The sequence below is a fragment of the Leclercia sp. GHBNCSD genome, from assembly GCF_055805075.1.
In genome coordinates, this window is sequence record NZ_JBQVYO010000002.1 from 281142 (window position 1) to 336827 (window position 55686).

58 protein-coding genes (2 of these 58 running past the window's edge) are annotated in these 55686 nt (G+C 57.0%); 39 read left to right on the top strand and 19 right to left on the bottom strand.

What is annotated here, in order from left to right:
- Positions 1-680 carry the 3' portion of an amino acid permease gene (locus tag ACT3IC_RS21680; protein WP_473479322.1) on the top strand. 703 nt of this gene lie to the left of the window's left edge, so the window shows 680 of its 1383 coding nt (coding positions 704-1383); the start codon falls outside the window, past its left edge; its stop codon occupies positions 678-680.
- Positions 681-719: 39 nt separating this feature from the next.
- Positions 720-1442 (top strand): dihydromonapterin reductase, encoded by a 723-nt coding sequence (gene folM, locus ACT3IC_RS21685; protein WP_103179409.1) that lies wholly within the window; start codon positions 720-722, stop codon positions 1440-1442.
- Here folM and ACT3IC_RS21690 read toward each other — a convergent pair.
- Entirely contained in the window at positions 1439-1774 is a 336-nt protein-coding gene (locus ACT3IC_RS21690) for a GlpM family protein (protein WP_103179408.1), read from the bottom strand. The genes folM and ACT3IC_RS21690 overlap by 4 nt on opposite strands.
- 128 nt (positions 1775-1902) lie before the next feature.
- On the opposite strand from ACT3IC_RS21690, the gene rstA reads away from it, so the two are divergent.
- From rstA to tus, 6 genes are all read left to right on the top strand, one after another.
- On the top strand, positions 1903-2619 hold the full coding sequence (rstA, locus tag ACT3IC_RS21695; protein WP_103179407.1) for a two-component system response regulator RstA: 717 nt from the start codon (positions 1903-1905) through the stop codon (positions 2617-2619).
- Between the two features lie 102 nt (positions 2620-2721).
- Positions 2722-3738 (top strand): ABC transporter substrate-binding protein, encoded by a 1017-nt coding sequence (locus ACT3IC_RS21700; RefSeq protein WP_420193487.1) that lies wholly within the window; start codon positions 2722-2724, stop codon positions 3736-3738.
- A gap of 5 nt (positions 3739-3743) precedes the next feature.
- Positions 3744-4787, top strand: a complete 1044-nt coding sequence (locus ACT3IC_RS21705; protein ID WP_473479513.1) for a FecCD family ABC transporter permease — start codon at positions 3744-3746, stop codon at positions 4785-4787.
- The gene (locus ACT3IC_RS21710) at positions 4784-5554 is read left to right on the top strand and encodes an ABC transporter ATP-binding protein (protein ID WP_473479327.1); all 771 of its coding nucleotides are present in this window, start codon (positions 4784-4786) and stop codon (positions 5552-5554) included. Before ACT3IC_RS21705 ends, ACT3IC_RS21710 begins: the two co-directional genes overlap by 4 nt.
- Before the next feature lie 79 nt (positions 5555-5633).
- Positions 5634-6932, top strand: coding sequence for a two-component system sensor histidine kinase RstB (rstB, locus tag ACT3IC_RS21715; protein ID WP_103179404.1), 1299 nt, complete (start codon positions 5634-5636; stop codon positions 6930-6932).
- Between the two features lie 73 nt (positions 6933-7005).
- Positions 7006-7935 carry a DNA replication terminus site-binding protein gene (tus, locus tag ACT3IC_RS21720; RefSeq protein WP_420193488.1) on the top strand — a complete coding sequence of 310 codons (930 nt, stop codon included), beginning with the start codon at positions 7006-7008 and terminating at the stop codon, positions 7933-7935.
- Here tus and fumC read toward each other — a convergent pair whose 3' ends face one another.
- Both fumC and fumA read right to left on the bottom strand, forming a co-directional pair.
- The gene (gene fumC, locus ACT3IC_RS21725) at positions 7936-9330 is read right to left on the bottom strand and encodes a class II fumarate hydratase (protein ID WP_473479331.1); all 1395 of its coding nucleotides are present in this window, start codon (positions 9328-9330) and stop codon (positions 7936-7938) included. It lies immediately after the preceding gene.
- A 147-nt stretch (positions 9331-9477) separates the two neighbouring features.
- Positions 9478-11124: a class I fumarate hydratase FumA gene (gene fumA, locus ACT3IC_RS21730; protein ID WP_103179401.1), complete on the bottom strand. Its 1647-nt coding sequence runs from the start codon at positions 11122-11124 to the stop codon at positions 9478-9480.
- 199 nt (positions 11125-11323) lie between these two features.
- On the opposite strand from fumA, the gene manA reads away from it, so the two are divergent.
- Both manA and ACT3IC_RS21740 read left to right on the top strand, forming a co-directional pair.
- Positions 11324-12499 carry a mannose-6-phosphate isomerase gene (gene manA, locus ACT3IC_RS21735; RefSeq protein ID WP_214421914.1) on the top strand — a complete coding sequence of 392 codons (1176 nt, stop codon included), beginning with the start codon at positions 11324-11326 and terminating at the stop codon, positions 12497-12499.
- Positions 12500-12597: 98 nt separating this feature from the next.
- Positions 12598-14151 (top strand): YdgA family protein, encoded by a 1554-nt coding sequence (locus tag ACT3IC_RS21740; protein ID WP_473479335.1) that lies wholly within the window; start codon positions 12598-12600, stop codon positions 14149-14151.
- 39 nt (positions 14152-14190) lie between these two features.
- Here ACT3IC_RS21740 and ACT3IC_RS21745 read toward each other — a convergent pair whose 3' ends face one another.
- Together ACT3IC_RS21745 and ACT3IC_RS21750 are read right to left on the bottom strand one after the other, a co-directional pair.
- Complete coding sequence (locus ACT3IC_RS21745; protein ID WP_336997765.1) at positions 14191-15045, bottom strand: alpha/beta fold hydrolase; 855 nt, start codon at positions 15043-15045, stop codon at positions 14191-14193.
- 15 nt (positions 15046-15060) lie between these two features.
- Positions 15061-15999 carry an MBL fold metallo-hydrolase gene (locus tag ACT3IC_RS21750; protein WP_473479338.1) on the bottom strand — a complete coding sequence of 313 codons (939 nt, stop codon included), beginning with the start codon at positions 15997-15999 and terminating at the stop codon, positions 15061-15063.
- A gap of 150 nt (positions 16000-16149) precedes the next feature.
- Between ACT3IC_RS21750 and ACT3IC_RS21755 the strand changes: the two genes are divergently transcribed.
- Positions 16150-17046: a LysR family transcriptional regulator gene (locus tag ACT3IC_RS21755; protein ID WP_473479341.1), complete on the top strand. Its 897-nt coding sequence runs from the start codon at positions 16150-16152 to the stop codon at positions 17044-17046.
- A gap of 2 nt (positions 17047-17048) precedes the next feature.
- On the opposite strand, the gene ACT3IC_RS21760 is transcribed toward ACT3IC_RS21755, so the two are convergent.
- Positions 17049-18077, bottom strand: a complete 1029-nt coding sequence (locus ACT3IC_RS21760; protein WP_473479344.1) for a Mal regulon transcriptional regulator MalI — start codon at positions 18075-18077, stop codon at positions 17049-17051.
- Positions 18078-18254: 177 nt separating this feature from the next.
- On the opposite strand from ACT3IC_RS21760, the gene malX reads away from it, so the two are divergent.
- The 3 genes from malX to add all read left to right on the top strand — a co-directional run bounded on the left by malX (position 18255) and on the right by add (position 22165).
- Entirely contained in the window at positions 18255-19847 is a 1593-nt protein-coding gene (gene malX, locus ACT3IC_RS21765; protein WP_473479347.1) for a maltose/glucose-specific PTS transporter subunit IIBC, read from the top strand.
- A gap of 47 nt (positions 19848-19894) precedes the next feature.
- Positions 19895-21067, top strand: coding sequence for a MalY/PatB family protein (locus tag ACT3IC_RS21770; RefSeq protein ID WP_263950898.1), 1173 nt, complete (start codon positions 19895-19897; stop codon positions 21065-21067).
- A gap of 96 nt (positions 21068-21163) precedes the next feature.
- Positions 21164-22165, top strand: a complete 1002-nt coding sequence (gene add / locus ACT3IC_RS21775) for an adenosine deaminase (RefSeq protein ID WP_159339027.1) — start codon at positions 21164-21166, stop codon at positions 22163-22165.
- Between the two features lie 30 nt (positions 22166-22195).
- On the opposite strand, the gene ACT3IC_RS21780 is transcribed toward add, so the two are convergent.
- Positions 22196-23236 carry an oxidoreductase gene (locus ACT3IC_RS21780; RefSeq protein ID WP_156654393.1) on the bottom strand — a complete coding sequence of 347 codons (1041 nt, stop codon included), beginning with the start codon at positions 23234-23236 and terminating at the stop codon, positions 22196-22198.
- Between the two features lie 233 nt (positions 23237-23469).
- Between ACT3IC_RS21780 and blr the strand changes: the two genes are divergently transcribed.
- The 12 genes from blr to gstA all read left to right on the top strand — a co-directional run bounded on the left by blr (position 23470) and on the right by gstA (position 33964).
- Positions 23470-23640 (top strand): division septum protein Blr, encoded by a 171-nt coding sequence (gene blr, locus ACT3IC_RS21785; RefSeq protein ID WP_168192053.1) that lies wholly within the window; start codon positions 23470-23472, stop codon positions 23638-23640.
- Positions 23641-23840: 200 nt separating this feature from the next.
- Positions 23841-24056, top strand: a complete 216-nt coding sequence (gene ydgT / locus ACT3IC_RS21790) for a transcription modulator YdgT (RefSeq protein ID WP_103179389.1) — start codon at positions 23841-23843, stop codon at positions 24054-24056.
- An 86-nt stretch (positions 24057-24142) separates the two neighbouring features.
- Positions 24143-24583 (top strand): DUF2569 domain-containing protein, encoded by a 441-nt coding sequence (locus ACT3IC_RS21795; RefSeq protein WP_103179388.1) that lies wholly within the window; start codon positions 24143-24145, stop codon positions 24581-24583.
- A 76-nt stretch (positions 24584-24659) separates the two neighbouring features.
- Positions 24660-25241, top strand: coding sequence for an electron transport complex subunit RsxA (gene rsxA, locus ACT3IC_RS21800; protein ID WP_039029166.1), 582 nt, complete (start codon positions 24660-24662; stop codon positions 25239-25241).
- Positions 25241-25819 carry an electron transport complex subunit RsxB gene (rsxB, locus tag ACT3IC_RS21805; RefSeq protein ID WP_103179387.1) on the top strand — a complete coding sequence of 193 codons (579 nt, stop codon included), beginning with the start codon at positions 25241-25243 and terminating at the stop codon, positions 25817-25819. Before rsxA ends, rsxB begins: the two co-directional genes overlap by 1 nt.
- Positions 25812-28121, top strand: a complete 2310-nt coding sequence (gene rsxC, locus ACT3IC_RS21810) for an electron transport complex subunit RsxC (RefSeq protein ID WP_473479353.1) — start codon at positions 25812-25814, stop codon at positions 28119-28121. The genes rsxB and rsxC overlap by 8 nt, the downstream gene beginning before the upstream one ends.
- The gene (gene rsxD / locus ACT3IC_RS21815; RefSeq protein ID WP_103179385.1) at positions 28122-29174 is read left to right on the top strand and encodes an electron transport complex subunit RsxD; all 1053 of its coding nucleotides are present in this window, start codon (positions 28122-28124) and stop codon (positions 29172-29174) included.
- A gap of 10 nt (positions 29175-29184) precedes the next feature.
- Positions 29185-29811 carry an electron transport complex subunit RsxG gene (rsxG, locus tag ACT3IC_RS21820; protein ID WP_336997884.1) on the top strand — a complete coding sequence of 209 codons (627 nt, stop codon included), beginning with the start codon at positions 29185-29187 and terminating at the stop codon, positions 29809-29811.
- The gene (locus ACT3IC_RS21825; protein WP_103179383.1) at positions 29808-30494 is read left to right on the top strand and encodes an electron transport complex subunit E; all 687 of its coding nucleotides are present in this window, start codon (positions 29808-29810) and stop codon (positions 30492-30494) included. Before rsxG ends, ACT3IC_RS21825 begins: the two co-directional genes overlap by 4 nt.
- Positions 30491-31126: an endonuclease III gene (nth, locus tag ACT3IC_RS21830; protein ID WP_103179382.1), complete on the top strand. Its 636-nt coding sequence runs from the start codon at positions 30491-30493 to the stop codon at positions 31124-31126. Before ACT3IC_RS21825 ends, nth begins: the two co-directional genes overlap by 4 nt.
- 615 nt (positions 31127-31741) lie before the next feature.
- Complete coding sequence (dtpA, locus tag ACT3IC_RS21835) at positions 31742-33250, top strand: dipeptide/tripeptide permease DtpA (protein ID WP_103179381.1); 1509 nt, start codon at positions 31742-31744, stop codon at positions 33248-33250.
- A 108-nt stretch (positions 33251-33358) separates the two neighbouring features.
- Positions 33359-33964, top strand: coding sequence for a glutathione transferase GstA (gene gstA, locus ACT3IC_RS21840; RefSeq protein WP_159339031.1), 606 nt, complete (start codon positions 33359-33361; stop codon positions 33962-33964).
- An 83-nt stretch (positions 33965-34047) separates the two neighbouring features.
- Here the strand turns inward: gstA and pdxY are convergent, their stop codons facing one another.
- From pdxY to anmK, 5 genes are all read right to left on the bottom strand, one after another.
- Positions 34048-34908, bottom strand: coding sequence for a pyridoxal kinase PdxY (pdxY, locus tag ACT3IC_RS21845; RefSeq protein ID WP_103179379.1), 861 nt, complete (start codon positions 34906-34908; stop codon positions 34048-34050).
- Between the two features lie 63 nt (positions 34909-34971).
- Complete coding sequence (gene tyrS, locus ACT3IC_RS21850; protein ID WP_103179378.1) at positions 34972-36246, bottom strand: tyrosine--tRNA ligase; 1275 nt, start codon at positions 36244-36246, stop codon at positions 34972-34974.
- A 126-nt stretch (positions 36247-36372) separates the two neighbouring features.
- Complete coding sequence (gene pdxH / locus ACT3IC_RS21855; RefSeq protein ID WP_103179377.1) at positions 36373-37029, bottom strand: pyridoxamine 5'-phosphate oxidase; 657 nt, start codon at positions 37027-37029, stop codon at positions 36373-36375.
- Positions 37030-37086: 57 nt separating this feature from the next.
- Complete coding sequence (gene mliC, locus ACT3IC_RS21860) at positions 37087-37410, bottom strand: C-type lysozyme inhibitor (protein WP_103179376.1); 324 nt, start codon at positions 37408-37410, stop codon at positions 37087-37089.
- Between the two features lie 96 nt (positions 37411-37506).
- Positions 37507-38631 carry an anhydro-N-acetylmuramic acid kinase gene (gene anmK / locus ACT3IC_RS21865; protein WP_103179375.1) on the bottom strand — a complete coding sequence of 375 codons (1125 nt, stop codon included), beginning with the start codon at positions 38629-38631 and terminating at the stop codon, positions 37507-37509.
- A 285-nt stretch (positions 38632-38916) separates the two neighbouring features.
- Here anmK and slyB point away from each other — a divergent pair, with 285 nt between their 5' ends.
- Both slyB and ACT3IC_RS21875 read left to right on the top strand, forming a co-directional pair.
- A complete protein-coding gene (slyB, locus tag ACT3IC_RS21870) occupies positions 38917-39384 on the top strand; it encodes an outer membrane lipoprotein SlyB (protein WP_103179374.1) in 468 nt (155 codons plus the stop codon).
- Between the two features lie 184 nt (positions 39385-39568).
- Entirely contained in the window at positions 39569-40927 is a 1359-nt protein-coding gene (locus ACT3IC_RS21875) for a sensor domain-containing diguanylate cyclase (RefSeq protein ID WP_159339037.1), read from the top strand.
- A 36-nt stretch (positions 40928-40963) separates the two neighbouring features.
- On the opposite strand, the gene slyA is transcribed toward ACT3IC_RS21875, so the two are convergent.
- A complete protein-coding gene (gene slyA, locus ACT3IC_RS21880; RefSeq protein WP_103179372.1) occupies positions 40964-41404 on the bottom strand; it encodes a transcriptional regulator SlyA in 441 nt (146 codons plus the stop codon).
- Between the two features lie 187 nt (positions 41405-41591).
- Between slyA and ACT3IC_RS21885 the strand changes: the two genes are divergently transcribed.
- The 3 genes from ACT3IC_RS21885 to ACT3IC_RS21895 are packed head-to-tail and all read left to right on the top strand — an operon-like array spanning position 41592 to position 44724.
- On the top strand, positions 41592-41828 hold the full coding sequence (locus tag ACT3IC_RS21885; protein ID WP_103823914.1) for a DUF1656 domain-containing protein: 237 nt from the start codon (positions 41592-41594) through the stop codon (positions 41826-41828).
- Between the two features lie 2 nt (positions 41829-41830).
- Positions 41831-42694, top strand: a complete 864-nt coding sequence (locus tag ACT3IC_RS21890) for an efflux RND transporter periplasmic adaptor subunit (RefSeq protein ID WP_156654388.1) — start codon at positions 41831-41833, stop codon at positions 42692-42694.
- On the top strand, positions 42691-44724 hold the full coding sequence (locus tag ACT3IC_RS21895) for an FUSC family protein (protein ID WP_473479363.1): 2034 nt from the start codon (positions 42691-42693) through the stop codon (positions 44722-44724). Before ACT3IC_RS21890 ends, ACT3IC_RS21895 begins: the two co-directional genes overlap by 4 nt.
- Here the strand turns inward: ACT3IC_RS21895 and sodC are convergent.
- From sodC to ACT3IC_RS21910, 3 genes are all read right to left on the bottom strand, one after another.
- Positions 44703-45221, bottom strand: a complete 519-nt coding sequence (sodC, locus tag ACT3IC_RS21900; protein ID WP_103179368.1) for a superoxide dismutase [Cu-Zn] SodC — start codon at positions 45219-45221, stop codon at positions 44703-44705. The two genes, ACT3IC_RS21895 and sodC, sit on opposite strands and share 22 nt — an antisense overlap.
- 80 nt (positions 45222-45301) lie before the next feature.
- The gene (locus ACT3IC_RS21905; RefSeq protein WP_156654386.1) at positions 45302-46198 is read right to left on the bottom strand and encodes an aldo/keto reductase; all 897 of its coding nucleotides are present in this window, start codon (positions 46196-46198) and stop codon (positions 45302-45304) included.
- 49 nt (positions 46199-46247) lie between these two features.
- Complete coding sequence (locus tag ACT3IC_RS21910) at positions 46248-46487, bottom strand: DUF1289 domain-containing protein (RefSeq protein WP_103179366.1); 240 nt, start codon at positions 46485-46487, stop codon at positions 46248-46250.
- Positions 46488-46634: 147 nt separating this feature from the next.
- On the opposite strand from ACT3IC_RS21910, the gene eptA reads away from it, so the two are divergent.
- The 5 genes from eptA (at position 46635) to rnt (ending at position 51290) form a co-directional block, all read left to right on the top strand.
- The gene (eptA, locus tag ACT3IC_RS21915; protein ID WP_473479516.1) at positions 46635-48263 is read left to right on the top strand and encodes a phosphoethanolamine transferase EptA; all 1629 of its coding nucleotides are present in this window, start codon (positions 46635-46637) and stop codon (positions 48261-48263) included.
- A 38-nt stretch (positions 48264-48301) separates the two neighbouring features.
- Positions 48302-48901, top strand: coding sequence for a TetR/AcrR family transcriptional regulator (locus tag ACT3IC_RS21920; RefSeq protein WP_103179364.1), 600 nt, complete (start codon positions 48302-48304; stop codon positions 48899-48901).
- 53 nt (positions 48902-48954) lie between these two features.
- Positions 48955-50052, top strand: a complete 1098-nt coding sequence (gene nemA / locus ACT3IC_RS21925; RefSeq protein ID WP_114315181.1) for an alkene reductase — start codon at positions 48955-48957, stop codon at positions 50050-50052.
- Positions 50053-50135: 83 nt separating this feature from the next.
- Complete coding sequence (gloA, locus tag ACT3IC_RS21930; protein ID WP_103179362.1) at positions 50136-50543, top strand: lactoylglutathione lyase; 408 nt, start codon at positions 50136-50138, stop codon at positions 50541-50543.
- Positions 50544-50639: 96 nt separating this feature from the next.
- Positions 50640-51290: a ribonuclease T gene (rnt, locus tag ACT3IC_RS21935; protein WP_103179361.1), complete on the top strand. Its 651-nt coding sequence runs from the start codon at positions 50640-50642 to the stop codon at positions 51288-51290.
- Between the two features lie 44 nt (positions 51291-51334).
- On the opposite strand, the gene grxD is transcribed toward rnt, so the two are convergent.
- Positions 51335-51682 carry a monothiol glutaredoxin 4 gene (grxD, locus tag ACT3IC_RS21940; RefSeq protein ID WP_032617810.1) on the bottom strand — a complete coding sequence of 116 codons (348 nt, stop codon included), beginning with the start codon at positions 51680-51682 and terminating at the stop codon, positions 51335-51337.
- 336 nt (positions 51683-52018) lie between these two features.
- Here grxD and ACT3IC_RS21945 point away from each other — a divergent pair, with 336 nt between their 5' ends.
- A complete protein-coding gene (locus ACT3IC_RS21945; protein WP_103179360.1) occupies positions 52019-52843 on the top strand; it encodes a C40 family peptidase in 825 nt (274 codons plus the stop codon).
- Positions 52844-52965: 122 nt separating this feature from the next.
- The gene (gene sodB, locus ACT3IC_RS21950; RefSeq protein WP_103179359.1) at positions 52966-53547 is read left to right on the top strand and encodes a superoxide dismutase [Fe]; all 582 of its coding nucleotides are present in this window, start codon (positions 52966-52968) and stop codon (positions 53545-53547) included.
- 38 nt (positions 53548-53585) lie between these two features.
- Here sodB and ACT3IC_RS21955 read toward each other — a convergent pair whose 3' ends face one another.
- On the bottom strand, positions 53586-54752 hold the full coding sequence (locus ACT3IC_RS21955; protein ID WP_103179358.1) for an MFS transporter: 1167 nt from the start codon (positions 54750-54752) through the stop codon (positions 53586-53588).
- A gap of 164 nt (positions 54753-54916) precedes the next feature.
- Positions 54917-55006 (bottom strand): cytochrome bd-I oxidase subunit CydH, encoded by a 90-nt coding sequence (cydH, locus tag ACT3IC_RS21960; protein ID WP_103179357.1) that lies wholly within the window; start codon positions 55004-55006, stop codon positions 54917-54919.
- A gap of 296 nt (positions 55007-55302) precedes the next feature.
- On the opposite strand from cydH, the gene purR reads away from it, so the two are divergent.
- A protein-coding gene (purR, locus tag ACT3IC_RS21965) for an HTH-type transcriptional repressor PurR (protein ID WP_103179356.1) crosses the window boundary here: on the top strand, positions 55303-55686 show its 5' portion. The gene runs 642 nt beyond the window's last position; the window shows 384 of its 1026 coding nt (coding positions 1-384); it begins with the start codon at positions 55303-55305; its stop codon lies beyond the right edge, outside the window.

Consider the following 55686-nt stretch of genomic DNA (forward strand, 5'->3'; position numbering starts at 1 on the left):
TGCTGGCCGTACTGACCGCATTAGGGGTCTATCTACTGGTCACCCTGCTCTCGCTGGGCGTGGTGGCGCGTCCGGAGCTGGCGGAGATGCGTAACCCCTCGATGGCGGGCCTGATGGTGAAAATGATGGGTTCCTGGGGCGAGGTAGTGATTGCCGCCGGTCTGATCGTCTCCGTATGCGGCGCCTATCTGAGCTGGACCATTATGGCGGCAGAAGTGCCGTTCCTGGCCGCAACCCATAAAGCCTTCCCGCGTCTGTTTGCACAGCAGAACAAAAACAATGCGCCGTCCGCGTCGCTATGGTTGACCAACATCAGCGTGCAGATCTGTCTGGTGCTGATCTGGCTCACAGGTTCAGACTATAACACGTTGTTAACCATCGCCTCCGAGATGATTCTGGTACCCTATTTCCTGGTGGGCGCATATTTGTTAAAAATAGCTACCCGACCGATGCATACCGTCGTGGGGATGGGCGCCTGTATTTACGGCTTATGGCTGCTGTATGCCTCCGGACCGATGCATCTGCTGCTCTCCGTCGTGCTCTATGCGCCGGGACTGCTGGTGTTTATTTATGCCCGTCGCACGCACCAGCTACAGCACGCGCTGAAGCGCCGTGAAATCGTGCTGATTGGCTTATTACTGGTTGCCGCATTACCGGCAACGTGGATGTTGATGGGATAAGCAACCGCGTCCCATCGTCGAACGGATAAGGAGAACACGATGGGACAGGCAAAACCGCTCCCGATCCTGATTACTGGCGGAGGTCGTCGTATCGGCCTCGCGCTTGCCCACCATTTCTTGAATCTTCACCAGCCTGTCATTGTCAGCTATCGCACAAAATACCCGGCGATCGAGACCCTGTGCGAGGCGGGTGCAACCTGTATTCAGGCAGATTTTTCCTCTGACGAGGGCATTCTGGCCTTTGCCGACCAGGTAAAAGCGGAAACCACCGGGTTACGCGCCATTATTCATAATGCCAGCGCATGGATGGCGGAATCCCCGGAACACTCGCTAAGCGACACGCTCTCCTGCATGTTGCAGATCCACGTCCATGCCCCTTACCTGCTCAACCACGCTCTACAAGGGCTGTTGCGCGGCCACGGCCATGCCGCCAGCGACATCATCCACTTTACCGACTACGTGGTTGAGCGCGGCAGCGATAAGCACATTGCTTACGCCGCCAGCAAAGCCGCGCTGGATAACATGACCCGCTCGTTTGCCCGCAAGCTGGCCCCGGAGGTGAAAGTCAACGCCATCGCCCCGTCGCTGATTATGTTTAATGAACATGACGATGCCGACTATCGTCAGAAGGCGCTGAATAAGTCCCTGATGAAAATCGCCCCGGGAGAAAAAGAGGTGATTGATTTAATCGACTATATTCTGACCAGCTGCTACGTCACGGGCCGATCCTTTGGCGTGGATGGCGGGCGTCCTTTACGTTAGTGAAAGCGGCTCCAGCAGAAAATTAACACCCAGGCGCTGAGGCTCCAGCAGAGTACCGCCCCGCCCAGCGCCAGGGGCAAACGCATCATGCCGGTGAAGTACCAGAGCGAAAGCAGATAGAGAAAATAGGGAATAATCGACCACATGCCAAACACGATGGTCGCCCGCAGCGCCTCGATCCCGCGCTCCGAGGCGACGATATAGTGGGCAATGAGGGCAAAGGTGGGAAACAGCGGAATCAACCCGGCAATGTAATAATTTTTGCTTTTCGCCAGTACCCCAATCAGTAACACCACCAGCGCACCCAACGCCGCTTTTATTACCAGCCCCATCCATCTCCCCTTAACAAGACAATAACAATGTCGGGCAGCATAACGGAACGGCAACATTTTGCGAATGATTAATGGAAGGTTAAGGTTGCGCGGTGTATGTTGGCGTTTTCCGCAGACACAGCCTTGCTATGAATAAGATCGTATACGTTGAGGATGAACCCGAAGTCGGTCAGTTGATCGCCGCTTATCTGGGTAAACATGATATTGAGGTCATCGTCGAACCACGCGGCGACCGCGCAGAAGAGGTGGTGGCGCGGGAAAAACCCGATCTGGTGCTGCTGGATATTATGCTACCGGGTAAAGATGGCATGACCCTGTGCCGGGATCTGCGCGCCCGCTGGAACGGGCCGATTGTGCTGCTTACTTCCCTCGACAGCGACATGAACCACATATTGTCCCTGGAGATGGGGGCAAACGACTATATCCTCAAAACCACCCCTCCGGCTGTACTCCTGGCACGCGTGCGCCTGCATCTGCGCCAGCACGTTGCTGCATCCAGCGACACCCCGGCCCCGCAGCTCACCCCGCACAAGGCGCTGCGTTTTGGCACACTCTCCATCGATCCGGTCAATCGCCAGGTGCTGCTTTCCGGCGAGCAGGTGGCGCTGTCGACGGCCGATTTCGACCTGCTGTGGGAGCTGGCAACCCATGCCGGGCAGATTATGGATCGGGACGCGCTGCTGAAAAACCTGCGCGGCGTCAGCTACGATGGCCTGGACCGCAGCGTGGACGTGGCCATCTCCCGCCTGCGCAAGAAGCTGCTGGATAACGCTACCGAACCGTTCCGCATTAAAACCGTGCGTAACAAAGGCTACCTTTTCGCGCCCCACGCCTGGGACGTATAACAGGGGCGACAGCCGCCCATTTTTACCCCTGATGATTAACCTTTTGCGCCCGCCCGCATAATATGCATTATGTTATAACATAACACTTATGAGGGTGAGAATGTGTTTAATCAAAACAGGGCGCTGGCTTTTGTCCTAACTTTATTCGTGCAGCCGGTAGTCGCCGCGACGGTTTATCCGCTGACGGTAGAGAACTGCGGCATTAAGGAGACCTTTACTCAGGCCCCGCAGCGGGTAGTGACGGTGGGGCAACACGAGACGGAATTGCTCCTGGCGCTGGGGCTCGAAAAGAAGATCGGCGCGACCTCGGTCTGGTTTGGCCCTCTGCCAGATGCGCTGGCAAAACAGGGTAACGGGCTGAAAAAGCTGGCGGATAACGCCCCCTCCTTTGAAGCGGTCACCGCGGAGCGTCCTGATCTGGTGCTGGCCCAGTATCACTGGCATATCGGGCCGCAGGGGGAAACGGGCACCCGGGAACAGTTCGCCACACTTGGGATCCCGACCTGGATCTCCCCTGCCGACTGCATCGGCAAAAGCGTCACCGACAGCTCGAACGGTGACGGGGCGCGGAGCACACCGTTTTCCATCGCCGAAATCGAACGCGAAATCGATGAACTGGCGACCATTTTCGACGTCCAGCCGCAGGGTAAAGCGCTTAACGAGGCGCTGAAACAGCGTATTCAGCAGGCGCAGGCCCGTGCTGCCGCGCAACAGACTCGTCCCCTGAAAGTGGTGTTCTGGTTCTCCAGCAGCCGTCTGAAAGGCGATCCCTGGGTGGCTGGCGATTACGGCGCGCCGGGGTGGATAAGCCACACGCTTGGGCTGAAAAACATCATTGATTCCCATGACGAATGGCCTGCCGTGACCTGGGAGCATATCGCCCAGGCACAGCCTGACGTGATCGTCATCGCTGAGATGTCCCGCCGTCTCTACCCTGCGGATGATGTGGCGGTTAAAAAGGGCTTTTTAAACGACGATCCGGTGACCCGAAACATCCCCGCCGTGAAAAAGGGGCAGATCGTGGTGGTGCCCGCAATGTCACTTAACCCCTCCCTGCGTAATGTCGATGCCGTTGAGGCGATCGGCGAAAAACTGGCAACGTTCCAGGCTGAACAATGAGTATCATGATTCTCCGCGCCCCCTTTAGCCTGCCGCGCTGGCGGCAGCATAGCCTGATGGCCGTCGGGATAGTGACGCTGCCGTTGATGCTGGTTTTCGCTGCCACCGTCGGGGATATGCCGGTGTCGTATGCGAACGCAGGTAAAGCCATTCTCAACGGTCTGGGTCTGGGTAGCTATGTGCTGCCCCAGGTTGAGGAGGGCATTGTCTGGCAGTACCGCATGAGCCGGGCCCTGATGGCCGCCTGCAGCGGAGGGGGTCTGGCGCTTTGCGGCCTGGTAATGCAGGCCATCCTGCGAAACCCGCTGGCGGAGCCCTATCTGCTGGGGATCTCCTCCGGTGCGTCGCTGGGGGCCGTCTGTGTGATGTTGCTGGGTATTGGCGGCAGCTCGCTGGGCATCAGCGGCGGCGCCTTTATCGGCGCCTGCTGCGCGTTCGGGCTTATCATGCTCATCACCCACGGCATGACCGACAGCCCGCCACGAATATTGCTGGCGGGCATCGCCGGGACGCAGCTCTTTAACGCCCTGACCGCCTACATTGTCAGTACCTCCGCCAATGCCGAGCAGTCGCGCAGCGTGATGTTCTGGCTGCTGGGCAGCCTGAGCGGGGTTCGCTGGCCGGATGCTATCCTGGCTCTGGTGGTCGTGCTGGCCGGATTTATGGTGATCTTCGCCTTTTCACGAGCGCTGGATACCTTCACCTTTGGCGATGAAGTCTCCACTACCCTCGGCGTGCCGGTCACCCTGGTGCGCATTATCCTGCTGCTCACCTGCGCGCTGGTGACGGCGGTAATGGTCAGTATCATTGGCGCGGTGGGGTTTGTCGGGCTGGTGATCCCGCACGTTACCCGGATGCTGTGCGGCCCCGGGCATCGCCGCTCAATTCCCCTGACCTTCCTGATCGGGAGTCATTTCATGATCCTCGCCGATGTGGTTTCCCGCACGCTTATCACCCATCAGGTCCTGCCCATTGGCGTGGTCACCGCGTTAGTCGGCGCGCCTGCCTTTGTGGTTCTGCTCTATCGCAGCCGGGAGAAAAACGTATGACCCTTTCATTAAGCGGATTGCAGGTCACCTTCCAGTCCCGCCAGGTGCTGAACAACATCAATCTGCACCTGGAGGCGGGTGAAATTGTCGGCCTGTTAGGCCCGAACGGCTCGGGAAAATCGACGCTGCTGCGCTGTCTGGCCGGGTTACTCCCTCGTCATGCGCACCATATTCAGTTGAACGGCACCCCGCTCAATAAAATCTCCGTGAGAGATCGGGCCAAACAGCTGGCCTTTGTTCCCCAGCATGCCGAAGTGGATGGCGATCTCTGCGTGGAGCAGATTGTCCGGCTGGGGCGCACGCCGCACCGCAGGGGGCTTTTTGGCTGGAGTGAAAAGGACGACCAGGCGGTTGAGCACGCTATCCGCCTGATGAAACTTGCCGGGCTGCGTCACCGGCTGTGGCGGCAGCTTTCCGGCGGAGAGAGACAGCGCTGCCAGATCGCCCGCGCCCTGGCCCAGCAGCCACGGCTGCTGATCCTCGATGAGCCGACCAACCATCTGGATATTGAGTATCAGCTGGAGCTGATGACGCTGATTACGCAGCTGCCTATTACGGTGGTGGTGGCCCTTCACGATTTGAATCTCGCCGCCAACTACTGCCACCGGCTGGTACTGCTGAAATCCGGCAGCGTGATAGCCAGCGGTCCGCCTGATGCGGTGCTGACCCCTGCTCTGATAGAAGACGCCTGGCATGTGCAAGCGGACGTCATGAAACAAGGCAAAACCTTCAACATTCGCTATGCCATGCGGCAGCCCATTGCGTAAAGTAGGCGATGCCCGCTCTTAGCGAGTCAATCTTACGTTCGGGCAGCCTCTTTAACGCGTTGTAGCTGGGTGATATTTCATGAAAAAACTGTTTGTGCAGTTTTACCTTCTGTTGTTCGTCTGCTTCCTGGTGATGACCATGCTGGTTGGGCTGGTCTATAAGTTCACCGCCGAGCGGGCAGGCAGACAGTCGCTGGATGATTTGATGAAAAGCTCGCTCTATCTGATGCGCAGTGAACTGCGTGAGATCCCCCCTCACGACTGGGCGCGCACCATCAAAGAGCTGGATCTGAACCTCTCATTCAAACTGCGCATCGAGCCACTGAAGAAATACACCCTGGATGCCCCGACCATGCAGCGGCTTCGCGAAGGCGATATCGTGGCGCTGGACGATCAGTACACCTTTATTCAGCGTATTCCGCGCAGCCATTACGTCCTGGCGGTCGGCCCGGTGCCGTATCTCTACTTCCTGCATCAGATGCGCCTGCTGGATATCGCCCTGCTGGCCTTTATCGCCATTTCGCTCGCCTTCCCGGTGTTTATCTGGATGCGCCCCCACTGGCAGGACATGCTGCGCCTCGAGGCCGCCGCCCAGCGTTTCGGCGACGGGCATCTGACCGAGCGGATCCACTTCGACAGCGGCTCCAGCTTTGAGCGGCTGGGGGTGGCCTTTAACCAGATGGCTGACAATATCAACGCCCTCATCGCCAGCAAAAAACAGCTGATCGACGGTATCGCCCACGAGCTGCGCACCCCCCTGGTACGGTTGCGCTACCGGCTGGAGATGAGTGAAAACCTGACCGAAACAGAGTCGCAGGCGCTGAATCGCGATATCAGCCAGCTCGAGGCGCTGATTGAGGAGCTGCTGACCTATGCCCGCCTCGACCGACCGCAGAACGAACTTAAGCTCACCACCCCGGATCTGCCTGCATGGCTGCGCAGCTACGTGGAGGATGTGCAGAGCGTCAACCCGCAGCGCACGTTGCTGATCAGCAGCGTGGACGGCGATTACGGCGCGCTGGATATGCGTTTGATGGAGCGGGTGCTGGATAACCTGGTCAACAACGCCCTGCGCTACAGCGATAACCAGCTGCGGATCGCATTGACGCTAAACGGCAGCCGCGCCAGTTTGTCGGTGGAAGATGATGGTCCGGGCATTGCGCCAGAGGCCCGCCAGCGGGTATTTGAGCCTTTTGTCCGACTCGACCCGAGCCGGGACCGCGCCACCGGCGGCTGCGGCCTGGGGCTGGCGATCGTCCACTCTATCGCCCAGGCGCTAGGGGGGGACGTCAGCTGCGAAGCCAGCGACCTCGGCGGCGCCCGTTTCTGCTTCAACTGGCCCGTCTGGCATCATATCGCCCTGCCCATCCCTGACTGACCTAAACCGCACGCTGGCCTGACCCGGCGTGCTGTGCTATAAATTAAGTATGTTGTAACTAATGTGGTGTACTATGGCAACTTACGATCTTATCGAACGCTTAAACTCAACCTTTCGCCAGATGGAGCACGAGCTGGCGCAGTTACCCCCCGAACTCCAGGCCTGTCGCCTGCTCGCCGGGCGCGTCTTCTCCCTGCCGGACGTCGCCAAAGGCGCCGAACACGATCCGCTCAACGCTATTATGGTTAAGCAGCACCTCGGCCAGGAGGCGCTGACGATGGCGCTGCAACACTATCGTCACCTCTTTATCCAGCAGCAATCCGAGAATCGCAGCAGCAAGGCCGCCGTGCGCCTGCCGGGGGTGATCTGCCTGCAGAGCGACGCCGCGCACCGGGAACAAATCACCGCCCGCATTGCGACTATTAATGCCTTAAAGGCGGAATTTGAAAAAATCGTCACCGAGGAGTCAGGCCTCGCCCCCGCCGCCCGTTTTGAGTGGGTGCACCACCAGTTACCAGGTTTGATCACCCTCAACGCCTATCGCACGTTAACGGTGATTAACCACCCCGCCACCCTGCGCTTCGGCTGGGCCAATAAGCACATCATCAAAAATTTCACCCGCGATGAGGTGCTGGCGATGCTGGAGAAAAGCCTCAAGTCGCCGCGCGCCGTAGCGCCCTGGTCACGGGATCAGTGGGTGGAGCGGCTGGAGGCAGAATATACGGCCATTCACTCTCTGCCTGCAGAGGCGCGGCTGAAGATCAAGCGGCCGGTAAAAGTGCAGCCAATCGCCCGCGTCTGGTATGCCGGGCAGCAAAAGCAGGTGCAATACGCCTGCCCGACGCCGCTGATCGCCCTTTACGATGCCGATCAGGGGGCGGTGATACCCGATATTGGTGAGCTGCTCAATTACGATGCGGATAACGTTCAGCACCGTTATAAGCCGCAGGCACAGCCGCTGCGCTTGATTATCCCGCGGCTGCACCTGTACGTGGCGGAGTAACTATTTCAGGCTGCCGACCATCTCTTCCGGGCGGACCCAGCTGTCGAACTCGGCCTCGGTGAGATACCCCAGCGCCAGGGCGGAGGCTTTCAGGGTCAGCCCCTCCTTGTGCGCTTTTTTGGCGATTTCCGCCGCCTTGTCATAGCCGATATGGGTATTGAGCGCCGTCACCAGCATTAACGACTCGTTGAGCAGCTGGCTGATGCGCTCGCGATTCGGCTCGATGCCTACCGCGCAGTGCTCGTTAAAGCTCTCCATGCCATCCGCCAGCAGACGCACCGACTGGAGGAAGTTATGGATCACCATCGGACGGTAGACGTTCAGCTCAAAGTTGCCCGAGGCCCCGCCCATGTTCACCGCCACGTCATTGCCCATCACCTGACAGCAGAGCATGGTCATGGCTTCGCACTGGGTCGGGTTGACTTTACCCGGCATGATGGAGCTGCCCGGCTCGTTCTCCGGGATGCTGATTTCGCCGATGCCGCAGCGCGGCCCGGAAGCCAGCCAGCGCACGTCGTTGGCGATTTTCATCAGCGAGGCCGCCAGCCCTTTCAGCGCCCCGTGGGCATGCACCAGCGCATCACAGGTCGCCAGCGCCTCGAACTTGTTCGGCGCCGTGATAAACGGCTGTCCGGTGATGTTTGCCAGCTCTTCCGCCACCCGCACCGCATATTCCGGATGGGTATTGAGGCCGGTACCCACTGCGGTGCCACCCAGCGCCAGCTCCGCCAGGTGCGGCAGGCTGTGGTCGATATGGCGCAGGTTGTGGTCAAGCATCGCCACCCAGCCGGAGATCTCCTGGCCCAGGGTCAGGGGCGTGGCGTCCTGCAGATGGGTACGACCAATTTTGACGATATCGGCAAAGGCCAGGGCTTTGTCATTGAGGGTCTGCTTCAGCACGTTCAGCTGCGGGATGAGCTGTTCGCGCAGGGCGATGAGCGCCGCCACATGCATCGCCGTCGGGAAGACATCGTTGGAGCTCTGGCTTTTGTTGACGTCGTCGTTGGGGTGGATCTTACGCTCCATGCCGCGCACCCCGCCGAGCAGTTCGCTGCCGCGGTTCGCCAGTACCTCGTTCATGTTCATGTTGCTCTGGGTACCGGAGCCGGTCTGCCAGATGGCGAGCGGGAATTCATCGGGATGTTTCCCCGCCAGCACTTCATCGGCGGCGGCGATAATGGCGTTAGCTTTCTCCCCGGAGAGCAGGCCTAAATCCTGGTTGACCTTCGCCGCGGCGCGTTTGGTCAGCGCCAGGGCCTGGATCAACGAGACCGGCATCTTTTCAGTGGAGATACGGAAATGTTCCAGTGAACGCTGGGTTTGTGCGCCCCAGAGTTTGTCCTCAGGAACGTCGATGGCACCCATCGAATCTTTCTCACTGCGTGAGGTGGTCATACTTTCTCCTTGATAACACTGAAGTGGATTGCTCACAGCTCAAAGAAACAAGTATTGATGAGATAAGAAAAAGGGTATGGCGCTTTGTGCGCTCTTTTTTGCCGGGCTTTGCCGGGTGGCGCTGCGCCACCCGGCAGGGTTTTCAAACTACTTCACACAGGCCGAACACTGGGAGGACTGGATCTGTTTGAAGAAGTCGTTGCCTTTGTCATCCACGAGGATAAACGCCGGGAAGTCTTCCACTTCGATTTTCCAGATCGCTTCCATACCCAGCTCCGGGTACTCCACGCACTCGAGGCTCTTGATGCTGCCCTGCGCCAGTACCGCGGCCGGGCCGCCGATGCTGCCGAGGTAGAAGCCGCCGTGCTTGTGGCAGGCGTCCGTCACCTGCTGGCTGCGGTTGCCCTTCGCCAGCATGATCATGCTGCCGCCGTTGGCCTGGAGCTGATCGACGTAGGAGTCCATACGCCCGGCAGTGGTTGGCCCTAAGGAGCCGGAGGCATAGCCGGTCGGGGTTTTTGCCGGGCCCGCATAGTAGATCGGGTGATCTTTAATGTACTGCGGCAGCCCTTCGCCATTATCCAGACGCTCTTTCAGCTTCGCGTGGGCGATATCGCGGCCCACGATAATGGTGCCGTTCAGCGACAGACGGGTGGAGACCGGGTACTGAGAGAGCTGGGCCAGGATCTCACTCATCGGACGGTTCAGGTCAACGCGTACCGCCTCGCCCTCGCCCGCTTTCCGCAGCGCTTCCGGAATGTACTTACCTGGGTTGTTTTCCAGTTTCTCAATCCAGATGCCGTCGCGGTTAATCTTAGCTTTAATGTTGCGGTCCGCCGAACAGGAGACGCCCATCCCCACCGGGCAGGATGCGCCGTGGCGCGGCAGGCGGATCACGCGGATATCGTGGGCGAAATATTTGCCGCCAAACTGGGCGCCGAGGCCGAGGTTCTGGGCTTCCACCAGCAATTCCTGCTCAAGCTGGACGTCGCGGAATGCCTGGCCGTGCTCGTTACCTTCGGTCGGCAGATTGTCGTAGTATTTGGTCGAGGCCAGCTTGACGGTTTTGAGGGTGCTTTCCGCCGAGGTGCCACCGATCACAAAGGCGATGTGGTACGGCGGACACGCCGCGGTGCCGAGAGTACGCATCTTCTCCACCAGGTAGTTTTTCAGCTTGCCCGGCGTGAGCAGCGCTTTGGTCTCCTGATAGAGATACGTTTTGTTCGCTGAACCGCCGCCTTTGGCGATGCAGAGGAATTTGTATTCGTCGCCATCCACGCTGTAGAGGTCAATTTGCGCCGGCAGGTTGGTGCCGGTATTGACCTCTTTATACATATCCAGCGGGGCGTTTTGTGAATAGCGCAGGTTGTCTTCGATATAGGTGTTATACACGCCGTGCGCCAGGGCCGCTTCGTCGCCGCCACCGGTCCAGACACGCTGGCCTTTTTTACCCATGATGATGGCGGTGCCGGTGTCCTGACAGGTTGGCAGAATGCCTTTTGCCGCGATATCGGAGTTACGCAGGAACTGCAGGGCGACGTACTTGTCGTTTTCGCTGGCCTGCGGGTCGCTGAGGATATCGGCAACCTGCTGCTGATGCGCCGGGCGAAGCATGAACGAGGCATCGTGGAACGCCTGTTGCGCCAGTAAGGTCAGGGCCTGCGGGTCAACTTTCAGGATCTCCTGTCCTTCAAATTCAGAGACAGAAACGTGGTCGCGGGTTAACAGGTAATATTCGGTCTGATCCTTGGCCAGCGGGAAAGGATCCTGGTAATGAAAGGGTTTATTCGACATTGATCTCTCACTTACTGCTTCGGTCTGTTTATTTAGAGCAGATGTTCCGCTGCCCTGCTTAAAAGCGAGTCAGCCTATCCTACACAATTTTTTAACAAAAACTGAGACTAGTACGACTTTTTCCGCGCGCAGGTTACATCCGCGCGGTTTATTGCTTTAATACAGGCAGATAATTTCACATATGAAACAGGGCTTGATAATGCAAAAACTCATCAACTCAGTGCAGCACTATGCCTGGGGAAGTAAAACTGCGTTAACGGATCTCTACGGTATCGCCAACCCGGACAATCTGCCGATGGCAGAGTTGTGGATGGGGGCACACCCGAAGAGCAGCTCAAAAATTACCGATGCCCAGGGCGAACGTTCCCTGCGTGACGTTATCGAGGGTGATAAAGCCACGCTGTTGGGCAGCGCCGTCGCCGAACGCTTTGGCGAACTGCCTTTCCTCTTCAAGGTACTTTGCGCCGATCAGCCGCTCTCCATTCAGGTTCACCCGAACAAGCAGGCCTCCGAAGCGGGTTTTGCGAAAGAGAACGCAGCAGGCATTCCGCTGGATGCCGCCGAGCGTAACTATAAAGATCCGAACCACAAACCGGAACTGGTCTTCGCCCTGACGCCGTTCCTGGCGATGAACGCCTTCCGCGAGTTCTCTGAGATCGTTTCGCTGCTGCAGCCGGTTGCCGGGGCGCACAGCGCCATTGCCCACTTCCTTGAAAAACCGGATGCCGATCGCCTGAGCCACCTCTTCGCCAGCCTGCTGAATATGCAGGGGGACGAAAAATCCCGTGCGCTGGCGGTACTGAAAGCGGCCCTGAACAGCCAGAAAGGCGAACCCTGGCAGACCATCCGCGTCATTTCAGAATTTTACCCGGACGACAGCGGCCTCTTCTCCCCGCTGCTGCTGAACGTGGTGAAACTGGAGCCGGGCGAAGCGATGTTCCTGTTTGCCGAAACGCCGCATGCTTACCTGCAAGGGGTGGCGCTGGAGGTAATGGCTAACTCCGATAACGTACTTCGTGCGGGGCTGACGCCGAAATACATCGACATCCCTGAACTGGTGGCCAACGTCAAATTCGTCGCGAAACCGGCGGCTGAGCTGCTCACCCAGCCAGTGAAAAACGGCGCAGAGCTGGACTTCCCCATCCCGGTGGAGGATTTTGCGTTTTCCCTGCACGATCTCAGCAGCGAAGAGACCCGTATTGCCCAGCAGAGCGCGGCTATTCTCTTCTGCGTTGAGGGTGAAGCGGTACTGAGCAAGGGCGAGGAGCGCCTGGTGCTGAAGCCTGGTGAGTCGGCCTTTATTGCCGCGAATGATTCCCCGGTTAGCGTCAGCGGCGTCGGGCGTCTGGCGCGGGTATTCAACAAGCTCCAGTGACTTGCTGAATTTTTTAACAATTTTTGCTAAGCTATTGCTAACCTTATGACCTCACCGGGCGGTTTTCACCGCTCGGTTTCATTTTATGGATAATCACGATGAAAAAATCGGTTATAGCTGCAGGCGTTATTGTTGCATTAGGGCTGGTCTGGACTGGCGCGGCCTGGTACACCGGGAAACAGCTGGAGAGCCGTCTGGGCGAGATGGTGGCCCAGGCGAACAGTGAACTTAAGCGTACCGCGCCGGAAGCCGGGCTGGAGCTGAGCTATCAGGATTATCAGCGCGGCGTGTTTAGCAGCCATCTGCAGATGGTCGTTAAGCCGGTAGCAGGAACCACTAATCCGTGGCTGCAACCGGGACAAAGCCTGGTGCTGAACGAAGATGTCGACCACGGTCCGTTCCCGCTGGCCCAGCTGAAATCCTTCAACCTCATCCCCTCTATGGCCTCGGTCAAATCGACCCTGGTCAATAACGAAGCCTCTAAGCCGCTGTTCGATCTGGCGAAGAATGAGTCACCTTTTGAGGTCAATACGCGCATCAGCTATGCCGGTGATACCCGTTCCGATATCGCCCTGAAAGCCCTGAATTACGAGAATGGCGACGAGCAGGTAGCGTTCAGCGGCGGTAACTTCCAGCTTGATGCCGATCGCGACGGCAAAAACGTCTCGCTCAAAGGTGACGCGGCAAGCGGCCGGGTCAACGCGGTGAACGAGTACGATCAGAAAGTCCAGCTGACCTTCAATAACCTGAACATTGATGGCAACAGCCGTCTGACCAGTTTTGACGAGCGCATCGGCGATCAGAAACTGACCCTCGAAAAAATGGCTATCGCCATTGAAGGCAAAGAGATGGCGGTGCTGGAAGGCACAGATCTGAAAGCCACCGCGGATCTTTCCAAAGATGGCAAGAGCATCAACAGCCAGCTGGATTACAACCTGAAGAGCCTGAAAGTGCAGAATCAGGATCTGGGTACCGGCAAGCTGACCCTGAAGATCGGCAATATTGACGGTCAGGCATGGCACCAGTTCAGCCAGCAGTATCGCGCTCAAAGCCAGGCCCTGCTGGCGGATAAAGAGCTGATGACCAACAATCCGGCGCTCTATCAGCAGAAAGCGGCGGAAGCCTTCTTCGGTAATCTGCCGATCCTGCTCAAAGGCGAGCCGGTGGTCACTATCGCGCCGCTGAGCTGGAAAAACAGCAAAGGCGAAACCAACTTCAACCTGTCGTTGTTCATGAAGGATCCCGCCACCGCCACCGGTGAAGCGCAGACCCTGGCGCAGGAAGTGGATCGCAGCGTGAAATCGCTGGAGAGCAAGCTGACCATCCCGATGGACATGGCGACCGAGTTCATGACCCAGATTGCGAAGCTGGAAGGGTATAACGAAGATGACGCCGGCAAGCTGGCCAGCCAGCAGGTGAAAGGCCTGGCGGCGATGGGACAGATGTTCCGCATCACCACCGTGGAAGATAACGTGATCGGCACCAGCCTGCAGTACAGCAATGGTCAGGTGACCCTGAATGGTCAGAAGATGCCGCTGGAGGAGTTCGTCGGCATGTTTGGCGTACCGGCGCTGAACCTGGCGGTACCGGATGAACCTGCGGCTCCGCCAGCACCGGCTGCTCCGCCAGCGCCTGCGGTTCCTCAGCAGTAAACAGCAAAACCCCTCTGCGGAGGGGTTTTTTATTGCCAGTCATCCTTTCCAGCCGGTCAGGAAATCCATCAGCAGGGCGTTCACTTTCTCCGGTTGCTCTTCCTGGGGCAGATGCCCGCACTCTTCAATACCATACGCCCTGAGATCGTCCGCCATTTCCGCCCAGACGCTCTGCATATCGAACAGCTTGCCGACAGCGTGAAAATCATTGCCCCACAGCGACATCACCGGGCAGGCAATTTTGATCGCCGCGTCCGCCAGATCCTGCGCCACATCTTCAGCGTTGGCGCGATAATCGGCCATCGCCCCCCGCACGGCACCGGGCGCCTGATAGGCCCGGACGTAAGTATCAAACGCCTCGCCGCTGATGGTAGAAGGATCGTAAGTCCAGTCCGAGAAGAAGTGGCGTAGCCAGATATGCTCCCGTCCGGCAATCAGGGCTTCCGGCAGATCGGGCACCAGGTGGAACAGAAAGAACCAGTACGCCCGGGCAATAGAGGCGTTCAAATCCCGCGCCACGATACGCGTCGGGACATTATCCATCACCACCAGACGATCCACCCGTTCCGGATAATCTTTCGCAAAGCGGGTGGCGACACGCGCGCCGCGGTCGTGCCCCACCAGCACCACTTTCTTCAGGCCCAGGGCATTCATCAGTTCCAGGATATCCCGCGCCATAGTGCGTTTATCGTAGCCGGAGGCCGGCTTATCCGTTTCTCCATACCCGCGCAAGTCCGGAGCAATCACCCGGTAATGCTTCGACAGAACCGGAATTTGATAGCGCCAGGCATAGTTCGTTTCCGGAAAGCCATGGAGCAGGATCACCGGCGCCCCTTCCCCCTCTTCAACCACAAACTGACGGATACCATTCGCTGTTACGGTGTAACTTTTCATTGCGATCGCCTCGTCTTATTTCAGCAATGGCACGTCGGCCGCACGTTGATACGGGCCGTAAATCGCCGGGTTCCAGTTGTAACCCTGAGCGTTGGCGGTAATGTGCCCGATGCCCGGGAACGCCAGGTGCGCTGCCGCCAGCCATTCGCCCTCTTTTGCCAGGGCGTTGAACTCTTGCCCACGTGATGAGGTGGCTTTTTTCGCATCCACGTCAAAGCGAATCGACACTTCCGGGTGCGGGAACTGCACCGCAGGGGCGTGGATCAGGTCGCCGATAAAGTTGATGCCTTTCCCCTCAGAGGCAAAACGATAGACCGTGCTGCCGGGCGTATGGCCGGGAGCGTAGGCCGTCTGGACTTCAGGGATCGGCGAGGCGGGCGGCACGAAGGTTTTCAGGCGTCCCGCCGCTTTATAGGAGGCCAGAGCGTGTTGGGCGATAGCGAAATACTCTTTTGCATTGGCGGGGGCGCTGGCCTCTTTCGCCGGATCCAGCCAGTAGTCAGCTTCCGCCTGCGGCACGTAAACCGTGGCATTAGGGAATAGCGCCTTACCCGCGGCATCGCTCAGGCCGCAGACGTGGTCCAGGTGGAGGTGGGTCAGGAAGATGGTGTCCACCTGCTCAGGGCGATACCCGGAGGCTTCCATGTTAGGAATTAATTGCCCTGCGGTTTGCGGCACGCAGTGGCCCGCGCCGCTGTCTATCATCACCAGATGTTTTCCGGTGTTGACTAAAAAGGCGTTAAAGGAGGTGGGCATGCGCTCGGCATCAATCTTATGCTGCGCCAGCAGGTCGCGAATTTTGACGGCCGAGAGCCCTTTTAACAGCGACGGCGAGAGATCGTTGTAGCCATCAAAAAGCGCCGTCACCTCATATTGCCCCACCGCCAGGCGATAGTAACCCGGCACCTGCTGTTTAATCTGCGCGGGTGCGTCAGCCCAAACGGATCCTGCCAAAAACAGGCCGCTGAGCGCTAAAACCGTTGTCCTCTTTTTCATCTTCACTCCGAATTCACTCTTTATCAGGATGTGGAGTGACTATGGCGCTATAACGCTAATTAGTGTAGATGTGTAATTTGATAGGCCAGCATAACGAGAATCGAGATAATGAGACTGGAAGATGTGGAAGTATTCGTGGAAGCCATCAAAGCGGGAAGTCTCGCGGGTGCCGCGCGTCGGCTCTCTATGAGCGCCATGGCGGCGTCGCGATGCCTGAATAATCTGGAAGCGGAGCTGGGGGTCCGGCTGGTACACCGCACCACGCGCTCCCTTTCACCCACCAGCGACGGCACCATCTTTTTACCCCATGCCCAGGCGCTGCTGGAAGATAAGACCAACGCCCTGGCCGACCTCTTTCCTGATGGTGCCTCCCTTTCCGGGCGGCTTCGCATCACCGCCTCGGCGGCGTTTGGCCGTAAAATCATCGCCCCGATGCTGCCCGACTTTATGCGCCAGCATCCCGCCCTGCAGGTCGATTTACTCGCCACCGATGAGCAGGTTGATATTGTCGGCAGAGGAATAGACGTGGCGTTACGTATCGCCCCGCTGCGGGACAACCGTCTGGTGGCGCATCGCCTCTGTGATAACCCCCGAGACCTCTGCGCCAGCGCAGCGTATCTGACGGAGCATGGCTATCCAAAAACGCTCAGCGATCTTGCGGCGCACAGCTGCTTAACCACCTCTGATACCACCCACTGGACGTTCGAGCAGGGGGGACAGCGAAGCAAACAGAAAGTATCGGGGCGGTTTTCGGCGAATTCTATCGAGGCGATCTTTGAGGCCTGCCTGGGCGGCATGGGCATTGCCAACCTGTCCCGCTGGTACCTTGAGCCCGCCTTTGCACAAGGCCTGGTGGAGCGGATCGCGCTGGAGGATGCCAGGCCGGAAGCGCTGGCTGTCTGGGCCGTTTACCCGACGTCGCGGTTGATTCCGGTTAAGGTGCGCAAGTTTGTCGAGGCTCTGGAGGCGCGGCTGGAACGTAACCCGCTCACGCCGCATGGATAATGTTATTTCACCGTCACCAGGCGGGCCGACACAATCTGATGCCCCGCCTGCACGTCGGCTTTATCGATCCGCTGCATAATTCTCTCGGCCAGGGTATAGCCCATTTCCCGCGCCGGGGTGGTGGCCCAGACAATCGGTAGATCGTCCAGCGCGTTCTCTGACACATCCGCAAAGGCGCCCAGCGCCACCTGATGACCAAAGAAGGTTTCAACCCCACCTTCCCCGCTCTGGCGCCCGGCACGGATTAAGCCGAACCAGGCGCCCATGGCGATAACGTCGTTATAGCAAATCACGGCGCTGATGGTGGGGCTGGCGCGCAGCAAGCTACCGATCGCCTCCGCCGCCTGCTTGTGGCGGGATTCACACTCCACCACCCACTCGCTGTGGAACGGCAGGCCATATTTGATCAGCGTCGCGCAGTAGCCACCCACCCGTTCGGCGCGCGTCAGGGAGGAGCTTTTACCGCCCAGCCAGGCAATTCGCTGATGGCCGCGGCGAATAAGATGTTCGGTCAGCATTTGTGCTGCCTGCATGTTGTCCGGGCGCAGGGTATCCGCTTCGTCGAGATAGCTGGCGCGGGAGGCAAACACCAGCGGAACCCCTTTGGCTGCCGCCCGCTCGCACAGCTCATTGCTTACCCCGGAGGCCCCGGCAACGATCACCCCATCCACCCCCTGCGTCAGCAGCATATCGAGGCGCTGGAGCAGCTGATCCGCTTCCCGGCCGCCATGGAGTAAAAAGACCATCCTCCCCTGGGCTTCCAGCGCCTCCGTCAGGCCCGCCGTCAGTTCGGCATAGAACGGCGACGTCAGGTCGCGGACGATCAGGCCAATCACCCCGCTTTGCCCACCCCTCAGCGCCGATGCCTGGCGGTTGCGAACGAACCCGAGTTGCTCCACCACCTCGTTGACGCGCTGGCCCGTCGCAGGGGAGATGCGCCCTTTCCCGCTCAGAACCAGTGAAACCGTGCTCACAGAGACACCCGCCGCCAGCGCAACGTCGTTGATAGTAATTTTTTTCGCTACAGCCATGTGTGGGGTGTCTCCCTGATAATGAGATCGGTAAAACGTTTTATCAATACGTTATCTTTATACCCTCTGCCAAAGCCTGAGAATGTGATTTAGCGCGCACTAAACTTTGATAAAACGTTTTATCTTCTCGCAGCACTGAGGCAGGTAAATCTATTTTAACAATAAAGGAGTCGTTTTATGACGGCGAAAGCAGCACAAAAAATCTCGCTGTGGGAGTTTTTCCAGCAACTGGGTAAAACTTTTATGCTGCCCGTGGCACTGCTCTCCTTCTGTGGGATCATGCTAGGCATCGGCAGCTCGCTCAGCAGTAACGATGTCATTACCCTGATCCCTTTTCTGGGCAACCCGGTCTTGCAGGCAATTTTTATCTGGATGAGTAAGGTCGGCTCCTTCGCCTTTAGCTTCCTGCCAGTGATGTTCTGTATCGCCATTCCGCTGGGCCTGGCCCGCGAAAACAAAGGCGTGGCGGCATTTTCCGGGTTTGTGGGGTACGCGGTGATGAATCTGGCGGTCAACTTCTGGCTGACTACGAAGGGGATCCTGCCCACTACCGACGCGGCGGTGCTCAAAGCCAATAACATCCAGAGCGTACTGGGGATCCAGTCGATCGACACCGGGATCCTCGGCGCGGTGATCGCAGGGGTGATCATCTGGCTGCTGCATGAGCGTTTTCACAATATCCGCCTGCCGGATGCGCTGGCCTTCTTCGGCGGTACGCGCTTTGTGCCGATTATTACCACCGTCGCCATGGGCCTGTTTGGCCTGGTGATCCCGCTGGTGTGGCCGATTTTCGCCCTGGGTATTACCGGTATCGGGCATATCATCAACAGCGCGGGCGATTTTGGCCCGATGATTTTCGGCACCGGTGAGCGTCTGCTGCTGCCTTTCGGCTTACAACATATCCTGGTGGCGCTGATCCGCTTCACCGAAGCCGGTGGCACCATGGAGGTCTGCGGCCACTCGGTAAGCGGCGCACTGACCATCTTCCAGGCGCAGTTAAGCTGCCCGACCACCCACGGCTTCTCGGAGAGTGCCACCCGCTTCCTCTCCCAGGGGAAAATGCCAGCCTTCCTCGGCGGCCTGCCGGGTGCGGCGCTGGCGATGTACCACTGCGCCCGTCCGGAAAACCGTCATAAGATTAAGGGCCTGTTGATCTCCGGCGTTATCGCCTGCGTGGTCGGCGGTACCACTGAACCGATCGAGTTCCTGTTCCTGTTCGTGGCACCGGTACTGTACCTTATTCACGCCGTGCTGACCGGCCTGGGCTTTACCACCATGGCGGTGCTGGGTGTCACCATCGGTAATACCGACGGCAACGTGATTGACTTTGTGGTGTTCGGCATTCTGCACGGCCTGTCGACCAAGTGGTATCTGGTTCCGGTGGTGGCCGCGATCTGGTTTGCGGTTTACTACGGCATCTTCCGCTTCGCCATCACCCGCTTTAACCTGAAAACGCCGGGTCGCGATATTGAGAGCGCGGCGAGCGTGGAGCAGGCAGTGGCGGGCGTAACTGGCAAATCCGGCTACAATACGCCGGCGATCCTCGCGGCGCTGGGCGGTGCGGATAACATCACCTCTCTGGACAACTGCATTACCCGTCTGCGCCTGTCGGTGGCAGATATGTCCCAAGTGGACACCAACGCCCTGAAGGCCAATCGCGCCATCGGCGTGGTTCAGCTCAACCAGCACAATTTGCAGGTGGTCATCGGCCCGCAGGTGCAGTCGGTGAAAGATGAGCTGGCGACCCTGATGCGAACAGTAGAAGCCTGATGCCCCAGCCCCCTCCCCAGGAGGGGGTTCTCTTTTAAGGAGACGTTATGTTTGATTTTTCTGCCGTCGTGGATCGTCACGGCACCTGGTGTACCCAATGGGACTATGTTGCCGACCGCTTCGGCGCCGCAGATCTGCTGCCGTTTACCATCTCGGACATGGATTTTGCCACTGCCCCCTGCATCATCGAGGCTCTGCAAGCTCGCATCAGCCACGGAGTGTTTGGCTACAGCCGCTGGAAAAACGACGAGTTCCTTGGGGCGGTAGGGCACTGGTTCCGGCAGCGCTTCAACAGCTCCATCGATACCAGCGCCATCGTCTATGGCCCCTCGGTGATCTATATGGTGTCGGAGCTGATTCGCCAGTGGTCCAACGCAGGGGACGGGGTGGTGATCCACACCCCGGCCTACGACGCGTTTTACAATGCCATTGCGGGCAATAACCGTCAGGTGGTGCCTGTTGGCCTGCATAAGACGGCGGCGGGCTGGCAGTGCGATATGGCCGAACTGGAAGCGGTATTGGCACAGCCGCAGAACACCATTTTATTGCTCTGCAGCCCGCACAACCCGACGGGCAAGGTCTGGACCCGGGACGAGTTAGCGACCATGGCTGAACTTTCTGCGCGTCACGGCGTGGCGGTGGTAAGCGATGAAATTCATATGGATATGGTCTGGGGCAACCATCAGCATATCCCCTGGTGCGAAGTGGCGCAGGGAAAATGGGCGCTTCTCACCTCCGGCTCCAAGAGCTTTAATATTCCTGCTCTTACCGGCGCATACGGTTTGATCGGTGATGAAGCCAGCCGCATGGACTATTTGCAGGCGCTAAAGGGGCGCGACGGCCTCTCTTCGCCCTCGGTGCTGGCGCTGGTGGCGCATATTGCCGCCTACCAACAGGGTGAAGCCTGGCTGGATGCGCTGCGCAGTTATCTGGAGGCCAACCTGCACTATGTAGCCGACAGGCTCAATGGTGCCTTTCCGGCGTTAAACTGGCAACCGCCAGAGGCGACCTATCTGGCGTGGATCGATCTACGACCGCTAAATATCGACGACCGGAAGCTGCAAAAGGTGCTGATTGAGCAGCAAAAAGTGGCGATTATGCCGGGATATACCTATGGCGAAGAGGGTAACGGTTTTATCCGCCTCAATGCCGGTTGCCCGCGCAGTAAACTGGAGCAAGGGGTGGAACGACTGATTGCCGGGATTCACGCCCTGCGGTAATAGCGTTGCGCAATGGATATTTACCTTGCGCAAATAGCTTTTTGCCCCGTTTTATTTTTATAATATGTCGCACTTTACCTAATAAAGAGTGCGACCATGATTGATACCACCCTCCCGCTAACTGACGTTCATCGCCACCTTGATGGCAACATCCGTGCCCAGACCATTCTGGATCTTGGTCGCCAGTATAATTTGGCTCTGCCCGCACAAAACCTTGAGTCGCTGATCCCGCATGTGCAGGTAACAGAAAACGAACCGGATCTGGTGAGCTTTTTAAGCAAACTCGACTGGGGGGTAAAAGTCCTCGCCTCGCTGGAAGCCTGCCGTCGCGTTGCCTTCGAGAATATTGAGGACGCCGCGCGCAACGGTCTGCATTACGTAGAACTGCGTTTCTCGCCGGGCTATATGGCCATGTCCCACAACCTGCCGGTTGACGGTGTGGTAGAGGCGGTGATCGCTGGCGTTCGCGAAGGCTGTAAAGCCTTTGATGTTGAAGCCCGCCTGATTGGGATCATGAGCCGTACCTTTGGCGAAGCCGCCTGCCTTCAGGAACTCGAAGCCCTGCTGGCTCACCGCGAACATATCACTGCGGTCGATCTGGCGGGCGACGAGCTGGGCTTCCCGGGCAGTCTGTTCCTCTCCCACTTCAATCGCGCCCGCGACGCAGGCTGGCACATCACCGTCCATGCCGGTGAAGCGGCAGGCCCGGAGAGCATCTGGCAGGCGATCCGCGAGCTGGGCGCCGAGCGTATTGGTCATGGGGTGAAGGCGGTGGAAGACCGCGCCCTGATGGACTTCCTGGCGGCGCAACGCATCGGAATCGAATCCTGTCTGACCTCCAATATTCAGACCAGTACCGTGGCGACGCTGGCGCACCACCCGCTGAAAACTTTCCTTGAGCATGGCGTGATAGCGTCGCTGAATACTGACGATCCGGCGGTTCAGGGGGTCGATATTATTCACGAATACACGGTGGCCGCCCCGCAGGCCGGGCTGAGCCGCGAGCAGATTCGCCAGGCGCAGATCAATGGTCTGGAGATGGCATTCTTAACATCTGCCGAGAAGCAGGCGCTGCGCGACAAGGTCGCACGCGGGTAAGAAAAAGCCCGGCATTGCCGGGCTTTGTTTTCAGGCCAGACAGAGGGTCGCGCGATGTTTCGCGGACTCGATACCCAGCTCAATCAGTTCCATAATCTGAATCGCCTGGCTTGCCGGGACCGGGTTTTCACCCTGGCCGTTCAGCGCATCGCGAATACCGGCATAATAGGCCGGGTAGTTGCCCGGCAGAGTCAGCCAGGTCTCTTCCACACGCTCTTCCCCTTCCACGCGGGTCAGCACGCCGTCACGCATGTCATAGCCCCAGTCTTCCTGCGGCAGGCGCTCCCCGTTTTTCAGACGTTCTTCCTGCGGATCGAGACCGAACTTCACATAGCTGCCGCGGGAGCCATGCACGATGTAACGTGCAGATTCCGCCGCCGCCATCATCGTGCCATGCAGTACCACGCGACGCTGCGGATAGCTCAACACCGCATGGAAGTAGTCCGTGGCCTGCGCGCCAGGGCGCAGCTGGGCCAGATCGACGTTCAGGCTCACCGGCAGACCAAACAGGTTAACGGCCTGGTCAAGCAGATGCGGGGCCAGATCGTACCAGATGCCGCTGCCCGGACCCGCCAGCTCACGCCAGCGATTACGCACCTGCGGACGGAAGCGGTCGAAATGTGATTCGAAGAATGCCACTTCCCCCAGAGAGCCGTCGGCAATGAGGGCTTTAACGGTGAGGAAGTCGCTGTCCCAGCGGCGGTTGTGGAAGACGGAGAGCAGTTTACCCAGGCTTTTTGCCAGCGCGTCCAGTTCGCGAGCCTGTGACAGTGTCACGGTAAAGGGTTTATCCACCACCACATGCTTGCCCGCTTCAAGGGCCGCTTTCGCCAGCGGGAAATGGGTGTCGTTTGGTGTCGGGATAACAATCAGGTCGATATTGGGATCGTTAAACAGATGCTTCGGCTCAGAAACCACCGGCACGGTTGGCCAGTCGGCATGAACTTTCGTCGCATCGCTGCTGGAAATGGCTGCCAGCGCCATCCCCGGGGTGCCATCAATCAGCGGGGCATGAAATGTTTTACTCGCATAACCATAACCTATTAATCCAACACGGATTTTGTCGCTCATGAAATCGCCTCTCATCTTTTGACCTGCATATTTCACACTATCTCCTCTCCCGTCACAATAGATTAATCTGGCGTACCTTGCCCTATAGCAACAGAAGCAATCAGTAATTTCTGATTAACATTTATAACTCGCTGAATACAATCGCAAAACATCCTTGTAAAGCGCTTGCCCGAAGGCATATCGCACTGTAAAATTCTGGATCTGTATTTATGGATAAAACATCACCAAGAATCATGACGACAATAATTAATCGAATTATCGAGTTAGCGGGATGGATCGTGCTGGGCGTGTCGGTGATACTGCTCGCCGTTGCCAGTCATATTGATAACTACCAGCCACCCGAGCCGGTAAATACCCTCAATCAAGCCAAGCCTCATACGCTCACCAAAAATAGTGACATATGATGTCAGTTGCTTATTGCCAGCCGTCATGAACAGCGTTAACCTTCTTCGCCAGGCGTCGGCCGACGCCTGATTTCATCAATCAAGAAAACTCTTATTTTTGCCGGTGCGCTTTGGCAAACCGTTTACGTCTTATTTGAACCGTTTATTATTCGACCTAATTACTCCTTTGGCATTACTCACTCATATGGAAAATTATTAAAATGACAGTTCAGGACTATTTATTAAAATTTCGCAAAATTAATTCCCTTGAAAGTCTGGAAAAGCTCTTTGACCATCTGAACTACACCCTGAGTGACAATCAGGACATTATCAGCATGTACCGCGCCGCTGACCATCGCCGCGCTGAGCTGGTTTCTGGTGGACGCCTGTTCAACATTGGCGAAGTGCCTAAGTCGGTGTGGCGTTACGTGCTCTAAAAGGGTACTCATTGCCCGGAAATGTTATATACTCTCGCCCCTGCTAATTTGCAGTTCGCGCTTTTCGCTGACTATCGGGAGAGAACATGACCACAACGGCTGGAGAAAAAATTGGCGGCTGGTTACTTGCTCCGCTCGCCTGGCTGCTGGTTGCATTATTAAGTGCGTCGCTGGCACTGGTACTTTATTCCACTGCATTAATTACGCCGCACGCGCTTAAAACGCTGGGCGCGCAAAATACCTCTGCTATCGTCATGTGGTTTATTTCTTTCGCCTTTGCGATTGCCATGTGGTACTACACGCTGTGGCTGACCATCGCGTTTTTTAAACGCCGCCGGAGCGTGCCTAAGCACTATATTATCTGGCTGCTGGTCTCTGTCTTGCTGGCCGTGAAAGCCTTCGCCTTTTCGCCGGTTTCCGATGCGCTGGCAGTGCGTCAACTCCTCTTCCCACTGCTGGTGACCGCGCTTTTCGTGCCGTACTTTAAGCGCTCGGCCCGCGTAAAGAACACCTTTGTGAACCCGTAATAACCTTACAGTTAACCTGTTGTCGCCTGCGCCGGTTTATCCGATAATAGGCGGCTTTTTTATGTCAGGCTGAATAATGACCGATTACTTACTGCTCTTTGTCGGCACGGTGCTGGTAAACAACTTCGTTCTCGTGAAGTTCCTTGGCCTGTGCCCATTTATGGGCGTATCCAAAAAGCTCGAAACGGCAATGGGGATGGGGTTGGCCACCACCTTCGTGTTGACCCTCGCCTCGATCTGCGCCTGGTGGGTAGATACCTGGATTTTAATCCCCCTTGGCCTGACCTATCTGCGCACGCTGGCCTTTATTCTGGTTATCGCTGTGGTGGTGCAGTTCACCGAAATGGTGGTGCGTAAAACCAGCCCGGCGTTATACCGCCTGCTCGGCATCTTCCTGCCGCTGATCACCACCAACTGTGCGGTGCTCGGCGTGGCGCTGCTCAACATTAACCTTGGGCACAATTTCCTGCAGTCGGCGCTGTACGGTTTTTCCGCCGCGGTCGGCTTCTCGCTGGTGATGGTGCTGTTTGCAGCGATCCGCGAACGCCTGGTCGCGGCTGATATCCCGGCACCGTTTCGCGGTAACGCCATCGCGCTGGTTACCGCCGGTCTTATGTCTCTGGCCTTTATGGGCTTTAGTGGTCTGGTGAAGTTGTAATGAATGCAATCTGGATTGCCATTGCTGCCCTCAGTGTTCTGGGGCTGCTGTTTGGCATCATTCTCGGTTACGCCTCACGCCGCTTCGCGGTGGAGGATGACCCGATTGTCGAAAAAATTGATGAGCTACTGCCGCAAAGCCAGTGCGGGCAGTGCGGCTACCCTGGCTGTCGCCCCTACGCAGAGGCGGTGGGCAGCGGCGGCGAAAAAATTAACCGCTGTGCGCCTGGCGGCGAAGCGGTGATGCTGAAGATTGCCGAACTGCTGAACGTCGACCCCCAGCCGGTCGATGGTGATGAAAGCGCGCAGGAGCCGGTGCGCATGCTGGCGGTGATCGATGAGCCTAACTGCATCGGCTGCACCAAATGTATTCAGGCCTGTCCGGTAGATGCCATTGTGGGCGCCACGCGCGCCATGCATACCGTGATGGAAGACCTGTGTACCGGCTGTAACCTCTGTGTCGCCCCCTGCCCGACCCAGTGCATTGAGTTACGCCCGGTAGCCACCACGACCGATAGCTGGAAATGGGATCTTCAGACCATTCCGGTGCGCATTATTCCTGTGGAACAACATGCTTAAGTTATTTTCTGCCTTCAGAAAAGAGAAGATCTGGGATTTCGATGGCGGTATTCATCCGCCAGAGATGAAAACCCAGTCCAGCGGTACGCCGCTGCGCCAGATCCCGCTGGCCAACCGTTTTGTTATCCCCCTGAAGCAGCACATCGGTGCTGAGGGTGAGCTGTGCGTTAAACCTGGCGACAGCGTGTTACGCGGCCAGCCGCTGACCTTTGGACGCGGACGTATGCTGCCTGTGCACGCCCCTACCTCCGGCACCGTGGTGGCGATTGCGCCCCATACCGTTGCCCACCCTTCCGCCCTCTCTGAGCTGTGCGTCATCATCGACGCCGATGGCGAAGATCGCTGGATTGAGCGCGACGGCTGGAGCGACTACCGCAACCACAGCCGCGAGGCGCTGATCGAGCGCATTCATCAGTCTGGCGTCGCCGGTCTGGGCGGCGCGGGCTTCCCAACCGGTAACAAACTGCAGGGCGGCGGCGACAAGATCAAAACCCTGATTATCAACGCCGCCGAGTGCGAGCCGTACATCACCGCGGACGATCGTCTGATGCAGGACTGCGCCGCGCAGATCGTCGAGGGCATTCGTATTCTCGCGCACATTCTGCAGCCGCAGGAGGTGCTGATCGGCATTGAAGATAACAAACCGCAGGCCATCTCCATGCTGCGTGCGGTGCTGGCGGGCAGCCATGATATCAGCCTGCGCGTTATTCCCACCAAGTACCCCTCCGGTGGCGCCAAGCAGCTGACCCAGATCTTAACCGGCAAACAGGTCCCGCACGGCGGTCGTTCGTCTGACATTGGCGTCCTGATGCAGAACGTCGGCACCGCCTATGCCGTTAAACGTGCCGTTGTTGACGGCGAGCCGCTTACCGAGCGCGTCGTTACCCTTACCGGGGAATCGGTTAGCCGTCCCGGCAACGTCTGGGCGCGTCTGGGCACGCCGGTTCGTCATCTGCTGGATCAGGCCGGGTTCTGCCCGAGCGCCGAGCAAATGGTAATTATGGGCGGGCCGCTGATGGGCTTTACCCTGCCCTGGCTGGATGTCCCGGTGGTAAAAATCACCAACTGCCTGCTGGCGCCGTCCGTCAGCGAGATGGGCGAAACGCAGGAAGAGAAAGGCTGCATTCGCTGCAGCGCCTGTGCCGATGCCTGCCCGGCGGATCTGCTGCCTCAGCAGCTCTACTGGTACAGCAAAGGGCAGATCCACGATAAAGCGAAATCCCACAACCTGGCCGACTGCATTGAGTGTGGCGCCTGCGCCTGGGTCTGCCCGAGCAATATTCCGCTGGTGCAATATTTCCGCGTCGAGAAAGCCGAAATTTACGCGATTGCCCAGGAAGAGAAACGCGCAGCCGAAGCCAAAGCACGGTTTGAAGCGCGCCAGCAGCGCCTTGAACGCGAGAAAGCCGCCCGAGAAGCGCGCCATAAGAAAGCGGCAGTTCAGCCTGCGGCAAAAGACCAGGATGCCATTAATGCTGCCCTGGCGCGTGTGCGCGAGAAGAAAGCCACCGCGACAGAAGATGTGGTGATCCCGGCGGGTCAGCGCCCGGATAACAGCGAGATGATTGCCGCCCGCGAAGCGCGCAAAGCAGAGGCCCGCGCCCGTCAGGCGGAAAAAGCGCAGGCTGCCGCCGCATCAACAGAAACCGATCCGCGTAAAGCGGCGGTCGAAGCGGCCATCGCCCGCGCAAAAGCCCGCAAAGCGGCGCCACCGGAAGAGACTCAGGCCGAGCCAGCGCCGGTGGATCCGCGTAAAGCCGCTGTCGAAGCGGCCATTGCCCGTGCAAAAGCCCGCAAGGCGGCACCATCGGAAGAGAGCCAGAGCGAGCCAGCGCCAGTCGATCCGCGTAAAGCGGCGGTCGAAGCGGCCATTGCCCGTGCAAAAGCCCGCAAAGCGGCGCCACCGGAAGAGAACCAGAGCGAGCCAGCGCCAGTCGATCCGCGTAAAGCGGCAGTCGAGGCCGCCATCGCCCGGGCGAAAGCCCGCAAAGCGGCGCAGCCGGACGATATTCAGGTTGAACAGGCTCCGGTCGACCCGCGTAAAGCGGCCGTCGAAGCGGCGATTGCCCGGGCCAAAGCCCGAAAAGCCGCGCCACCGGAAGCAAAACAGGAAGAACCCGTACCCGTCGACCCGCGTAAAGCCGCGGTCGAAGCCGCCATTGCCCGGGCAAAAGCGCGCAAGGCGGCGCAACAGGAAGAAGAGCCGGCAGCCAATGACGATCCACGCAAAGCGGCAGTGGCTGCCGCCATCGCGCGGGTACAGGCGAAGAGAGCCGCACAGCAGGCAGTTAACGAGGATTAAATGGTTTTCAGAATCGCAAGCTCCCCTTATACCCATAACCAGCGCCAGACATCGCGCATTATGATGCTGGTCTGCCTGGCCGCGCTGCCGGGCATTGCCGTACAGCTCTGGTTCTTCGGCTGGGGTACGTTGCTGCAGATCATCCTTGGCTGTGTGAGCGCGCTGGCGGCCGAAGCGCTGGTACTCAAACTGCGGAAAATCGCGGTGGGCAAAATTCTGGCGGACAATTCCGCCCTGCTCACCGGCCTGCTGCTGGCCATCAGTATTCCGCCCTTCGCCCCCTGGTGGATGGTGGTGCTCGGCACCGTGTTCGCGGTGATCATCGCCAAGCAGCTCTATGGCGGCCTCGGGCATAACCCGTTTAACCCGGCGATGATTGGCTATGTGGTGCTGCTGATCTCCTTCCCGGTGCAGATGACCAGCTGGCTGCCGCCGCATGAGATTGCCGCGACGGTGCCAGGCTTTATGGATGCCGTGCAGGTGATCTTCTCCGGCCATACCGCCAGCGGCGCGGATATGAACACCCTGCGTCTGGGGGTGGATGGCATCAGCCAGGCGACGCCGCTCGATACCTTCAAAACCTCTCTGCATGCGGGTCACAGCGTAGAGCAGATCCTCCAGTCGCCCATTTACAGCGGCGTGCTGGCAGGCGCGGGCTGGCAGTGGGTTAACCTGGCGTACCTGGCCGGTGGCCTGTTCCTGCTGTGGCAGAAAGCGATCCGCTGGCATATCCCGGTGAGCTTCCTGGTAACGCTTGCGGTCTGTTCCGGGCTGGGCTGGTTCTTCTCGCCGGCGTCGCTGGCGTCGCCGCAGATCCATCTGCTCTCCGGCGCGACCATGCTGGGTGCCTTCTTTATTCTGACCGACCCGGTAACGGCCTCTACCACCAACCGTGGGCGCCTGATTTTTGGCGCGCTGGCCGGTTTGCTGGTATGGCTGATCCGCAGCTTTGGCGGTTACCCGGACGGCGTGGCCTTTGCCGTGCTGCTGGCGAACATCACCGTTCCGCTCATCGACTACTACACGCGTCCGCGCGTGTACGGCCATCGCTAAGGATCTCGCCATGTTAAAAACGATGCAAAAACACGGCGTGACGCTGGCGCTCTTTGCCGCCGTGCTCACCGGCATGACCGCGCTGGTCAACGGCTTAACCAAATCCACCATTGATGAACAGGCGGCCCGTCAGCAAAAAGCGCTGTTTGACCAGGTGATCCCGGCAGATATCTACGATAACGATCTGCAGAAGAGCTGTTATCTTGTCCAGACGCCAGCGCTTGGCAAAGGCACCCACCGTATTTTTATCGCCCGTAAAGGCGATACGCCGACCGGCGTGGTGATGGAAGCCACCGCCCCGGATGGATACTCCGGCGCTATCAGGCTGCTGGTGGGCACCGATTTTTCCGGCACCGTGCTGGGTACGCGCGTGACCGAGCACCACGAAACGCCAGGCCTTGGAGATAAGATTGAAACCCGCTTAAGCGACTGGATTTTGCATTTCGCTGGTAGAGTGATCCACGGTATTGACGATCCGGCGTTCGCGGTGAAAAAAGATGGTGGTGATATCGATCAGTTTACCGGTGCGACCATCACCCCACGTGCGGTAGTGAACGCCGTTAAACGTGCGGGGGTTTACGCACAATCGCTGCCTGCGCAACTTAACAATCTGCCCGCCTGTGAGGAGCGTTCATGAGCCAGGTAAAAGAGGTTTTTGTTCAGGGGCTGTGGAAAAACAACTCCGCGCTGGTACAGCTGCTGGGGATGTGTCCGCTGCTGGCCGTCACCTCCACCGTTACCAACGCGTTGGGCCTTGGCCTTGCCACCACCCTGGTATTGATCCTGACCAACCTGTCGATCTCTGCCCTGCGCCGCTGGACGCCGTCAGAGATTCGTATTCCGATCTACGTGATGATTATCGCCTCGGTGGTGAGCGTCGTGCAGATGCTGATCAACGCCTGGGCCTTTGGACTCTATCAGTCGCTGGGGATTTTTATCCCGCTGATCGTCACCAACTGTATCGTGGTGGGCCGCGCCGAAGCCTTTGCGGTGAAAAACGATCCGCTGATTTCGGCCCTTGATGGCTTTGCCATCGGCATGGGGGCGACCGGGGCGATGTTTGTCCTGGGCGCCATGCGTGAAATCCTTGGCAACGGTACCCTGTTCGATGGCGCAGATGCGCTGCTGGGCAGCTGGGCCAAAGTTCTGCGCATTGAGGTGTTCCACACCGATACGCCGTTCCTGCTGGCGATGCTGCCCCCTGGCGCGTTTATTGGCCTGGGGATGATGCTGGCAGTAAAATACCTCATTGATGAGAAACGTAAACGCCGCGCTGCCACGCGCAGCGCAGAGGAAGGGATCCCTGAGAAGGCCTCATGAACAAAGAGAAACGTTTAACCATTTTGCAGCGCCTGCGTGAGAATAACCCGCACCCGACCACCGAGCTGAATTTTACCTCGCCCTTTGAACTGTTGATCGCGGTGTTGCTCTCCGCGCAGGCGACCGACGTGAGCGTCAATAAAGCCACCGCGAAGCTCTACCCCGTCGCCAACACGCCTCAGGCGATGCTGGAGCTGGGCGTTGAGGGGGTAAAGTCGTACATCAAAACCATCGGCCTGTTTAACAGCAAAGCCGAGAATGTGATCAAGACCTGCCGGATGCTGATAGAGCTGCACGGCGGTGAGGTACCGGAAGATCGCGCGGCGCTGGAAGCACTGCCTGGCGTGGGCCGTAAAACCGCCAACGTGGTGCTGAATACCGCCTTCGGCTGGCCGACCATTGCCGTGGATACTCATATCTTTCGTGTCTGCAACCGAACGAACTTCGCTCCGGGCAAAAACGTGGAGCAGGTCGAAGATAAGCTGCTGAAAGTGGTTCCTGCGGAGTTCAAGGTCGACTGCCATCACTGGTTGATCCTCCACGGACGCTATACCTGCATTGCGCGTAAACCGCGCTGTGGCTCCTGTATTATTGAAGATCTCTGTGAATTTAAAGAGAAAACCGACCACTGAAACCGTCATTCGACGGTTTTTTTATCACCTGAAAACCTTATATTAAGCACGAGTATCTTTCAGGCTCGCCTTTTGCAGTTTTTCTGTCTGAGCAAAAGTTTACGGTTCGCGCATTGTGCGGCTATATAACAATCAAACAGGTTAATTGTTTTTTCGTCAGCAAAATTTTCTATATAAATGTGATGGCGATCACTCTGTTCACACGCTGTTAATTTTATGTGTCAAAATGGCTACTAAAGCCCTACAGCATCGAGAAATACCCCCTTCTCAACCGTAGATATGTCCGGTTATTTTTCAGAACATAGGCCATATCACTGCCCAACACCTTTTACAGCAGAACATATCGCCATACGGCGATTTTCTCCCCTACTGAATAGTGAAAAAAACCAGTTTCACCGAAACGGTAAAATTTAACGCTAAATAACATTTAGGTTTCTGGCGCATTATAGGGCTTGAGTTAAATGTAACAGACTATTACAAACGTCTTGCCAGACGGGTCAGGATAGTGAACATTACCCGCCGTTTCCCCTCCCACTATAACTATAAAGCGGATGGACTACGGTCATCACGCTATGAACACCCCCGTTAATATGGGATGTAAAAAAAGAGGTATATGTGTCTACTGCAAACAATAAACCAGCTGAAGAGAGCGTAAGTCTTAACGCTTTCAAACAACCTAAATCGTTCTATCTCATATTCTCTATTGAGCTGTGGGAGCGTTTTGGTTACTACGGTCTGCAAGGGATCATGGCGGTTTACCTGGTGAAACAACTGGGTATGTCCGAAGCCGATTCCATCACCCTGTTCTCTTCTTTCAGTGCTCTGGTCTACGGTCTGGTCGCAATTGGTGGCTGGCTGGGCGATAAAGTACTGGGAACCAAACGTGTCATCCTGCTGGGCGCCATCGTTCTGGCGATCGGTTATGGTCTGGTAGCCTGGTCCGGTCACGATGCCGGCGTGGTTTACCTGGGTATGGCGACCATCGCGGTGGGTAACGGCCTGTTCAAGGCGAACCCGTCTGCCCTGCTTTCTACCTGTTATAAGAAAGATGACCCGCGTCTGGACGGTGCATTCACCATGTACTACATGTCCATCAACATTGGCTCCTTCTTCTCCATGCTGGCAACCCCGTGGCTGGCAGCAAAATTCGGCTGGAGCGTGGCGTTTGCCCTGAGCTTCGTCGGTATGCTGATCACCGTGGTGAACTTCCTGTTCTGCCGCAGCTGGGTGAAAGAGTACGGTTCAAAACCTGACTTTGCGCCGGTACAGATGGGTAAATTGCTGGCGACGCTGGTTGGTGTTGTCGTGCTGGTTGCTATCGCCACCTGGCTGCTGCACAACCAGGGTATTGCCCGTGCGGTGCTGGGCGTGGTTGCGCTGGGTATCATCTGCATCTTTGCAAAAGAAGCCTTCTCCATGCAGGGCGCGGCGCGTCGTAAGATGATTGTTGCCTTTATCCTGATGGTTGAAGCGATTGTCTTCTTCGTGCTGTACAGCCAGATGCCAACGTCTCTGAACTTCTTCGCGATCCGTAACGTTGAGCACTCTATCCTGGGTATCGCGTTCGAGCCTGAGCAGTTCCAGGCCCTGAACCCGTTCTGGATCATGGTAGGTAGCCCGATCCTGGCTGCCATCTACAACAAGATGGGCGACCGCCTGCCAATGCCGCACAAGTTCGCGGTGGGCATGGTGCTCTGCTCGGGTGCCTTCCTGGTACTGCCGCTGGGCGCGGAATTCGCCAGCGACGCGGGTATCGTCTCCGTGAACTGGCTGATCCTGAGCTACGCCCTGCAGTCTATCGGTGAGCTGATGATCTCCGGTCTGGGCCTGGCGATGGTTGCACAGCTGGTTCCACAGCGTCTGATGGGCTTCATCATGGGTAGCTGGTTCCTGACCACTGCCGGTGCTGCCATCATCGCCGGTAAGATCGCCAACCTGATGGCTGTGCCTTCTGATGTGACCGACCCGCTGCAGTCGCTGCATGTCTATGGTGACGTGTTCCTGCAGATTGGTATCGCCACTGCGGTTATCGCTGTGCTGATGATGCTGACTGCACCAAAACTGAACCGCATGACTCAGGACGACGACAATACCGCTAAAGCGAGCAACACCGCCGCCGTGTAATGTCATCGGGAAACGACTGACTACAAGCCGCTAACTGTGCGTTAGCGGCTTTTTTTTTATTATGGGGCGCACTAACATAGGGTAAACCTACGTAAACAGGAGTGACCGATGAAACTGTTCTATAAACCAGGCGCCTGCTCTCTTGCCTCCCATATTACGCTGCGCGAGAGCGGTAAAGACTTCACCCTCAACGGTGTTGATCTGATGCAAAAGCGTCTGGAAAACGGCGATGATTTTTTCGCGGTGAATCCTAAAGGCCAGGTTCCGGCCCTGCAGCTGGAAGATGGCACCCTGCTCACCGAGGGTGTTGCCATTATGCAGTACCTCGCGGACAGCGTCGCGGATCGCCAGCTACTGGCGCCAGCCGGCACTATCGCCCGCTATAAAACCATTGAATGGATGAACTACATCGCCACCGAACTGCATAAAGGTTTTACCCCGCTGTTCCGCCCGGACACCCCGGAAGAGTACAAGCCGATCGTTCGCGCCCTGCTGGAGAAGAAACTGCAGTATGTGAACGCGTCGCTGAAAGAGGATCAGTGGATCTGCGGGCAGCGCTTTACCATTGCCGATGCGTATCTGTTTACCGTCCTGCGCTGGGCACGGGCCGTGAAGCTGAACATGGAAGGATTAAGCCACATTGACGCCTATATGGCGCGTATGGCGGAGCGGCCTGCCGTGGCGGCAGCACTGGAAGCGGAAGGGTTAAAGTAAGCGCTTTTCGCCCGGCGGCGCTTAGCTTGCCGGGCCTACAAGACCTGTAGGCCGGGTAAGCGCAGCGCCGCCGGGCATTGAGGTCAAAGCTGGGTCGCGCTAAAAACGTGTTCCGGCTTCGCAATCCGGTCCTGTGCGGCCACCACCTGCAACTCGTACTCCTGCAGGGCTTTGGTGGCGATCATAATCTCATACACCGCCGCCGTGACGTGCTCAAGCGCATCACGCACCGTTGCCCCCTGCAGCAGTTTCACCAGCAGCAGACCGCTGGTCACATCGCCCACGCCCACCGGCTGACGGCTGCCAAAATCCACCAGCGGACGGCTGATGTGCCAGGCTTCATCTTTGGTCACCAGCAGCATCTCAAAGCGATCCGGGCTGATTCCGGCGCGGGCCAGATGTTTCACCAGCACGATTTCCGGCCCCATCGCAATCAGTTCACGGGACGCCGCAACGGCCTCCTCCACGCTGTTCACCGGATGTTCACAGAGGATCTCCAGTTCAATGAGGTTTGGGGCGATGATGTCGCTGGCCGGGAGAGCGTGACGCACGTGAAACTCCGCCACGCCTGGCGCCACGATACAGCCTTTTTCCGGATGGCCCATCACCGGATCGCAGAAATATTTCGCCGCCGGGTTCGCCGCCTTCACCTGGCGAACAATACCGAGAATATGCTCGCCCTGCTCGGCTGATCCAAGATAACCGCTCAGCACGGCATCGCAGGTTTTGAGTTTGTCGATATCAGCGATGCCCTGAACAATCTCTGTAAGATGAGCGGGCGGCATCACGCAACCGGTCCATTTGCCGTATTGCGTATGGTTGGAAAACTGAACGGTATTTAACGGCCAGACATTGGCCCCGAGACGGCGCATCGGAAATTCTGCGGCGCTGTTGCCAGCATGCCCAAAAACGACGTGGGACTGGATGGCGAGGATATTCTTCATTTTCTTACCACAACCCTGAAAAAATAAAGGGGCGTGGTTTCCCACGCCCCTGTGCTTTTATGATTATTTCCAGCAAACCAGACAGTAATTCTTTTTACCGCGACGCAGCAAGGTATAACGACCAAACAGGCGATCGCTGTCAGCGAAGACGTACTCCGCGTCAGACTGTTTTTCACCGTTAATGGTGATGGCGTTAGAGGCGATGGTTTTACGCGCCTGGCCACGGGACGGCTGAAGCTCAGAGTCGACCAGGGCCTGCATCAGATCGGCGCCTTTTTCCATCTCCACCATTGGCACGCCATCCTGCGCCAGCTGTTCGAAGTCTGCTTCGCTCAGATCGCTCAGGGTACCGTTAAACAGGCTGGCGGTAATGCGCTTGGCCGCCGCTAAGCCCTCTTCGCCGTGAACCAGCTTAGTGACCTCATCGGCCAGCACGTACTGGGCGCGTGGCGCTTTACCGCTGTTTTTGTCTTCTTCTTCAAGAGCATTGATCTCTTCAATGTCCATAAAGGTGAAGAACTTCAGGAAGCGATAAACGTCAGCATCTGCGGTGTTGATCCAGAACTGGTAGAACTTGTACGGGCTGGTTTTCTTCGGATCGAGCCATACCGCGCCGCCTTCAGTTTTACCGAACTTGGTGCCGTCCGCTTTGGTGATCAGCGGAACGGTCAGACCGAAGACCTGATTCTGGTGCAGACGACGGGTCAGATCGATACCGGAGGTGATGTTACCCCACTGATCGGAGCCGCCAATCTGCAGCGCAACGCCGTGCAGCTTGTTCAGACAGGCAAAGTCATACCCCTGCAGCAGGTTGTAGGAGAACTCGGTAAAGGAGATGCCCTGATCGTCACGGTTCAGACGCTGCTTCACCGCTTCTTTGTTGATCATCTGGTTAACGGAGAAGTGTTTACCGATATCCCGCAGGAAGGTCAGCACGTTCATGCTGCCAAACCAGTCGTAGTTGTTCGCAGCGATCGCGGAGTTTTCACCACAGTCAAAGTCGAGGAATGGCGCGACCTGTTTGCGGATTTTCGCCACCCACTCCTCTACGGTATCCGCCGTATTCAGTTTACGCTCAGCGGCTTTGAAGCTTGGGTCACCAATCAGACCCGTTGCGCCACCGACCAGAGCCACAGGCTTATGGCCAGCCAGCTGGAAGCGTTTCAGGCATAACAAAGGAACCAGATGCCCCAAATGCAAGCTGTCAGCGGTAGGATCGAAGCCGCAATAGAGCGCGATCGGGCCTTGCGCCAGTCGCTCTGCTAACGCTTCCTCGTCCGTCACCTGGGCTACCAGCCCCCGCTCTTGCAATTGTTTAATCAAGTTACTGCTTGCCATCAAATTCTCCATGTATAAAACGACTGCACCTTTGCCGGTACACGACTTTTCGCCAGACGCGAAAGGTACATAGAATAAAGCGCTGACCAACGTAGCGCCAGCGCTTAAGAGAACAAATTTCGGGGATTAGGGTGCCAGCCGATCGATTTTCCACGCGCCGTTATCGCGCTGATAGATAAACCTGTCGTGAAGGCGATGTTCACCGCCCTGCCAGAATTCCATCTGCTGAACGGAGACGCGGAAGCCGCCCCAGAAACTCGGCAGCGGCACTTCGCCCTGCTGGAATTTCTGTTTCAGCTCAAGGAACTTGCTCTCCAGCACGCCGCGGGCAGAGATACGGCTCGACTGTTTAGAGACCCAGGCGCCAATCTGACTGTCCCGCGGACGGCTGTGGAAATACTTCACCACTTCAAGGGTTGAGAGACGTTCAACGGAGCCGGTGACCATCACCTGGCGCTCCAGCATATGCCACGGGAAGAGCAAACTGATACGCGGGTTGTTTTCCAGATGCTGCGCCTTACGGCTGCCAAGGTTGGTGTAGAACACCAGTCCTTTGTCATCGTAATGTTTGAGCAGCACGATGCGCTGCCAGGGTTGGCCATTTTCATCGACGGTGGCAACCACCATCGCGGTGGGATCGGCAAGTTGTGCTTCACAGGCCTGTTTTAGCCAGTGCTCAAACAGCACCAGCGGCTCGGCGGGGAGATCCTGGCGACGCAGGCCGCCTTTGGTGTATTCGCGCCGCAGGTGCGCAATTTTCTGCAATTCGTCGTTATCTGACATGGCGTTAACTGACGTTGACAATGGGTGACGCTATTGTGCGCCGCCCCCTGCAAAATCTCAACGCTTCGGATTTTCGATCTGACAATTGTTCAGCACAATGCGATCGCGCTTGTAGACCGTTGCACTGTCGCCTTTCGACCAGAAGACATACACCCCGTCGCTGTATCGGGTCCCGGAAGCGGAGATCCCCTGTTTCAGCGTCAGCAGCTTATTGTCGTACACGAAACTGACTTCCTGACGGGGATTATTGAGCTTAACGGTCAGGGGCTTTTCGTCGCACTGATAGGCCAGCGTGTCGGTTTGCATGCGCTCGACGAACTGGTTGTAAACGCTACAGCTCGCCAGCAGAAAGGGAGTAAAAGCAAGAAGCAGTTTTTTCATGGGTAAATTCCGAAGACTTTCCTGGTCCCGGAGGGCGCGTAGGCCCTCCCGTTTTTTCGGCTATTCTTACCCACAGCAGGCTTAAGTGAAATTCGGTTAACTCTGATTTTGCCGCGGATTCGCTGGAAAAACAGCACCTAACACGCTCGCTTCACGGGCTCCGGTTACCGAGGGTAAGTTCCCCGGCAGACCAGCCACCGTGCGCCACGCCAGCCAGGCAAAGGCCAGCGCCTCCATGTCATCGCCGCTGATCCCTGCTTTGTCGGTGGTGGTTACCTCCGTGCCCGGCAGCAGACCGGCGAGACGGGTCATCACCAGTGGGTTACGGCTGCCGCCGCCGCACACCAGCAGACGCTCGCAGCCCCCGCTCAGCAGCACCTGTTCCGAGACCGAAACGGCAGTAAGCTCTGCCAGCGTGGCCTGTACATCCTCAGGCGCCAGGCCCGGGAAGTTCGCCAGCTGACGCTCAAGCCAGCCGTAGTTGAAGTATTCGCGGCCAGTGCTTTTCGGCGCCGGTGCGGCAAAATAGGGATCGCTGAGCATGCTTTGCAGCAGCGGGATAATAACTTTACCGCTGCATGCCCACTGGGCGTCTTTATCGTAGGCTTTACCCGCCTGACGCCAGATCCAGGCGTCCATCAGCATATTTCCCGGCCCGGTGTCGAAGCCGCGTACCGGCTGGCCTGGGATCAATAAAGAAAGATTGGCGATGCCGCCGATGTTGAGCACCATGCGGCGCTCCGTCGGATGCGCCAGCAGGGCGTGGTGGAACGCGGGGACCAGCGGTGCGCCCTGCCCGCCGAGGGCCATGTCGCGGCGGCGGAAATCCCCCACCACCGTCACGCCGGTTTTGGCGACGATCTGGTTGTTATCGCCTATCTGCAACGTATGCGGCGCATCGCCGCCCGGCTCATGCCAGACCGTTTGCCCGTGACAGCCGATCGCCACCACATCCTGCGGACGAAGATTCTCCTGGTTCATCAGCGCCAGCACCGCATCACCAAACAGGCGTCCGAGCTGCGTATCAAGCTGCCCCAGCTGCGACAGCGTCAGCTGTTGGCCCTGACAGATATTCAGGATCGCCTGTTTCGTCTCCTGGGGAATAGGCCAGCTAAGGCTTGCCTGCTGGGCAACCATATTCTCGTCTATTGCCGCCAGGACGACATCCACACCATCCAGACTGGTTCCTGACATTACGCCAATGTAGCGACCCGATTTCATCCGTTTTCCTTAATCCGTTTGGGCTGATGACTCACTCCACCATAAACCGATTATCAATGCTACGATGGACTCATACTTTTTAACAATAGCTGGCGCTAGGCGTCACTCCAGGAATAATCCGTATCTCCTGCAGGGTGACATCGTCGCTTGTATAGCTATGGTTGAGTGAGAATCGAGTACCATTCTGATTGTGTTTGAGCAAAGATAGGATTTATGGCACCCGATGCCATATAATTTAGCCATAACGGATGCTCAACGAGCGTTTTTGGTGAACAGGAGATTCAAATGATTTTACGTGTACTGGCCGTTTCGCTGGTTGGATTCACTCTGGCTGGCTGTGTTAATGACAACTCCCTGTCCGGGGACGTTTACAGTGCCTCTGAGGCGAAACAGGTTCAGAATGTCACTTACGGCACCATCGTGAACGCGCGCCCGGTACAGATTCAGGGTGGTGATGAGAACAACGTGATCGGCGCACTTGGCGGTGCGGTACTGGGTGGCTTCCTCGGTAACACCGTGGGTGGCGGCACAGGCCGTTCACTGGCAACCGCGGCGGGTGCCGTAGCCGGTGGCGTTGCGGGTCAGGGCGTCCAGGGTGCGATGAACAAATCCCAGGGCGTTGAGTTAGAGATCCGCAAGGATGACGGCAGCACCATTATGGTGGTCCAGAAACAGGGCAATACGCGGTTTGCTGCTGGTCAACGTGTGGTACTGGCCAGCAACGGCAGCCAGGTCACCGTCTCCCCACGTTAATAACGTTATGGGCGTGGTCATCCGATCACGCCCCGCACCATTAAGCATTACTAATATAAATATATTAATTTAATACATTCACATTATTTATATTTAATTCTCGTGCCGCTTGTTCCTGCGCAAAGTATTCCCCCTGCGCTTATGAGATGATTCGCAAATCCTTTTTTCTTTATTTGAAATATTTATGCTTGCGATAAATCATTATATTAAGAACAAGTATGCGCAGTTTTTTGTGGGCTGCTTTATTGTCATCGGAATTTTACACTCTCTTTTTTTTGGCCTGGTCGGAAAGACGGCGTCATTTTCCCCGTTTCTCTTTCCTATGCTCACCATTTTTTTACTGGTATTTCACCTGTTCATCGCCTGTTTCATGGTGATGAAATACTGGTGCGACAGAATGCGTTTATATCTGATGTCCTTTGCATTCGCCTTTATCGGTTCCGCACTGTTGATGGTGGGCACGCTATCCAGCTTCCCGGCCTGGCTGGATCTTTATCAGTTCAACGTCGTTAACTATAACGACGCCATGATCTACTTTGCGTTCCGTCATCTGCTGATGGCCATGCTCTTTATCGTTGCGGCTGTGCTGTACGCTATCCGCAGCCGGCCACTGTCGCGAATTTTCCATCTTTCGATTATTTCAGGCATGTTTATTTTTACGGCCCTGATATTGATACTGGCCTGGCTCTACTCCAGCAACGTGGCTTTATTATCATTAGATTTGGTCGACAACGACACCCGGCAATATCTGTTGCTGTGGAAACGGCCCATTAACATCACGCTCATCACGCTCTGGGTTATTGCATTGGCGATATTGTTGCGTACGACGCGGGTGCGCAATCTGTTCTGGGTGGGCGGGAATTTCTTATGCCTCTGTTATATTGCCACGCTTGCCATGTTGTTTTTAGGTGGACAGGCAGAAGATATCTCGTGGTATCGCGCACGGTTATTTGAAGCCGTCGCCACGCTGCTGATTATGTTCGTGTTGCTTTACGACGTATTTAATCTGTATCGAAAATCGCACCTGAAATATCAACAGTCTTACGAGAACTCCATTCGCGATCCGCTGACACGCCTCTACAACCGCAGCTATTTTTATGATGCCCTGAACCACGCCCTTCATACGGTGAACCCGACGGAGCCGGTCTCGGTTATCGTCAGCGATCTCGATCGTTTTAAGCGCATCAACGACTGCTACGGGCACCTGCAGGGGGATAAGGTGTTGCAGTTTGTCGCCCAGCTGCTGATGGATTCCGTCCGGCCAAATGACGTTGCGGCGCGCATCGGGGGAGAAGAGTTTGTCCTGCTGTTGACCCATACCCCCCCTGAAGCGGCGCGCCAGGTTGCGGAGCGGATACGCTTAAAACTGAGCAGCTTCGATAAAGCCAGCTCGGAGGGACAACTTCCCGAGCCCATCACCATCAGTATGGGCGTGTTTACCGCCATAGCGAAAATCAGTGCGGAAGAGTGCGTCGGGCGTGCAGATAAGGCGATGTACGAGGCAAAAGAGAGCGGACGTAACCGGGTGGTCGTGTTCCAGTAAAGAAAAAGCCTTGCGTTCGCAAGGCTTTTTTAAAGGTTAGTCGCGGGACTGTAGCTCATTGATATTGTGCTCAAGCCGGGCTACCAGCGAGATCAGCAGTTCCAGTTCGGCGGGCGTGATCCCTGAGAGGATCTCACCGCGCGTTTTGCTGATCACCGCCTCCATCTCTGTGATGATGGGGGTGGCTTTCTCAGTGAGTTTAATCCGCTTGGCACGACGATCGCTGGCGCAGGTCTGGCGTGAAATCAGCCCCTTCTCTTCCAGTTGATCGAGCGTTCGTACCAGTGATGGCTGCTCGATGCCAATCGCTTTTGCCAGTTGGATCTGTGACTGGTCGGGTGGCAGCTGATGGATGTTATGCAGCGTGACCCAATGCGTCTGTGTCAATTCCAGAGGTTTCAGGCGATGGTCAATCAGAGCACGCCAGATGCGTACTAACCTTGCCAGATCAGAACCTAGTGGCGATTCCAATTTCATCTCCTTATAATTAGCTTGCTAAGTTATTATACTGATTTTAGAATAGTGTGCAGCATTTATATTGCCAAAACAAATGCAATACTGCATACATCCTTGATGAGAGTCTGATTTACACTTTGTTGTGACGCCCCAGCGCGTTATGCGGCCGCGCTTTTTGGCCACGACCCATTTGCAAAGGAACCGGCACGTGACGTTCACGCTTAACGCCTCGGGGTTACCGCTTCAGGATCTGATAGTAGGTGCCTCGGTTTACTTTCCCCCTCTGTTCAAAGCGGTGATGCTGGGTTTTATTCTCTGGCTGGTCACCCACCGCTTGCTGCGCGACTGGATCTATTCCGGTGAAATCTGGCACCCCATGCTGATGGATCTTTCGTTATTCGTCCTTGCAGTCTGCCTGGGCCTGGTTCTGCTCATTGTGTGGTGACTATGCTTATGAAAACAATTAAATATTTTTCATCATTACTGGTTCTGGCCGTGGCGCTTATCGCCGGATGGTGGCTATGGAATTATTATATGCAGTCCCCCTGGACCCGGGACGGAAAGGTGCGCGCCGAGCAGGTCAGCGTGACGCCCCAGGTTTCCGGCACGATTACCACCCTGCACATTAAAGATAACCAGTTTGTCCATGCGGGAGAGGTGCTCTTCAGAATTGATCAGACCCCGTTCCATATTGCAGTGCTTAACGCCGAGGCGCAGCTGGCAAAAGCTCAGTCCGATCTCTCAAAAGCCAATAATGAAGCGAACCGGCGCCGCCACCTGTCGCAAAAATATATCTCCGCCGAAGATCTGGATACCGCCAATATTAACGTCAAAGCGATGCAGGCCAACGTAGCGGTGGCTGAAGCGACGCTAAAACAGGCGCAGTGGCAATTGACCCAGACGGTGGTTAAAGCACCGGTGGACGGCTGGGTCACCAATCTTTCAACCCGGGTGGGTGATTACGCCTCCACGGGCCAGCCGGTGTTCGCCCTGGTCGACAGCCACTCCTTTTACGTGGTGGGCTATTTTGAAGAGACCAAGCTCCGGCATATCCGTGAGGGTGCGCCGGTGCAGATCGTACTCTACAGCAGTTCGCAAACGTTACAGGGTCACGTATCGAGTATTGGTCGGGCTATCTACGATCAGAGCGTGGAGACCGATTCAGGGCTAGTGCCCGACGTGAAACCTAATATTCCCTGGGTGAGGCTGGCGCAGCGCATCCCGGTGCGCATCAGTTTCGACAAGCTACCGCCTGACCTGACGCTGGTCTCCGGCACCACCTGTACCGTCTCTGTGGGAACCGCCCGGTGAACCTCCCCGCTTTTTCATGGCGCAACCTGCCGTGGATAAAGGCGACCCCGGCGCAGTGGCGCTACGCCCTGCGCAACGGGATAGCGATGTGCCTGGCTCTCACTGTCGCCTACTGTCTTAACCTCGACGAACCCTACTGGGCGATGACCTCGGCGGCGGTGGTCAGCTTCCCGACCGTTGGCGGTGTGATCAGTAAAAGCCTTGGCCGCGTGGCGGGCAGCCTGCTCGGTGCCACCGCTGCGCTGATTATTGCCGGTCATACGCTCAACGACCCGTGGCTATTTCTGTTCAGCATGGCGGCCTGGCTGGCGCTTTGCACCTGGGCCTGCGCCCATTTCACCAATAACGTCGCCTATGCCTTCCAGCTGGCTGGATACACCGCGGCGATCATCGCGTTCCCGGTCATTGATATTCTCGACACCACCCAGCTGTGGGATATCGCCCAGGCCCGCGTGTGCGAAGTTATTATTGGCATCCTTAGCGGCGGGGTGATGATGATGATCCTGCCCAGCACCTCCGACGGCAAAGCCCTCATCACCGCGCTGAAAACCATGCACATCCGGCTGCTGGAGCACGCCAGCCTGCTGTGGCAGCCCGACAGTAACGATGCCATTCGCCTGGCCCACGAGAAGGTTATCGCCCAGATCCTGACCATGAACCTGCTGCGTATCCAGGCTTTCTGGAGCCACTACCGTTTTCGCCGCCAGAATGCCCTGCTTAATTATCTCCTCCACCAGCAGCTTCGGATGACCAGCGCCATCTCCAGTCTGCGCCGCATGCTGCTGAACTGGCCCAATCCGCCCGCCCACACCCGGGAGGTTATCGATCAACTCCTCGCCGCCCTTGCCCGTCCTGACGCCGATTTTTATACCGTGGCGCGGATCCTTGCTCCACTGAGGCCAGGCACCGACGCGGATTACCGCCATCGTGCCTTCTGGCTGCGACTACGCTATTTCTGCCGTCTGTATCTACAGAGCAGCCGCTGGATAAAAGCCGTTGAAACCGCGACGCCGATAACAGAATTTATCGTTCCCCGCAGCCCGGCGCTGGCCCGGCATACTGATAATCTGGAAGCGCTCTGGAGCGGCTTTCGCACCTTTTGCGCCCTTAGCCTGGTAGGCGCCTGGACCATTGCCGCCCAGTGGGATGCAGGGGGGGCGGCCCTGACCCTGGCCGCGATCAGCAGCGTGCTCTATTCGGTGGCGGCCTCGCCCTTTAATTCGCTCACGCTGCTGCTGCGCACCCTAATCCTGCTCTCGCTCTTCAGCTTTGTGGTCAAGTTTGGTCTGATGGTGCAGATCTCGGACCTCTGGCTGTTCCTGCTGTTTCTCTTCCCGCTGCTGACCACCATGCAACTTATGAAGCAGCAGATGCCCGCCCTCGCCGGTCTGTGGGGGCAGCTTATTGTCTTTATGGGTTCATTTATTTCAGTGACCAACCCGCCGGTGTATGACTTTGCCGATTTTCTCAATGACAACCTGGCAAAAATACTTGGCGTGGGGCTGACGTGGCTGGCCTTTGCGGTGCTGCGTCCGGGCTCCGATGCGCGTAAGAGCCGTCGTCACATTCGCGAATTGCGGCGCGGATTTGTCGATCAGCTGAGCCGCAGGCCGCGGCTCAGCGAGAATGGCTATGAATCGCTGGTCTATCACCATGTTAACCAGCTCAATAACAGTCAGGATGCGCTGGCGCGACGCTGGCTGCTGCGTTGGGGAGTGGTGCTGCTGAACTGCAGCCATGTGGTCTGGCAGTTACGGGACTGGGAGACGCGCTCGGATCCGCTGGCCCGGGTGCGCGACGTCGCCGTCTCACTGCTGCGTGACATCATGAGCGAACGCGGCGTACAGCAGCGTCCCCTGGCCGCCACGCTGGATGAGCTTCAGCGTATCTGTGACACTCTGTCGCATCATCTGCAGCCCGCCGGACAAGAGCTTGCGGCCCTGATCTGGCGACTGCACTGCTCGCTATCCCAGCTGGAACAGGCACCCGCACCGGGCACCCTCAGCGATCAAATCACCCCGCAGGCGTAGCGCTCCCCGCCACCGCCAAGAGGTTTAGGGTGATCCGACATATTATCCCCACCGACATGGATCATCAGCGCTTTGCCTTTTACCTCATCCAGCTTTTTGAGGCGCGGGGCAACGACCGGGTCGGTCGCTTTACCGTCATTGTTGACCACCAGCGCTGGCAGATCGCCTAAGTGGCCCATCCCCTCCGGCCCTTCATGTTTGCCGGTGTTATGGGGATCGAGGTGTCCACCCGCGGCCTCAGCGGCGGACGGTTTGCCATCTTTCATGGCCGGTTCGCAGGAGCCTTTGGCATGGACGTGATAACCGTGTTCGCCCGGAGGGAGGGCTTTGAGATCCGGGGAAAACTCCAGGCCTTTATCGGTTTCAGTGATGGTGACTGTCCCGATGGACTGGCCGATCCCCTGAGAGGTGACGAGGTTCATCTTTACTTCTTCGCTGGCAGCCTGCGCACCTGCACAAACCACCAGCGTTAACGCTGCCAGAGTAAATCGCTTCATATGACCTCCTTGGTTATTTTTTGCCCCTTAAGTTTATACCAGGGGCAACGTTTTAACCGGAAAGTCAGACAAATAGAGAATTACGGCACGTCGTAACCCAGCGCGGCTTTGCGGATGCGGAACCACTGCTGGCGGGTCATGTTCAGCTGCTCTGCTGCCAGCGCTGAACGTACACGTTCAATTTTGCCGGAACCAATGATCGGCAGCGGCTGGGATGGCAGACGTAAAATCCACGCATAGACCACCTGCTCGATAGTTTCGGCATTCAGCTCCTGGGCCACCTTCGCCAGCTCATCGCGCAGCGGCTGGAAGGCATCATCATTAAACAGGCGACCACCGCCGAGGCAGGACCAGGCCATCGGGCGAATACGCAGCTGCTGGAGCTGATCGAGGGTACCGTCCAGCAGCAGCGGCTGATAAACCGGCGAAATTTCAACCTGGTTAGTCGCCAGGGTGAACGGCAGACGCGACTGCAGCAGGGCAAACTGGGCTGGCGTAAAGTTAGAGACGCCAAAATGGCGCACCTTGCCGCTCTGGTGCAGGGCGAGGAAGGCTTCGGCAACCTCATCGGCGTCCATCAGCGGATCGGGACGGTGGATCAGCAGCAGGTCAAGGCGATCGGTCGCCAGATTCGTGAGGGACTGTTCTGCACTACGAATAATATGGTCGCGGTCGGTAATGTAGTGGCCGAGGGCATGCTCCGCTTTCGCCGTGGTGGCGATACCGCATTTGGTGACGATCTCCATACGCTCACGCAGCGCGGGAGAGAGCTTCATCGCCTCACCAAAGGCTGCTTCACACTCGTAGCCGCCATAAATATCGGCGTGATCGACAGTGGTGATCCCCAGATCCAGATGCTCTTCAATAAAACTGGCCAGCTCCTGGGCGGACATGTTCCAGTCCATCAGACGCCAGTAGCCCATCACAAAACGAGAAAACTCCGGGCCCTGCGGGGCAAGGGTAATACGCTGAACCATACCAATTTCCTTTAAAAAAAGTCTGGGGAGAGTATACGCGTTTGTGACGCTAAAAAAGTGAGGGCTGCTGAGGTTCTTCAGCTTCAGGGGGCTTGTTTGCGCGCAATTTACGCAAAAGACGCTGGCGGCACAGGCGCAGGATCTCCTGTTTCTGGGCATCGCTCATCGACTGCCAGTTAAAACGCTCTTCCCGGCTGCGCATACAGCCGCGACAAAACCCTCGCTCATCCGACTGGCAAATACCGCGGCACGGGCTCTGGACAGGAAAGAACTCCAGTTGTTCAGCCACACGCACCTCCCGAAACCCAAGATTCAGTAAAGTGAAGACCTTAAGCCGGGGTTACGCAAGAGGTCAACCACAGAATTGTGGCATTAAGGTTTCACTAATCTTCGCTCCCTATACTCGCCTCATCACTATTCTTGCTGGTTGACGATGATGCAGATGTTAAAAAAGTTACAGTGTAACGATACAAAATTTACGCTGGGCTGCGCGCTCCTGTTTACCCTGTTAAACGCCCTCTTTATTCACCGCAGCTGGCAGGTGATCGCCCCCACCCGGCTGCATGATTTTGTCTTTGCCCTGACCGTGCCGCTGGTACTTTTCTGCGGCTGGGTCATCGTCTTCAGCATTCTGAATATTCCATTCATCCGCAAACCGCTGCTGGTGTTGATCACTCTGGGATGCGCGGCGGCGACCTGGTTCATGTTTACCTACGGGGCGGTGATTGACCAGAATATGATGGTTAACGTCTTCGAGACCAACTCTCAGGAGGCCACGGCGCTTATCACTCCGCAACTGGTGCTGTGGCTGGCGATCGCCGGGCTGGTGCCAGCCGCCGTGCTGGCGCTGATTCGTATTCGTCCGGGTAAGTGGTGGCAGACGCTGTTGATGCGCGTGGCGGCCATCCTCGCGAGCCTGGTGGTGATCCTTCTGGTGGCCGCACTCTTTTATAAGGACTACGCCTCGCTGTTTCGCAACAACAAAGGCATCGTCAAAATGGTGACGCCAGCGAACTACGTCAGCGCCATCGTTAAGTACAGCAAGGCGCGCTGGTTTGCCGGCGACCAGACTCTCATCCATCTCGGGGAAGACGCGCGTAAAGGCCCGGTGCTGCTGGCGCAGCAGAAAAAAACCGTGCTGGTGCTGGTGATTGGCGAGGCGTCCCGGGCTGAAAACTACTCCCTCAACGGTTACGGGCGTGACACTAACCCTGAACTGGAAAAGCAGGAGATGATTAACTTCCCGCAGGCCTCCTCCTGCGGCACTGAAACTGCCGTCTCCGTGCCGTGCATGTTCTCAGGAATGCCGCGCAAAAAATATGATGCCGATCTGGCCCATCATCAGGAAGGGTTGCTGGATGTGCTGGCCCACGCCGGGGTAAACCTGCTGTGGCGTGATAACGATGGCGGCTGCAAAGGGGCCTGTAATCGCATCCCGCATACCGACATGACCCAGTGGAAGCTGGATCAGTTCTGTAAGGATAAATCCTGTATTGATGACGTTAACCTCTATCGTCTGAATGAGACCCTTGATGGGCTTAAACAGGATACGGTGCTGGTGATCCACCTGATGGGCAGTCACGGCCCGGCCTACTATCAGCGCTATCCGGAGCAGTACCGCAAATTTACGCCGACCTGTGACACCAACCAGATCCAGGATTGCGATCACCAGGCGCTGATGAACACTTATGACAATACCATCCTCTATACCGACAGCGTGGTGAGTAAAACCATCGACGCCCTGAAGGCGCGTCAGGCGACGATGAACACGGCGCTGGTTTATCTCTCCGATCATGGCGAATCGCTGGGGGAAAACGGTCTTTACCTGCACGGTACGCCGTATATGCTGGCACCTTCGCAGCAGACGCACATTCCGTTCATGTTCTGGCTCTCGCAGGACTATAAAAAGAATTTTGGCGTGGATGCGCTGTGCCTGCGTAATCAGGCCGCGAAAGAGGCGGTGTCGCAGGATAATCTTTTCTCCACGGTGCTGGGGATGATGAACATTCGCACCTCCGTCTATCAGCCGCAGATGGATCTGCTTACCGCCTGTCGTCGAACGTAAGGCTTGCAATAGACCGATTGGTCTATTACATTGTCGACATGAATAAGCACACTGAACACGATACACGCGAACATCTCCTTGCGACCGGCGAGCGTCTTTGCATGCACCGCGGGTTCACCGGGATGGGTCTGAGCGAGCTGCTGAAAACCGCCGATGTGCCGAAGGGGTCGTTTTATCACTACTTCCGCTCAAAAGAGGCGTTTGGCGTGGCGCTGCTGGAGCGGCATTACGCGGATTACCATCAGCGTCTGGCCAGCCACTTCGCCAGCGGTCAGGGCAATTATCGCGATCGTGTTCTGGCTTATTATCAGGAGACGCTGGCCCAGTTCTGCGCCCAGGGCATTATCAGCGGCTGTCTGACGGTAAAACTCTCTGCTGAAGTGTGCGATCTCTCGGAAGATATGCGCACGGCAATGGATAAAGGGGCCACGGGTGTCATCACCCTGCTGGCGCAGGCGCTGGCGAAGGGGCGGGAGGAGAAATCCCTGGCCTTCGTCGGGGAACCGCTCACCCAGGCGCAGGTGCTCTACTCCCTGTGGCTGGGGGCCAATCTGCAGGCCAAAATGTCCCGCAGCGCGCTGCCGCTTGAGAGCGCGCTGGATCATGTCAAAACCATCATTGCTACGCCTGGCAGTTAACAGGCGTTTTTATTTCGCAAATTACTAGACGACCGGTCTACTCAGGAGCCTTTATGTCAGCTGAAAAATTGTTTACCCCGCTTAAGGTGGGCGCAATCGAAGCACCAAACCGTGTCTTTATGGCGCCCCTCACCCGCCTGCGCAGCATTGAGCCGGGCGATATCCCAACGCCGCTGATGGGCGAATACTATCGCCAGCGTGTCAGCGCGGGACTGATCATCTCCGAAGCCACGCAAATTTCTGCTCAGGCAAAAGGTTATGCCGGCGCCCCTGGCCTGCACAGCCCGGAGCAGATCGCGGCGTGGAAGAAAATCACCGACGGCGTGCATGCTGAAGATGGCCGCATCGCGGTTCAGCTGTGGCACACTGGCCGTATCTCCCACAGCAGCATCCAGCCTGGCGGTCAGGCGCCGGTATCTGCCTCTGCGATCAATGCGGGGACCCGCACCTCCCTGCGCGATGAGAATGGCAACGCCATTCGCGTTGACACCACCACGCCACGTGCGCTGGAGCTGGACGAGATCCCGGGGATCGTGAACGATTTCCGCCAGGCCGTCGCCAATGCCCGCGAAGCTGGTTTCGATCTGGTTGAACTGCACGGGGCCCACGGCTATCTGCTGCACCAGTTCCTGTCGCCTTCCTCTAACCAGCGTACTGACCAGTATGGCGGCAGCGTTGAGAATCGCGCCCGTCTGGTGCTTGAGGTGATTGATGCGGTTTCTGCAGAGTGGAGCGCGGATCGCATTGGTATTCGCGTCTCGCCAATCGGTTCTTTCCAGAACGTGGATAACGGCCCGAACGAAGAAGCCGACGCGCTGTACCTGATCGAAGAGCTGGCAAAACGCGGCATCGCTTATCTGCACATGTCCGAGCCAGACTGGGCTGGCGGCGAGCCATACACCGATGCCTTCCGTCAGAAAGTGCGCGACCGCTTCCCGGGCGTGATCATCGGTGCCGGGGCTTATACACCGGAGAAAGCCGAAGATCTGATTAACAAAGGGCTGATCGATGCCGTGGCCTTTGGCCGCGCCTATATCGCCAACCCGGACCTGGTGGCTCGCCTGCAGCGCAAAGCCGAGCTGAACCCGCAGCGTCCGGAGAGCTTCTACGGCGGCGGCGCGGAAGGTTACACCGATTATCCCTCTTTATAAGCCCCCGCATTGATAGCGGCGACACTTCGCCGCTATACTAAAACATCGTTTCTGTTCAAGATGATAAAAGCTAAGAGGATAATATGCGCCTACTTCACACCATGCTGCGCGTTGGCGATCTGCAACGTTCCATCGAGTTTTACACTAACGTGCTGGGCATGACCCTGCTGCGCACCAGCGAAAACCCGGAATACAAATACTCCCTGGCCTTTGTCGGTTATGGCCCGGAGAGCGACGAAGCGGTTATCGAACTCACCTATAACTGGGGTGTGGATAGCTACGAGCTGGGTACAGCCTACGGTCATATCGCCCTGGAGGTGGATAACGCGGCAGAAGCCTGCGAGCGGATCCGCAGCAACGGCGGTAACGTGACCCGTGAAGCGGGTCCGGTTAAGGGCGGCACCACCGTGATCGCCTTCGTTGAAGATCCGGACGGTTATAAAATCGAACTGATCGAAGCCAAAGACGCCGGTCGCGGTCTGGGCAACTGATCCTGACGGGCGCGCCATGCGCCCGTTGTTTTACTGCATCTCGCCTCAAAATTTGCCATAATACGCACTGCTTTTTTCCCCTTGTAAGAGATCCAGATGTCCGATAACGCTCAACTTACCGGTCTGTGCGACCGTTTTCGTGGTTTTTATCCTGTCGTGATTGATGTCGAAACCGCTGGATTTAACGCCAAAACCGATGCGCTGTTGGAAATTGCCGCCATCACGTTGAAGATGGATGAACAGGGCAATTTGCTGCCGGATACCACGCTGCATTTTCACGTTGAACCCTTTGAAGGGGCGAACCTGCAGCCTGAGGCGCTGGCATTTAATGGCATTGATCCGCATAACCCGCTGCGTGGGGCAGTGAGTGAATATGACGCGCTGCATGCCATCTTTAAAATGGTGCGCAAGGGCATGAAAGAGCAGAACTGTAATCGCGCGATCATGGTGGCGCACAATGCTACCTTCGATCACAGCTTTATGATGGCTGCCGCCGAGCGCGCGTCGCTGAAACGTAATCCGTTCCACCCGTTTGTGACCTTCGATACCGCGGCCTTAAGCGGGCTGGCGCTGGGGCAAACCGTGCTGTCGAAAGCCTGTATTACCGCCGGTATCGATTTTGACGGCACACAGGCGCACTCCGCCCTGTACGATACCGAACGCACGGCGGAACTGTTTTGCGAAATCGTTAACCGCTGGAAGCGTCTCGGCGGCTGGCCGCTGCCAGATGTTGGCAACAACGCATAAAAAAAGCGACCGGAAGGTCGCTTTTTTATTTACCGTGCGCGAGATTACTCGGCGCCTGGCTCTTCAGATTTGTACTTCGCAGCCGTCTCTTTGATCAGCTGCTGCAGTTCGCCGCGCTGATACATCTCAATCAGGATGTCGCAACCGCCAACCAGTTCACCGTCAACCCACAGCTGCGGGAAGGTCGGCCAGTTAGCGTATTTTGGCAGCTCAGCGCGGATATCCGGGTTCTGCAGAATATCAACGTAAGCAAAACGTTCGCCACAGGCAGAGAGCGCCTGCACCGCCTGAGCGGAGAAACCACAGCTAGGCAGTTTCGGAGAACCTTTCATGTACAGCAGGATCGGGTTTTCAGCAATCTGCTGCTGAATTTTTTCAATAGTAGTGCTCATGTCTTGCTTCCTTTTACTTCTGTTACGGCAATAGTCTGACATTGTAGCGTTTCAGGCCGACTACGGAAAATAACATTTTCGTCACGTACAGGATTTTACCGCGCGTGACGTAAAGTTGCATTGTAAAACTACCTTATCCCGTTCCCCCCTGCGTCTTTGCTCAGCGAATGTACAGATCAACCGGTTGAAATTCTGTTTTTTTGCACTTGCTAACGAAACGCAGTTTTAGATGCAAAAAGTTTATTAACGCAGGGGCTTTTTATAGATTAGAATCGACAAGTTTTGTAAATCAGACGCAGGATAATTTATATCCAGCTATTACCAGGGGAATGCCCAGTGGCGCGAATAAATAAATTCTCGATCACGCTCTGTGCTTTGCTGTTTTCATCTCTCACCTTCACGCCGGTGGCAAACGCCTCAGAGCAGGCGCGGCCTTCTGCCGCCCACAAAACGCATCTGGCAAAAGCCACCGAACCGAAGAAAAAAAGCAGCAGCGGCAAAACCACGAAGAAAGAGAGCACCAGCAAAAAAAGCACCGCCAGTAAAAAGAGCAGCAGCAAAAAAAGCAGCCTCGCTAAAACACAGCCAGCCACCTCCAGTAAGAAAAGCAAAAATTCCTCCCGCAGCGCGCCCCGTACAACTCAAACCGCTTCGCGCGTTGTGACAGAAAAATGTACTTCCCGTAAAGGCCATAAAGCGCAGTGCGTGAAAACCAGCAAGACCACGACCCTTGCCGAAGCGCATAAAGTCCGGGTGCAAAAAGCGCAGAAAACGGCGCTAAATAAGCTAATGGGCCAGATTGGTAAACCGTATCGCTGGGGCGGCAGCTCACCGCGTACCGGTTTCGACTGCAGCGGCCTGGTCTATTACGCCTATAAAGATCTGGTTAAGTTCCGCATTCCGCGTACCGCCAACGAAATGTACCATCTGCGTGACGCCTCCCCGGTGGATCGCGGTGAGCTCGAAAGCGGCGATCTGGTGTTCTTCCGCACCCAGGGTCGCGGCACCGCCGATCACGTTGGTGTCTACGTTGGCAACGGCAAATTTATTCAGTCGCCGCGTACCGGCCAGGATATTCAGCTCACCTCCCTGAGCGAAGAGTACTGGCAGCGCCATTACGTTGGCGCTCGCCGCGTGATGAAGCCCAGCACGCTGCGTTAACCCCCTGCCCCGCGGGTAAGCCTGCGGGGTAAGTTCCTCTTTTGTAGGGTCTTTCAATTTGCTACTCTATCCTTACATTCAATATGGTTATTGGATGGTTCACTATAATAAGGAGAGAAGCAATGTCGTTTGAATTACCTGCATTACCGTATGCAAAAGACGCTCTGGCCCCGCATATTTCTGCGGAAACCCTGGAGTACCACTACGGCAAACATCACCAGACCTATGTCACCAACCTGAATAACCTGATCGCCGGCACCCCATTTGAAGGGAAAACCCTGGAAGAGATCGTGCGTAGTTCTGAGGGCGGTATCTTCAATAACGCCGCGCAGGTGTGGAACCACACCTTCTACTGGCACTGCCTGGCGCCTCAGGCCGGTGGTGAACCGACGGGTGATCTGGCTGACGCCATCATCGCCACCTTTGGTAGCTTTGCGGAATTTAAAGCGAAGTTTACCGACGCCGCGGTGAAAAACTTTGGCGCGGGCTGGACCTGGCTGGTGAAAGAGGCGGACGGGAAACTGGCCATCGTTTCCACGTCCAATGCGGGCACGCCGTTGACCAGCAACGCTACCCCACTGTTAACGGTGGATGTATGGGAACACGCTTACTACATCGATTACCGTAATGCGCGCCCGAACTACCTCGAGCACTTCTGGGCGCTGGTAAACTGGGAATTTGTTGCGAAGAACTTCGCGGCATAACGAAAAACGCAGAAGGCCGGGCCTTCTGCGTTTTGGTCTTATTCGGCGGCACAAACCGGTTCAGGTTGTTTTCTGTCGGCCATTAGCACCAGCAGAAGCCCCAGCGCGGCAATGATGGCCCCCATCACCGGAACAAAGCTGTACCCCAGCCCGCCGGAGATCACCGCACCACCCGCCGCCGCACCCAGCGCATTCCCCAGGTTAAACGCTCCGATATTGACGGAAGAGGATAACCCTGGCGCATCGCTTGCCACCCGCATCACACGCATTTGCAGCGGCGGTACCACCGCAAAGGTCGCCATTCCCCATACCACCATCGCGAACGCCGCCCCCACTTCATTACGTGCCAGCCACGGGATCGCCACCATAATCGCGATCAGCAGCAGTAGAAAGCCTTTCAGGGTGCCGCTTACGGAGCGGTCCGCCAGCTTGCCGCCCAGGAAGTTGCCGAGGGAGAAACCGACGCCAATCAGCACCAGCATCGCGGTAACAAAAGCAGGCGTCGCCTGGTTAATGTCATGCAGAACGGGCGCAATGTAGGTGTAGAGGGTGAACATTGCCCCAGCACCGAGAACCGTGGTCAGTAAGGCGGAAAGCACCTGCGGGCGCATCAGCACCGCCAGTTCTTTACGCACATCCGGCTTTTCGCCCGCGCCACCCGCAGGGAGGGAGAAGAAGAGCGCGACCATCGAGACCACGCCCAAAAGCGCCGTCGCCAGGAAGGACATCCGCCAGCCGATGGCTTCGCCCATCCACGTTGCGGCGGGTACGCCGCCAATATTGGCGATGGTGAGACCCATAAACATGGTTGCTACGGCGCTGGCCTGTTTATGCTTCGGCACTACGCTTGCGGCGACCACCGACCCGAGGCCAAAGAAGGCGCCGTGATTGAGGCTGGTCAAAATACGCGACAGCATCAGGGTGGTGTAATCCGGGGAGAGCGCCGACAGCACGTTACCGACGGTAAAGATCGCCATCAGGAAGATCAGCGCATTACGACGGCCGCGATGGGAAAGCAGCAAGGTCATCAGCGGTGCCCCTACCATTACGCCGATAGCGTAGGCGCTGATTAACATGCCCGCAGCGGGAATAGAGACATCCACACCCCGGGCGATAACCGGTAGCAGTCCCATTGGAGAAAACTCGGTGGTGCCGATGCCAAATGCGCCAATGGCCAGGGCCAGCAGCGGAAAATTGATTTTCATACTTCAACTCCGGATACCGTGTCGTCAGGCGACACAGAACAATGAAGGCGAAAGCATGACATCAATCACAAAAAATGAGAAGTTAACAATTTGGCAAAAGATTTTTGCCGGACGCGTAACAATAGCAGAAGGGAGACGAGGGAGCGTTAGCTCCCTCGCAAATATCAGTGCAGCGCAGCCGTAAGACCGCTGGCAACGATCAGACCCAGAACAATAACGGTGGTAATCAGCGAAAACTTAAGATCGGTACTCATCAATTTTTCTCCTTTTAATCACCCTACGAAGAGTGAGCTTGCTCATTTTTGCACAGTTCAGGGTAAAAATCTTGCTGGATTTAGATTGATATCGATTTTTACTCTTCCCCTTTTGGTCAAGATCAGCCAAAATTCCACGCTAAATTTATTAGCGTACCGGCCATTGACCCCCTCCTGACGTCCTGTGTCGTTTTCCCGGCGTACCGCAATTCAAATTGCGCAATTAGGGCGAGTGAAGGCAAACGTTTACCTATTGGTTTTTCAGGAGCTTAAGATATGGTCTGGAGTGACATCTGATGGCAACAATTAAAGACGTAGCGAAACGCGCAAACGTTTCCACTACAACCGTATCACATGTTATTAACAAAACCCGCTTTGTGGCGGAAGAGACGCGTAACAACGTCTGGGCAGCGATCAAAGAGCTGCACTATTCTCCGAGCGCCGTCGCCCGTAGTCTGAAGGTGAACCACACCAAATCGATCGGCCTGCTGGCGACCAGCAGCGAAGCCCCCTACTTCGCAGAAATTATTGAAGCGGTAGAGAAAAACTGCTTCCAGAAAGGTTACACCCTGATCCTCGGCAACGCCTGGAACAGCCTGGAGAAGCAGCGGGCCTATCTGTCAATGATGGCGCAAAAGCGCGTCGACGGCCTGCTGGTAATGTGCTCGGAATACCCGGAG

What these genes read in the sequence shown, in the direction of transcription:
- pdxY (WP_103179379.1), bottom strand. Translation starts at nt 34,908, where the DNA reads ATGAAGAATATCCTCGCCATCCAGTCCCACGTCGTTTTTGGGCATGCT.
- folM (WP_103179409.1), top strand. Translation starts at nt 720, where the DNA reads ATGGGACAGGCAAAACCGCTCCCGATCCTGATTACTGGCGGAGGTCGT.
- ACT3IC_RS21740 (WP_473479335.1), top strand. Translation starts at nt 12,598, where the DNA reads ATGAAAAAATCGGTTATAGCTGCAGGCGTTATTGTTGCATTAGGGCTG.
- ydgT (WP_103179389.1), top strand. Translation starts at nt 23,841, where the DNA reads ATGACAGTTCAGGACTATTTATTAAAATTTCGCAAAATTAATTCCCTT.
- fumA (WP_103179401.1), bottom strand. Translation starts at nt 11,124, where the DNA reads ATGTCGAATAAACCCTTTCATTACCAGGATCCTTTCCCGCTGGCCAAG.
- ACT3IC_RS21690 (WP_103179408.1), bottom strand. Translation starts at nt 1,774, where the DNA reads ATGGGGCTGGTAATAAAAGCGGCGTTGGGTGCGCTGGTGGTGTTACTG.
- manA (WP_214421914.1), top strand. Translation starts at nt 11,324, where the DNA reads ATGCAAAAACTCATCAACTCAGTGCAGCACTATGCCTGGGGAAGTAAA.
- ACT3IC_RS21745 (WP_336997765.1), bottom strand. Translation starts at nt 15,045, where the DNA reads ATGAAAAGTTACACCGTAACAGCGAATGGTATCCGTCAGTTTGTGGTT.
- ACT3IC_RS21920 (WP_103179364.1), top strand. Translation starts at nt 48,302, where the DNA reads ATGAATAAGCACACTGAACACGATACACGCGAACATCTCCTTGCGACC.
- pdxH (WP_103179377.1), bottom strand. Translation starts at nt 37,029, where the DNA reads ATGTCAGATAACGACGAATTGCAGAAAATTGCGCACCTGCGGCGCGAA.
- ACT3IC_RS21780 (WP_156654393.1), bottom strand. Translation starts at nt 23,236, where the DNA reads ATGAGCGACAAAATCCGTGTTGGATTAATAGGTTATGGTTATGCGAGT.
- mliC (WP_103179376.1), bottom strand. Translation starts at nt 37,410, where the DNA reads ATGAAAAAACTGCTTCTTGCTTTTACTCCCTTTCTGCTGGCGAGCTGT.
- ACT3IC_RS21875 (WP_159339037.1), top strand. Translation starts at nt 39,569, where the DNA reads ATGCTTGCGATAAATCATTATATTAAGAACAAGTATGCGCAGTTTTTT.
- blr (WP_168192053.1), top strand. Translation starts at nt 23,470, where the DNA reads ATGACGACAATAATTAATCGAATTATCGAGTTAGCGGGATGGATCGTG.
- rsxD (WP_103179385.1), top strand. Translation starts at nt 28,122, where the DNA reads ATGGTTTTCAGAATCGCAAGCTCCCCTTATACCCATAACCAGCGCCAG.
- ACT3IC_RS21770 (WP_263950898.1), top strand. Translation starts at nt 19,895, where the DNA reads ATGTTTGATTTTTCTGCCGTCGTGGATCGTCACGGCACCTGGTGTACC.
- slyB (WP_103179374.1), top strand. Translation starts at nt 38,917, where the DNA reads ATGATTTTACGTGTACTGGCCGTTTCGCTGGTTGGATTCACTCTGGCT.
- malX (WP_473479347.1), top strand. Translation starts at nt 18,255, where the DNA reads ATGACGGCGAAAGCAGCACAAAAAATCTCGCTGTGGGAGTTTTTCCAG.
- slyA (WP_103179372.1), bottom strand. Translation starts at nt 41,404, where the DNA reads ATGAAATTGGAATCGCCACTAGGTTCTGATCTGGCAAGGTTAGTACGC.
- nth (WP_103179382.1), top strand. Translation starts at nt 30,491, where the DNA reads ATGAACAAAGAGAAACGTTTAACCATTTTGCAGCGCCTGCGTGAGAAT.
- ACT3IC_RS21705 (WP_473479513.1), top strand. Translation starts at nt 3,744, where the DNA reads ATGATTCTCCGCGCCCCCTTTAGCCTGCCGCGCTGGCGGCAGCATAGC.
- gloA (WP_103179362.1), top strand. Translation starts at nt 50,136, where the DNA reads ATGCGCCTACTTCACACCATGCTGCGCGTTGGCGATCTGCAACGTTCC.
- nemA (WP_114315181.1), top strand. Translation starts at nt 48,955, where the DNA reads ATGTCAGCTGAAAAATTGTTTACCCCGCTTAAGGTGGGCGCAATCGAA.
- rsxG (WP_336997884.1), top strand. Translation starts at nt 29,185, where the DNA reads ATGTTAAAAACGATGCAAAAACACGGCGTGACGCTGGCGCTCTTTGCC.
- rstB (WP_103179404.1), top strand. Translation starts at nt 5,634, where the DNA reads ATGAAAAAACTGTTTGTGCAGTTTTACCTTCTGTTGTTCGTCTGCTTC.
- ACT3IC_RS21905 (WP_156654386.1), bottom strand. Translation starts at nt 46,198, where the DNA reads ATGGTTCAGCGTATTACCCTTGCCCCGCAGGGCCCGGAGTTTTCTCGT.
- eptA (WP_473479516.1), top strand. Translation starts at nt 46,635, where the DNA reads ATGCAGATGTTAAAAAAGTTACAGTGTAACGATACAAAATTTACGCTG.
- grxD (WP_032617810.1), bottom strand. Translation starts at nt 51,682, where the DNA reads ATGAGCACTACTATTGAAAAAATTCAGCAGCAGATTGCTGAAAACCCG.
- ACT3IC_RS21755 (WP_473479341.1), top strand. Translation starts at nt 16,150, where the DNA reads ATGAGACTGGAAGATGTGGAAGTATTCGTGGAAGCCATCAAAGCGGGA.
- ACT3IC_RS21825 (WP_103179383.1), top strand. Translation starts at nt 29,808, where the DNA reads ATGAGCCAGGTAAAAGAGGTTTTTGTTCAGGGGCTGTGGAAAAACAAC.
- ACT3IC_RS21760 (WP_473479344.1), bottom strand. Translation starts at nt 18,077, where the DNA reads ATGGCTGTAGCGAAAAAAATTACTATCAACGACGTTGCGCTGGCGGCG.
- rsxC (WP_473479353.1), top strand. Translation starts at nt 25,812, where the DNA reads ATGCTTAAGTTATTTTCTGCCTTCAGAAAAGAGAAGATCTGGGATTTC.
- rsxB (WP_103179387.1), top strand. Translation starts at nt 25,241, where the DNA reads ATGAATGCAATCTGGATTGCCATTGCTGCCCTCAGTGTTCTGGGGCTG.
- rnt (WP_103179361.1), top strand. Translation starts at nt 50,640, where the DNA reads ATGTCCGATAACGCTCAACTTACCGGTCTGTGCGACCGTTTTCGTGGT.
- fumC (WP_473479331.1), bottom strand. Translation starts at nt 9,330, where the DNA reads ATGACCACCTCACGCAGTGAGAAAGATTCGATGGGTGCCATCGACGTT.
- tyrS (WP_103179378.1), bottom strand. Translation starts at nt 36,246, where the DNA reads ATGGCAAGCAGTAACTTGATTAAACAATTGCAAGAGCGGGGGCTGGTA.
- add (WP_159339027.1), top strand. Translation starts at nt 21,164, where the DNA reads ATGATTGATACCACCCTCCCGCTAACTGACGTTCATCGCCACCTTGAT.
- cydH (WP_103179357.1), bottom strand. Translation starts at nt 55,006, where the DNA reads ATGAGTACCGATCTTAAGTTTTCGCTGATTACCACCGTTATTGTTCTG.
- sodB (WP_103179359.1), top strand. Translation starts at nt 52,966, where the DNA reads ATGTCGTTTGAATTACCTGCATTACCGTATGCAAAAGACGCTCTGGCC.
- ACT3IC_RS21795 (WP_103179388.1), top strand. Translation starts at nt 24,143, where the DNA reads ATGACCACAACGGCTGGAGAAAAAATTGGCGGCTGGTTACTTGCTCCG.
- rstA (WP_103179407.1), top strand. Translation starts at nt 1,903, where the DNA reads ATGAATAAGATCGTATACGTTGAGGATGAACCCGAAGTCGGTCAGTTG.
- rsxA (WP_039029166.1), top strand. Translation starts at nt 24,660, where the DNA reads ATGACCGATTACTTACTGCTCTTTGTCGGCACGGTGCTGGTAAACAAC.
- tus (WP_420193488.1), top strand. Translation starts at nt 7,006, where the DNA reads ATGGCAACTTACGATCTTATCGAACGCTTAAACTCAACCTTTCGCCAG.
- ACT3IC_RS21955 (WP_103179358.1), bottom strand. Translation starts at nt 54,752, where the DNA reads ATGAAAATCAATTTTCCGCTGCTGGCCCTGGCCATTGGCGCATTTGGC.
- ACT3IC_RS21890 (WP_156654388.1), top strand. Translation starts at nt 41,831, where the DNA reads ATGCTTATGAAAACAATTAAATATTTTTCATCATTACTGGTTCTGGCC.
- ACT3IC_RS21710 (WP_473479327.1), top strand. Translation starts at nt 4,784, where the DNA reads ATGACCCTTTCATTAAGCGGATTGCAGGTCACCTTCCAGTCCCGCCAG.
- anmK (WP_103179375.1), bottom strand. Translation starts at nt 38,631, where the DNA reads ATGAAATCGGGTCGCTACATTGGCGTAATGTCAGGAACCAGTCTGGAT.
- gstA (WP_159339031.1), top strand. Translation starts at nt 33,359, where the DNA reads ATGAAACTGTTCTATAAACCAGGCGCCTGCTCTCTTGCCTCCCATATT.
- sodC (WP_103179368.1), bottom strand. Translation starts at nt 45,221, where the DNA reads ATGAAGCGATTTACTCTGGCAGCGTTAACGCTGGTGGTTTGTGCAGGT.